32 protein-coding genes, 3 tRNA genes and 2 pseudogenes (1 of these 37 only partly in view) are annotated in these 46611 nt (G+C 61.3%); 23 read left to right on the forward strand and 14 right to left on the reverse strand.

All coding sequences use genetic code 11. The features are described 5' to 3' along the window. Nucleotides 1-1607, forward strand: the 3' portion of a protein-coding gene (locus OXT71_00710) for an ATP-binding protein (GenBank protein MDE2924908.1). It extends 7 nt beyond the left edge of the window; 1607 of the gene's 1614 nt are visible here — the last part of the coding sequence; the start codon falls outside the window, past its left edge; it ends in the stop codon at nt 1605-1607. A 665-nt stretch (nt 1608-2272) separates the two neighbouring features. After that, nucleotides 2273-3463, forward strand: a complete 1191-nt coding sequence (locus OXT71_00715; protein MDE2924909.1) for a Xaa-Pro peptidase family protein — start codon at nt 2273-2275, stop codon at nt 3461-3463. Between the two features lie 26 nt (nt 3464-3489). Here the strand turns inward: OXT71_00715 and OXT71_00720 are convergent, their stop codons facing one another. The 3 genes from OXT71_00720 to OXT71_00730 are packed head-to-tail and all read right to left on the reverse strand — an operon-like array spanning nt 3490 to nt 7328. After that, nucleotides 3490-4773, reverse strand: coding sequence for a cupin domain-containing protein (locus tag OXT71_00720; GenBank protein ID MDE2924910.1), 1284 nt, complete (start codon nt 4771-4773; stop codon nt 3490-3492). Nucleotides 4774-4806: 33 nt separating this feature from the next. Continuing rightward, on the reverse strand, nt 4807-6165 hold the full coding sequence (locus OXT71_00725) for an aspartate aminotransferase family protein (protein MDE2924911.1): 1359 nt from the start codon (nt 6163-6165) through the stop codon (nt 4807-4809). Between the two features lie 26 nt (nt 6166-6191). Further along, entirely contained in the window at nt 6192-7328 is a 1137-nt protein-coding gene (locus tag OXT71_00730; GenBank protein ID MDE2924912.1) for a M20 family metallopeptidase, read from the reverse strand. A 127-nt stretch (nt 7329-7455) separates the two neighbouring features. Between OXT71_00730 and OXT71_00735 the strand changes: the two genes are divergently transcribed. From OXT71_00735 to OXT71_00755, 5 genes are all read left to right on the forward strand, one after another. Continuing rightward, complete coding sequence (locus OXT71_00735; GenBank protein ID MDE2924913.1) at nt 7456-9000, forward strand: hypothetical protein; 1545 nt, start codon at nt 7456-7458, stop codon at nt 8998-9000. 28 nt (nt 9001-9028) lie between these two features. Continuing rightward, nucleotides 9029-10627, forward strand: a complete 1599-nt coding sequence (locus OXT71_00740) for a hypothetical protein (GenBank protein ID MDE2924914.1) — start codon at nt 9029-9031, stop codon at nt 10625-10627. A 142-nt stretch (nt 10628-10769) separates the two neighbouring features. Then, nucleotides 10770-12632, forward strand: a complete 1863-nt coding sequence (ilvD, locus tag OXT71_00745) for a dihydroxy-acid dehydratase (protein MDE2924915.1) — start codon at nt 10770-10772, stop codon at nt 12630-12632. Between the two features lie 243 nt (nt 12633-12875). After that, nucleotides 12876-13196: a hypothetical protein gene (locus OXT71_00750; GenBank protein ID MDE2924916.1), complete on the forward strand. Its 321-nt coding sequence runs from the start codon at nt 12876-12878 to the stop codon at nt 13194-13196. 248 nt (nt 13197-13444) lie between these two features. Further along, nucleotides 13445-13774 carry a hypothetical protein gene (locus OXT71_00755; protein MDE2924917.1) on the forward strand — a complete coding sequence of 110 codons (330 nt, stop codon included), beginning with the start codon at nt 13445-13447 and terminating at the stop codon, nt 13772-13774. A gap of 247 nt (nt 13775-14021) precedes the next feature. Here OXT71_00755 and OXT71_00760 read toward each other — a convergent pair whose 3' ends face one another. Further along, nucleotides 14022-17192, reverse strand: coding sequence for a TonB-dependent receptor (locus tag OXT71_00760; GenBank protein ID MDE2924918.1), 3171 nt, complete (start codon nt 17190-17192; stop codon nt 14022-14024). Between the two features lie 136 nt (nt 17193-17328). Here OXT71_00760 and OXT71_00765 point away from each other — a divergent pair, with 136 nt between their 5' ends. Together OXT71_00765 and OXT71_00770 are read left to right on the forward strand one after the other, a co-directional pair. Continuing rightward, a complete protein-coding gene (locus OXT71_00765; protein MDE2924919.1) occupies nt 17329-18552 on the forward strand; it encodes a mandelate racemase/muconate lactonizing enzyme family protein in 1224 nt (407 codons plus the stop codon). Between the two features lie 43 nt (nt 18553-18595). Continuing rightward, nucleotides 18596-20098 (forward strand): hypothetical protein, encoded by a 1503-nt coding sequence (locus tag OXT71_00770; GenBank protein ID MDE2924920.1) that lies wholly within the window; start codon nt 18596-18598, stop codon nt 20096-20098. Between the two features lie 854 nt (nt 20099-20952). Here the strand turns inward: OXT71_00770 and OXT71_00775 are convergent. After that, complete coding sequence (locus OXT71_00775; protein MDE2924921.1) at nt 20953-21246, reverse strand: hypothetical protein; 294 nt, start codon at nt 21244-21246, stop codon at nt 20953-20955. A 248-nt stretch (nt 21247-21494) separates the two neighbouring features. On the opposite strand from OXT71_00775, the gene OXT71_00780 reads away from it, so the two are divergent. Continuing rightward, nucleotides 21495-22541, forward strand: coding sequence for an LD-carboxypeptidase (locus OXT71_00780; GenBank protein ID MDE2924922.1), 1047 nt, complete (start codon nt 21495-21497; stop codon nt 22539-22541). Nucleotides 22542-22916: 375 nt separating this feature from the next. Here OXT71_00780 and OXT71_00785 read toward each other — a convergent pair whose 3' ends face one another. Then, on the reverse strand, nt 22917-24065 hold the full coding sequence (locus OXT71_00785) for a sialidase family protein (protein ID MDE2924923.1): 1149 nt from the start codon (nt 24063-24065) through the stop codon (nt 22917-22919). A 119-nt stretch (nt 24066-24184) separates the two neighbouring features. On the opposite strand from OXT71_00785, the gene OXT71_00790 reads away from it, so the two are divergent. From OXT71_00790 to OXT71_00805, 4 genes are all read left to right on the forward strand, one after another. Next, on the forward strand, nt 24185-26569 hold the full coding sequence (locus OXT71_00790; GenBank protein ID MDE2924924.1) for a PSD1 and planctomycete cytochrome C domain-containing protein: 2385 nt from the start codon (nt 24185-24187) through the stop codon (nt 26567-26569). A gap of 8 nt (nt 26570-26577) precedes the next feature. Continuing rightward, nucleotides 26578-28047 (forward strand): DUF1501 domain-containing protein, encoded by a 1470-nt coding sequence (locus tag OXT71_00795; GenBank protein ID MDE2924925.1) that lies wholly within the window; start codon nt 26578-26580, stop codon nt 28045-28047. A 195-nt stretch (nt 28048-28242) separates the two neighbouring features. Further along, nucleotides 28243-30555 carry a PQQ-dependent sugar dehydrogenase gene (locus tag OXT71_00800; protein MDE2924926.1) on the forward strand — a complete coding sequence of 771 codons (2313 nt, stop codon included), beginning with the start codon at nt 28243-28245 and terminating at the stop codon, nt 30553-30555. 228 nt (nt 30556-30783) lie between these two features. Continuing rightward, a complete protein-coding gene (locus OXT71_00805; protein ID MDE2924927.1) occupies nt 30784-32739 on the forward strand; it encodes a hypothetical protein in 1956 nt (651 codons plus the stop codon). 176 nt (nt 32740-32915) lie between these two features. Here the strand turns inward: OXT71_00805 and OXT71_00810 are convergent, their stop codons facing one another. The 3 genes from OXT71_00810 to OXT71_00820 form a co-directional block, all read right to left on the reverse strand. After that, on the reverse strand, nt 32916-33125 hold the full coding sequence (locus OXT71_00810; GenBank protein ID MDE2924928.1) for a type II toxin-antitoxin system HicB family antitoxin: 210 nt from the start codon (nt 33123-33125) through the stop codon (nt 32916-32918). Nucleotides 33126-33297: 172 nt separating this feature from the next. Continuing rightward, nucleotides 33298-33885 (reverse strand): DUF4276 family protein, encoded by a 588-nt coding sequence (locus OXT71_00815; GenBank protein MDE2924929.1) that lies wholly within the window; start codon nt 33883-33885, stop codon nt 33298-33300. A gap of 3 nt (nt 33886-33888) precedes the next feature. After that, complete coding sequence (locus OXT71_00820) at nt 33889-35019, reverse strand: AAA family ATPase (GenBank protein ID MDE2924930.1); 1131 nt, start codon at nt 35017-35019, stop codon at nt 33889-33891. A gap of 879 nt (nt 35020-35898) precedes the next feature. Between OXT71_00820 and OXT71_00825 the strand changes: the two genes are divergently transcribed. The 7 genes from OXT71_00825 (at nt 35899) to OXT71_00855 (ending at nt 40681) form a co-directional block, all read left to right on the forward strand. After that, nucleotides 35899-37119, forward strand: coding sequence for a sialidase family protein (locus tag OXT71_00825; GenBank protein ID MDE2924931.1), 1221 nt, complete (start codon nt 35899-35901; stop codon nt 37117-37119). Between the two features lie 482 nt (nt 37120-37601). Then, entirely contained in the window at nt 37602-37925 is a 324-nt protein-coding gene (locus OXT71_00830; GenBank protein MDE2924932.1) for a hypothetical protein, read from the forward strand. Nucleotides 37926-38584: 659 nt separating this feature from the next. Further along, nucleotides 38585-38803 (forward strand): hypothetical protein, encoded by a 219-nt coding sequence (locus tag OXT71_00835; protein MDE2924933.1) that lies wholly within the window; start codon nt 38585-38587, stop codon nt 38801-38803. 419 nt (nt 38804-39222) lie between these two features. After that, nucleotides 39223-39348, forward strand: a complete 126-nt coding sequence (locus OXT71_00840) for a hypothetical protein (protein MDE2924934.1) — start codon at nt 39223-39225, stop codon at nt 39346-39348. Nucleotides 39349-39407: 59 nt separating this feature from the next. After that, nucleotides 39408-39481 (forward strand) — tRNA-OTHER (locus tag OXT71_00845). A gap of 477 nt (nt 39482-39958) precedes the next feature. Beyond that, a tRNA-Val gene (locus tag OXT71_00850) sits at nt 39959-40037 on the forward strand. A gap of 547 nt (nt 40038-40584) precedes the next feature. Next, nucleotides 40585-40681 (forward strand) — tRNA-Ile (locus OXT71_00855). A 129-nt stretch (nt 40682-40810) separates the two neighbouring features. On the opposite strand, the pseudogene OXT71_00860 reads toward OXT71_00855, so the two are convergent. Further along, a pseudogene (locus OXT71_00860) lies at nt 40811-41755 on the reverse strand (homocysteine S-methyltransferase family protein). A gap of 127 nt (nt 41756-41882) precedes the next feature. On the opposite strand from OXT71_00860, the pseudogene OXT71_00865 reads away from it, so the two are divergent. Further along, nucleotides 41883-42014 (forward strand): annotated as a pseudogene (locus OXT71_00865) (type II toxin-antitoxin system RelE/ParE family toxin). Between the two features lie 17 nt (nt 42015-42031). Beyond that, on the forward strand, nt 42032-42352 hold the full coding sequence (locus OXT71_00870; protein ID MDE2924935.1) for a HigA family addiction module antitoxin: 321 nt from the start codon (nt 42032-42034) through the stop codon (nt 42350-42352). A 313-nt stretch (nt 42353-42665) separates the two neighbouring features. Here the strand turns inward: OXT71_00870 and OXT71_00875 are convergent, their stop codons facing one another. The 4 genes from OXT71_00875 to OXT71_00890 form a co-directional block, all read right to left on the reverse strand. Further along, nucleotides 42666-43397, reverse strand: coding sequence for an AbiV family abortive infection protein (locus OXT71_00875; GenBank protein MDE2924936.1), 732 nt, complete (start codon nt 43395-43397; stop codon nt 42666-42668). Nucleotides 43398-43597: 200 nt separating this feature from the next. Beyond that, entirely contained in the window at nt 43598-44260 is a 663-nt protein-coding gene (locus OXT71_00880) for a hypothetical protein (GenBank protein MDE2924937.1), read from the reverse strand. Nucleotides 44261-44318: 58 nt separating this feature from the next. Next, nucleotides 44319-45209 (reverse strand): ATP-binding protein, encoded by an 891-nt coding sequence (locus OXT71_00885; GenBank protein ID MDE2924938.1) that lies wholly within the window; start codon nt 45207-45209, stop codon nt 44319-44321. Nucleotides 45210-45396: 187 nt separating this feature from the next. Further along, a complete protein-coding gene (locus tag OXT71_00890; GenBank protein ID MDE2924939.1) occupies nt 45397-46008 on the reverse strand; it encodes a hypothetical protein in 612 nt (203 codons plus the stop codon). Between the last annotated feature and the right edge of the window lie 603 nt (nt 46009-46611).

Below are 46611 nucleotides of genomic sequence, written 5' to 3' on the forward strand. Positions count from 1 at the left end.
TCTTCAACACCGCCGGTCCGATCAACCCGGAGATGCACTACAGCATCCCACCCCTGGAACGCCTCGATGCCGATGATCTCCTGTTGCTCATCCGGCAATGGAAGTACTTCGTGCTGCACGCGCCGCGCCAGACGGGCAAGACCTCTGCGTTGCTGGCGTTGAGGGACCAACTCAACCTGGTTGGCGAGTTCCGTTGCGTGTACGTCAACGTCGAAGGCGGCCAAACGGCGCGGGAGGACGTGCGGGAGGGCGTGCGAGCGATTCTCAGCGCTCTGGCCAGAGCGGCGCGCCACGGGCTCGACGACTTGTTCGTAGCCGAGGTCTGGCGTGACATCCTCGAAGGATCCGGTCCCAACGATGCACTTGGGGACACACTGGCTCGCTGGTCCGAAGCCGATGCGAAACCGCTGGTGCTCCTGATCGACGAGATCGATTCCCTGATTGGCGACACCCTGCTTGCGGTGTTGCGGCAACTCCGGGCCGGCTATCCGGACCGCCCGCGCCGGTTTCCCCAGAGCGTGATCCTGTGCGGCGTGCGCGACGTGCGCGACTATCGCATTCAGTCTGCAGCGGAGAACCAGATCATCGCCGGCGGCAGCGCCTTCAACATTCGCGCCGAATCCCTGCGGCTGGGAGACTTCTCGCGGCGTGACGTCGAGTCCCTGCTGGGGCAGCACACCGACGAGTCGGGACAGGTGTTCACGGACGAGGCACGAGGCGAGATCTGGGAGTTGACCCAGGGACAGCCGTGGTTGGTGAACGCCTTGGCCTACGAAGCGTGTTTCAGGAACAAGACCGGACGGGACCGCAGCCGGGAGATCGCCGGAGAAGCCATCCAGGACGCATGCGAACAATTGATCCTCCGACGAGAAACGCATCTGGACCAGCTCACGGACAAGCTTCAGGAAGAGCGGGTACGCCGGGTAATTGAACCGCTGTTGGAAGGCTCCGACGCCGTCGACTCGATTCCAGCCGATGATCTGGAGTATGCGCGCGACCTGGGCCTTGTGACGAGAACCCGCCCCGTCGCCATCGCCAATCCCATTTACCGGGAGGTGATCCCCCGCGATCTGACCTACACGACGCAGGAGATGTCGATCCATCAGGATCCCGCATGGTACATCGACGATGACGGCGCCCTGCGGGTCGGAAAGTTGCTGACCGCGTTCCAGGAGTTCTTTCGGGAGCACTCGGAGCACTGGGTGGAGCGGTTCCAGTACAAGGAAGCCGGTCCGCAGTTGCTGTTGCAGGCATTCCTGCAGCGTATCGTCAACAGCGGCGGGCGGATCGAGCGCGAGTACGGATTGGGCCGGCGGCGGACCGACCTGCTGATGGTGTGGCCTGTGGGCGGACGCTCCGGCGAGACGAGAGCCGGGACGGATCGGCCGGCGCAGAAGGTGGTCGTCGAATGCAAGGTGCTGCGCCGAAGCCTCGACGAGACGCTCCGCGAGGGTCTGGCGCAGACGCGCGCCTACATGGACCGCTGCACTGCGGCGGAGGGACACTTGGTGATTTTCGACCGCACCGAGGGCAAGCCGTGGGTAGAAAAGATCTATCGCCGCAACGAGACGGAAGGCGGCGCGCCGGTGACCGTGTGGGGGATGTGAGGGATGCTCGGCGGTCCGTGGACATCCTGATAATCGGCGCCGGTTCGCGCCGCGAATCTGAGCTTGCTCGGTGGGCGAGTATGACCCGTGCCCGTCGTCACCGAAACACCTGTTTACCTGAGCACTTCAAACGCCAACCCGCGCCCACGGCCGTACCGGTAGTTCGTGAAATCGCTGTCAAGGGCGATCATGCGTGGCCGAGCCGTTCGCGACGATACTCATGACGATTCGGAGCCTCGGCGCTTGTGGGCGCCGATCGCTACCGCAATCATTCGGGATTTTCCCGATGCGATATTCATCCGCTTGGAGGAGCCCAGATCGAAAACCAGGGATCGATCAGTGTTCCTTGGGGACCGGGACAAATCCTGGTCCACCAGTCGGCGAATGTATTCGGCGGGGGAGATGCCGAGGTCGGCTGCCCTTTGACGAACTCGCGTGTGAACTTCTGTGGTGAGGGAGATCTCGGTGCATACCATCACAATATTTCCATTATACCGTGACACCTAAACTGTATCTGAGCCACACTCCCGAAGTGGAATGGGGGTGGCAGCGTACATTGAGATCCAAGGGGACAGTCGTCAGGCCCGTAGGCTTGGCCAAGTGGTGATGTCGACGAGGAACTCCAGCGGTTTGTGATCCCGCATTAGTCTGAACTGAGGAATGAGATGCACGGCGAACGCGACCCGAATCCCAAAATGAACCTCCACCCCGGACTGAGCTTCAGCCGGGACGAGTATTTGCGCCGGTACCGGCTGGTGATGGACGGAATCCGGAAGGCGGGCGTCGACGCCCTGCTGGTTCGGGGACCCGAGAACATCACCTACCTCACCGGCTACGAAACCCCCGGCTACTACGGCTACCACTGCCTGATCCTGGTTCCGGGTGAGTCGCCGGTCCTGGTCGGCCGGAGGTTGGAGGTCGGGACCAACGTCCCCGAGTTCTCCTGGTTGACCGAGGTCGCTCCGGTGGAGGACGACGAGGTGCCGGTGGAGGTCACCATCCGGACTCTTTCCAGGATGGGCCTGGCGCGGAAGCGTCTGGGGATCGAATCGGAGAGCTGGTTCCTGACGGTCAACGAGCACCAGGCTCTGGCCGGCGCGCTGCCTCATGCCACGCTGGTCGACTGCTCCAGCGTCATCGAGGAGGCGCGGATGATCAAGTCGGCCGAGGAGGTGGATGTAATTCGCCAGGCGGTGGCCATCGCCGACCGGGCGTGTCTGGCTGGGATCCGGGCGACTCGACCGGGGACCACCGAGGACCGGATCGCGGCGGCCGTCTACAAGGAATGGTGCGAGGCGGGAGCCGAGTACACCGGACTGCCCAACTTCATTGTTTCGGGGCCCCGGTCAGGCGCGTGCCATGCCACCTGGCGGGGCCGCCGGCTGGAGGACGACGACCACTGCTGCTTTGAAATCGCGGCCTCCAAGCATCGTTATTGCGGGGCCGTTTTCCGCATGGCCACGGTGGGCCGGGTGAATCCCCGGCTGCGCCAGCTTTCTGACGCCCAGAACCGGGCCATCCAGGAAGTGATCGACGCCATCCGGCCGGGGGCCGTCTCGGAAGAGGTGGACCAAGTGGGGCGGGACGTCATCGCCAAGGCGGGGTTCGGCAAGTGGCACGTGAGCCGGCTGGGCTATTCCATCGGCATCAACTATCCCCCCGACTGGGGTGAGGGCCAGATCATCAGCATCCGGCAGGGGGAGAAGCGGCGCCTCCGGGAGAACATGACCTTCCACCTGGTGGCCGGCGTCCTCATTCCCGGCGAGTTCGGCAGCGGGTCCAGCGCCTCGGTGCGCGTCACCGCCACCGGCTGCGAGGTGATGACCTCGCTTCCGCTCCAGCTCTACGAAAATTGACCGGGGACGGAAATCTACGGCCGCCGTCACCGGCTACCTATGGTCTTGTCCGCGGGTTGGTACCGGTTGCCCAGGCTCCGCCATTCCAGTTGGAAGAACTTGAAGGGTTCGTCTCCCAGCACCTTGTAGCCGTGCTTGGCGTAGCGGGGGCAGAAGATCACGTCCCCGGGGCCCACCTCCCGCTCGAACTCGCCGACCTCCCAGATTGCCCGGCCCGAGACCACGATCTCCGCCTGCTCCATGTCCGGGTGGTAGTGCACCGGTGTGTAGCCGCCCGGCTCGTACTGGACCAGGGCGATGATGGCGGCCTCCGAGTTCTTACCCGGAAGCACCAGCCCCACCTGGGAGATCCCGTAGTGGCCTCCCGCCCGCTCCGGGCTCAGCTTGATCAGGGGAGTCTGCTTCTCCGAGAGGACGTAGCCCACGGTCCGGGCCAGGACCAGATCGGTTGCGCCCTTCCCGTCCAGGTCGATTCCCCCATTGGGCCTCCCCCTCCAGTTGAAGTCGACCGTTTCGAATCCGAAACGGAGCACACCGTCCGGTCCGGGTCCCGCGTTGGCTACCAGGAGTTCTCCGTCCCGGGTGAACTCCAGTCCGCGGGGAACGCGGAGGCCGGGGTGGGCCAATGTCCCGTTGGCAATCAGCGCGTCGTCCTGAAGCCGAAGCCGGTGAATCGTGGGTTGGGACTCGTCGGAGACGAAGACCTCTCCCCAGGGACTTACCGCGGCCGCCGTCAGCCGGCTGCCCGGCATGGCCAGTGCTTCCTTGGCCTCCAGGGCGCCCGCGTCGTCGCCGGAAAGCCGGTCGATCCGGTCCGCAGCCACTCCGAAAGCGGCGTCGTCCAGAACGAAGAGGTCCCGATAGCGGTCTCCGGTGGCCCCTTGCAGCCGGGCGAGATGCTGACGGTCGAGGTAATGACCCCCGCCGCTCTCGGAGTAGAGCCGGCTGCCACTACGGAAATTCTGCGCCGTATCGGTCTTCTCCAGCCGCCGGCCGGCGAGGTCGGAGGCCTGTCCCGGGTTGCCGTCGTACTTCGTCAGGCCTTGTGAACGGCGATACAGCAACCGGGCCGTGGGGCGCTTCTGCCCGTCGTAGGTGACCAGGATGTTTCCGTCCCGCATTTCCAGCGACTGCGCCGGAAAGACGCCGGGCAGGTCGCGTTCCCGGTAGGCTCGAACCTGCCGAGCGTTTCCTTCGTCGTCGATGTCGACCTCCAGGATGGCTTCCTCACCCTGGAGGACGAAGAGGCGGTTCTCGGCCCGGCCGGTCAGGGGAAAGAGCAGCAATAGGCAGACGAAGACACTTCGCATGAGTTCCTCCTGGAAATGAAGGCCGCAGGCCGGCTAACCCAGGACCTCGCCCACGGACTCGGTCATGATCTCGACGACACGGTCGATTTGCGACCGGCTGATGATGACGGGCGGAGCCAGGCAGAAGACGTCCTGCCGCAGGCGGCTGAAGAGCCCCCGCTCCTGGGCCGCCTGGTGGACCCGGATCCCCACCTTCTCGGAGGCGGAAAACTCCGCCTTGGTCGCCTTGTCCTGGACCAGTTCGATTCCGGCCATGAGGCCCAGACCGCGGACCTCGCCCACGTGGGGATGGCCTCCCAGCGCCGACTGCAGGCCGTCCAGCAGATAGCGCCCCTTCTCGGCGGCCTGGGCCGGGAAGTCCTCTCCCTCGATGATGTCCAGATTGGCCAGCGCGACGGCGCAGCCGACGGGGTGGGCGCTGTAGGTGTAGGCGTGCATCCAGGTCGACTTTCCTTCGTCCATGACCTCGGCGATCCGCTCGCTGACGCCGATTCCCCCCAGAGGAAAGTATCCGGAGGTCAACGCCTTGGCGTACTGGATCATGTCCGGCTCGATGTCCCAGTGCTCCAGGCCGAACATGCGCCCGGTCCGCCCGAAACCGGTGATGACCTCGTCGGAGACTAGGAGCACGTCGTACCGGTCGCAGATTTCCCGGATGCGCTGAAAATAGCCATCGGGCGGAACGATGACGCCGCCGGCGCCCTGGACCGGTTCGGCCAGGAACATGGCCACCGTGTCGGGACCCTCCCGCAGGATGGCCTTCTCCAGCTCGTCGGCCGCGGCCACGGCGGGGTCGGCCCCGGCCGGGGCCTCGTAGCGGTAGGGGTAGGGAGACGGAACGTGAATGAAACCGGGCACCCGGGGCTCGAACATGGGCCAGTAGGCGGTGATCCCGGTGGCGCTCATGGCGGCCAGTGTGACCCCGTGATACCCCCACTGCCTGGAGATCACCTTGGTCTTGTGCGGATAGCCCAGGAGCTTCCAGTAGTAACGGGCCGTCTTGACGCAGCTCTCGGTGGACTCGCCGCCGCCTGAAGTGAAGAAGAACCTGGAGATGCTCGGGTACGTGATATCCGAAATCCGCTGGGCCAGCCGGATGGCGGGCGGGTTGGAGCTTCCGGCGTAACCGGAACAGTATCCCAGTTGCTCCATCTGTCCGGAGGCGGCCCGGGCCAGCTCCCGCCGTCCGTGGCCGGCCACCACGTTCCAGAGTCCTGCCAGACCGTCGATGTATTCCCGTCCGTCGGCGTCCGTCAGGACGGCGCCTTCCCCCTTGACCCAGACATGCCCCCGCTCCTGCAGATTGCGGTCGTGCAGGGGATGGATCAGATGGGCCCGGTCCTGGGTCAGCAGTTCGGTCTTGTTGCTGGTCATGGTCTTGGTGCTCGTCATGAAAGGTCCTCCAGAATCGGTTCGCCTCAACCGGCGGCTCCGCACCATTGGCGGATCGTCTGTGTGAAGAGTTGGGTGCCCTTCTCGATCTGGTCCAGAAGGATCCACTCGTCGTGGGTATGGGCTTGGGCGATGTCCCCGGGTCCCAGCACCACCAACCGCTCCAACTCCGTCAGCATGGCGCCGTCAGTGCCGAAGGCGACGGTCCGGGGGACCCGCCGTCCCGTCAGGTCCAGCGCTTCCTGGACGAAGTCCGAGTCGGGATCCATGTAGATGGGCTTGCCCGTCCAGAGCGGGTTGAACTCGATTCCGCACTCCTCGGCCTTCTCCTGCGCCCGCCGCATCAGGCCGTCGGCGTCCATGCCGGCCATGGGACGGTAGTAGACGGTGCAGATGCTCTGGGCCGCCTTCATGTTCACCACCCGGGTGTGGTCGTTGATTCCGATGTTCCAGCTGATTCCCGGCGGATCGAATTCATCGTTCTGCCACTCGGGGTCCGCCTCCGTCTCGTCGTGGATGCGCTTCATCTCCGAGAGGAAGGGAATCATGGCCAGGTTGGCGTTGAGGCCCTCGCGGCTGCTGGAGTGGGCCGCCTTTCCGTGCGAAGTGGCGATGAACCCGTAGGTGCCCTTGTGGGCATAGACCACTTCCAGCATGGTGGGCTCGCCAATGACTCCCCGGGTTCCTCCCTCGACCATCTCGCGGAAGAATCGGGATTCGCGGGCCACCGCGGCCGCGCCCCCGTAGCCGATCTCTTCGTCCGAGGTCAGGGTGATGTAGAGGGGCTCCCGGAAGCGGGCGTCCGAGAACCGGCCCGCGGCCGCAAGCATGCAGGAGATGGACCCCTTCATGTCGCAGGAGCCGCGCCCGAAGAGGCGGTCTCCCTTGATGGTGGGATCGAAAGGTCCGTGCTCGTCGGTGAACCAGGTGTCGGCCGGTACCGTGTCGGTGTGGCCGAAGTAGGCCATGCCGCCCTGGCCCTCTCCCCGCTTGCCCACGACGCTGGCTTTGCGGACTCCGTTGGCGTCGTCGTACTCGATCCGCTCGGTCTCGAAATCCAGGCGTTTCAACGCCTCTTCCACGTAGTCGGCCGCCGGCAGGTTGGAACGGCTGCTGGTGGTGTTCATGGGAACCAGGTCGTGCAGATAATCGAGGGCTTCCATGGGTTCGCTTCTCCTGATTATTTCGACCCGTTTATATCACCCGCGCCGGAGCCGGGGGAATCGGCCACCGTGTGTTATTTTCCCTCGTCCGGTGATTTAATCGGCGCAACCCGATAGAGGAGGGATCGTGAAGAAGCTGATTTTGTGCACATTGGGGACGATCTGGCTGGCGGGACCGCTCTCGCTTTCCTTGTCTGCCGGATCCCACGACGTTGTCCGGGATGTCGGGTCGCGTCTGGAACTCTTCGTTGACGACTGGCTGATCGCGCGCATGGACAATTTGCGGTTGGCAATGCACCGCCCGCAACCGGCCGAGGTGGCCATCGAATTCGACCGGCCCTGGGAAGGAGAGTACTCGGCCTACGTGACCGTGTTCCAGGACGGCGACCGGTTCCGGATGTACTACCGGGGGGTGGGGACGGACGAAGATGCCAAGCAGTTCTACTGCTATGCCGAGAGCCTGGACGGCGTCCACTGGACGCGGCCCTCGCTGGGTCTGCATTCCCACAACGGCTCCAAGGACAACAACATCATCTTGACGGGCAAGGGGTCGCACAACTTCGCCCCGTTCAAGGATTCGAACCCCGAAGCTCCGGCCGACCAGCGATACAAGGCGCTGGGGGGAGGTCCGCTCCTGGTCTTCGCCTCGGCCGACGGCCTGAACTGGAGGCAGGTCCAGGAGGAGCCGGTCATCAGCGACGGCGCCTTCGACTCCCAGAACCTGGCGTTCTGGGACCCGGGACGAAGGAAATACGTGGCCTTCTACCGGGATTTCATCCGCCCCGTTGGAGCCACGTGGAAATATTCGGGTGTGAGAGCCATCAAGACGGCGACCTCAGCCGATTTCCTCACCTGGACAGAGGGCAAGTACCTGGACTATGAGGACGCGCCCCTGGAGCATTTCTACACCAACGCCATCACGCCCTATCCCCGGGCGCCGCACATCTATCTGGGTTTTCCCAAGCGCTTCATGCCCACCCGAATCGTCCAGGAAACGGACGAAGCCCTGTTTCAGGCTTATTGGAAGGAACTGCACGAGCCCGGCAGAAAGGAACGGCTCGAACGGAACCGCAAGCGAGCCGCGGCGGCGGGTCAATCTCTGGAGGAGTGGTACCGGATCGCCCTCTTCGGCGGGGTCTCGGACGCAGTCCTCATCAGCAGCCGTGACGGATATCGCTTCCAGCGGACGTTTCGGGAGGGTTTCGTCCGTGCCGGCCTGGACCAGGGGAACTGGGGGCACCGGAACAACATGACAGCCTGGGGAATCCTCCGGACCGGCCCCGAAGAGGTCTCAATCTATCTGGGTGAGCACTATGAGTTGCCCACCTGCCGGCTGCGCCGCCACACTCTGAGAGTCGACGGCTTCGCTTCCGTCCACGCCGATTTCGGGGGCGGCAGCCTCCTGACTCACCCACTCACCTTCGACGGCAAGGAACTGGTCCTCAACTACTCGACGTCCGCCGTCGGCTACGTGAAGGTGGGCCTGCAGGATGAGTTGGGTCGACCCGTCCCGGGCCTGAGCCTGAACGAAAGTCCCGAAATCTACGGGGACGAAATCGAGCGCGTGGTCCGTTGGAACGGCGACGGCGACCTGGGCGACTGGTCCGGCAAGAAGGTCCGCCTGGTGTTCGAGATGAAGGACGCCGACCTCTATTCAATTCGCTTCCGTTAACAAGACGGGCGGGAGGATTGCATTCGGGATGAGATTTCGTCGAGCGGCCTGGGGTCTTGCGGGCATGGCGTTTGCCCTGCTGCGCACCCTCGCGGCGCCGGCCTCGGACAAGCCGGTCGTGGTGGGCGGCGAGAAGCAACTATTCGTCGGACCCTGGACCGAAGACGGCCGGGACGAGCATCTCGTCGCGTCCATGCGCAACGTCACCATGCGGACCGGCGAGGCCATCGCCACCGGTAGGAGGGTGCCGCTGCCGGCGCCCGGATTCGTGGTCCGGGACGGGCCGCTATTCCGTCTCTACTACGGCGCGCCGGGCGTCGAATGCGACTATTGGAACCAGAAGCTCCACTGCAACCTCCTGCGTTACGCCGAGTCGGACGACGGCGTCGAGTGGCGGAAGCCGTCCCTGGGCCTGGTGGAATGGGAGGGCTCGCGCGACAACAACATCCTGTTCCCCAACGACGATTTTCCCTACGCCGTGGCCTCCGTCGGCGTCAACACCGTGTTCGTGGATCCCAATGCTTCCGGTCCCGCGGATCGCCTCAAAGCCAGCTTTAAACTCACTCCGCCCCGCGAACCCGATCCGGACGATGAAATGGAGCCGCTTCCCGACGGAAAGGGGAAATACGGGTTCGTTTCCGACGACGGCATTCGCTGGAAGCGGATCACGGGCAAGCTGGGGACCTCGGGGGATGGAGGCTTCGAACCCTTCTGGGACGGCCGCATCGGCAAGTACGTGGCCTACAGCCGGGTCAAGACCTTCGACGACCCGCGGCAGTTGGCCTACTACCACCGGGTCTACGGCGAGCGGGAAATGGGCTGGCGGGCCCGGCTCCTCCGCATGGGGCGATCGGTGTCGGACGATTTCATTCACTGGACTCCGGAGGAGATCGTCCTGGCCCCCGACGAGGTGGACGAGGCCAATTCCGCGGCTCCGAACCGCGTCGACTTCTACAGCCTGCCCGTGATCCAGTACACGAGCCGGGTCTACGTCGCCTTCGTATCCATCTACAGCCATTGGGAAGCCAAGATCAAAGAGGACGGATCGCTGAGCCAGTTCCCGGGGCGAGCCGACATCCAGTTGGCCACCAGCCGCGACGGGATCCGTTGGAGCCGGTCCCCGGGGCGGACCCCGTTCATTCGGCTGGGTCCGGAGGGGAGCTTCTGGGCCGGAATGCTCTTCGTGAAACGTCCGCTCCCGTCGGCGTCGGACCCGCGGATGGAGATCTACTTTGACGGTTGGCAGAAGGTCCACAACGATCCGACCCGGACGGGGCAGCCGGTGCGGGGCGTGGCCGTTGCCCGGACCGACGGCTTCATCGCGGCCGAAGCCGCGTATACGGGAGGGGAGCTGACGACGAAGCCGCTGGTTTTCGAGGGGACAACGCTCCAGTTGAATGCGGACACCGGCGCCGGAGGGATCGTTCAGGTGGAGATTCAGGACGAGTCGGGACGGCCGCTGGATGGCTTCACGGCGGCCGACGCCGGCGAGATCAACGGCAACTATCTGAAGGTCGCGGCGAGCTGGAGAGGCCGGTCCGACGTGAGCGGGTTGGCGGGACGGCCGGTTCGTCTTCGGTTCGTTATGCGGGATGCCCGGCTGTATTCCTTTCAGTTTGTCCGGTAGGAGGGGCGATTTCCTAATCGCCCGTTCTTCGTTACTAGATTGTCACTTTGGAGATCGGCGGTTAGGAAACCGCCGCCCCCGCCCCCGCCCCAGCCTTGCGGCTTGTCCTGTTCTCTCAGTATCTTACCGTCAGGAGGACGTCATGCATCAGAGGGGATTCCGCAGCAGCATCACCACCCAGGGGCGGCGCATGGCCGGAGCCCGGGCTCTCTGGAGAGCCACCGGGATGAAGACGGAGGACTTCCGGAAACCCATCATCGCCATCGCCAACTCCTTTGCCCAGTTCGTCCCCGGCCATGTCCACCTGCATCCCATCGGCCAGAGGGTCAAGCAGGTCATCGACGCCAGCGGCGGGTACGGCGTGGAGTTCAACACCATCGCCCTGGACGACGGCATCGCCATGGGGCACGACGGCATGCTCTACTCCCTCCCCAGCCGCGAGCTGATTGCCGACAGCGTGGAGTACATGGTGAATGGCCACAAGGCCGACGCCCTGGTCTGCATCTCCAACTGCGACAAGATCACTCCCGGCATGCTCCTGGGAGCCCTGCGGTTGAACCTGCCCACGATTTTCGTCTCGGGAGGTCCCATGGAGGCGGGCCGCGCCCTGCTGGCTTCGGGGCCGGCCAAGCTGGATCTGGTGGATTCCATGGTGGCCGCCGGTGACAGCCGGATCAGCGACGCCCAGGTCCTGAAAATGGAGGAAGAGGCCTGTCCCACCTGCGGGTCCTGCTCGGGCATGTTCACGGCCAACAGCATGAACTGTCTCAACGAAGCCATCGGCTTGGCGTTGCCCGGCAATGGGACCATCCTGGCGACCCACGCGCTGCGCTGGCAGCTCTTCGAGCGGGCCGCCAAGCGCATCGTCCGGATGGCCCGGGCCTTTTACCTTGAGGGGGACGAGTCGGTGCTGCCCCGCAACATCGCCACCTTCGACGCCTTCGAGAACGCCATGAGTCTGGATATCGCCATGGGCGGGTCCACCAATACGGTGCTGCACATCCTGGCCATGGCGCGGGAGGCGGAAGTGGATTTCACCATGGCCGACATCGACCGCCTGTCCCGCCAGGTCCCCTGCATCTGCAAGGTGGCGCCGGCCACGGGCAAGTTTCACCTGGAGGATGTGGCCCGCGCCGGCGGGATTCCGACCATCCTGGGAGAGCTCCAGCGCGCCGGGAAGATTCACTCCGGAGTGGGGACCGTCTCCGGGGACGACATGAAGAACATGATTCGCAGGAACGACTTGCGGGACGGCAACGGCTCGCTTTGTGATTTCGCGCGCCGCCGGGCGCTGGCGGCTCCCGGAGGGGTTCGCACCCGGGAAGCGTTTTCTCAGGAGAGCTACTACCAGGCGTCCGACCTGGACTCGAGGGAAGGGTGCATCCGGTCGGCCGAGCACGCCTATTCCCAGGACGGAGGGCTGGCCGTCCTCTACGGCAATCTGGCCGAGGACGGGTGCATCGTGAAGACCGCCGGGGTGGACGAGTCGATCTGGGTCTTCGAGGGACCGGCCCGAGTCTTCGAGTCCCAGGAGGAAGCCTGCGACGGGATTCTGGGAGGAGGGGTCCAGGCCGGGGACGTGGTGGTGATCCGGTACGAAGGACCCAAAGGCGGTCCGGGGATGCAGGAGATGCTCTATCCGACCTCCTACATCAAGGCCCGGCAACTGGGCGCCAAGTGCGCGCTGCTGACGGATGGGCGCTTCAGCGGCGGGACCAGCGGATTGTCCATCGGACATGTCTCCCCCGAGGCGGCCGAGGGTGGGGCCATTGCCCTGGTGGAAGAGGGAAACCTGATCCGGATCGACATTCCCAACCGGACGCTGGAATTGGCGGTCCCGGACGAAGAGCTGACACGACGCCGCCGGCAAACGGAAGCTCGGGGCCGGGACGCCTACCGTCCGAGCGACCGCCACCGTCCCATCTCCCAGGCCCTGGCCGCCTATGCCGCTCTGACCACCAGCGCCGCCCAGGGCGCCGTCCGCGATATTTCCCAACTCGGTTAGAGGACGGCCCGAAACTCCCGGCGAAGTAAGACAGGCGTCTTTCAGGCGCCAACCGGGTAGAGGACGGTCCGAATTTGGTGACGAAATCAGAATTAATGACGGCTTGAAGCAAATTTTTTTGACACTGTTGTTTTCATTTCAGCGGTGGTATAACTCACCCACTCTTGCACCATTGTCTTCTATATCCACAGCGGAGCCGATGTTGCGTACCACCACAACTTTCTTTTGGGGGGAGGATTATCCATGGGTAGAATCATCGTTGCGTTGACCGTCCTGGTGGCCATCATCGAGGGTGTGGGCAACCTGGACACGGGAGGCATACTCGCCTTGGCCCTGGTCGTCCTGGGTATCATCTACGCGATAACCCAGATCGATCCTGAAGATGCGACTGGCGTGTTGGTCGTTGTCATCGCCTCCGGTGCTGCCGTGAGTTCGGGCGCGTTGGAAAACATCCCCGCGATTGGCGGGCCCGTGAACGCTATTCTCGGACAGATCGTCATGTCGCTGCATGCGGTTGCCGCCACCGTTCTCGTGTTGAGAATCATCAACCGGCTCAAGGGCTGAACTACGTGGAGAGGGGCGGTTTCCAGCCGCTCTTCTCCCTTCTCACCTCATCATCGCACGTCCGGCGGGAAGCTCGGCTGAGCCTGTGACAAGTGAGGCGACTCCGGGTTTTTTTGCTTGACACTGTTGTTTTCATTTCAGCCGTGGTATAAACCTTCCAACCTTGCGCTATTGTCTTCCATATCCACAGCGAAAACGAAGCCGACGTAGCGTGTCACCACAACTTTCTTTTGGGGGGAGGAACATCCATGGGTAGAATCATCGTCGCGTTGACCGTCCTGGTGGCAATCATCGAGGGTGTGGCCAAACCGGAGACAGGAGGCATACTCGCCTTGGCCTTGGTCGTCCTGGGTATTGTCTATGCCATAACCGAGGTCGATGCTGAAAATGCGACTGGCGAGCTAGCCGTTGTCATCGCCTCCGGTGCTGCCGTGAGTTCGGGCGCGTTGGGGGGGTTGGACATTATCGCGGGGATTGGCGGACACATCAACGCCATTCTCGGACAGATTGTCGTGGCGCTTTATGCTGGAGCGGCCACTGTGCTCGTGGTGAGGATCATCAACCGGCTCAAGGGCTAAGTTTTATGGTGAGGAGCGGCAGGCCGCCGCTCCTCACCCCCTCACGCCTCTTTCGTAATACGCAAGGCGGAAAAGCTCGGCGCTGGGGACAAGGGCTGAGCAATTCCTCTCAATCGCCGGACCTCCTTCGTCCATCCGGTTCGGCGCACCGTCGGCATCCGTCCGCCTTCATCGCCTTCCTGCGTCCCTATGCCGGGGTTTCCGGCCGTCTCTTCGCTTTGTTTCTCCAGCCTCTTTCGCGCTTTTTCTAGAAGTAGAACTTGAGCGCCCCCTGTAGCTGCCGGGCCGGTTGCGCTTTCCCCAGAGCCCCGAACTCGGAGGTTCCGAACTCACCGGTCTTGGACTGGCCCGTCAACACGAAGTTGGGATGGTTGGTGGCGTTGAAGGCCTCCAGGCGCAGCTCCAGCCGCCGGCTTTCCTGGAACTGAAAGGTGCGCCGGAGTGAAAGGTCCAGATTGATGACGCCCGGTCCCTCCACCGAGCTCCGTCCGGCGTTCCCGTAATGGAACATCTCCGGACGCCGGAACGCCCCGGTGTCGAACCACCGGGAGGGAGTCCGCTCCGAGCCGGCAAGGTTGGGATTCCGAATCCGGTCCGGCCATTGAGAATGGTAGGAGCCGGTGTCCAGCGTGTCGCCGGGCAGGTAGACGGTAAACCAGCCGCCGTCCTGGAAGCTGGCGATGGCCCGAATCGACCAGCCGCCGAGAATCTTCGCCATGGCCCCCTTGGAAAGAAAGGCGCGTCCGGCGCCGAAGGGCAGATCGTAGCCGGCGGTCACCATCACTCGTCTGGGCGCATGAGATTCGGAAAGGGCCCGGTTGGCGGCATGCGGCATGTTGCGGGATCGGAATCGGCGGCGCGAGGGCGGGCCCTGGTATCCGCCCCCGTTGTCGATCTGCCGGGACCAGTCGAAAACCAACAGGGCCGAGAGTCCGTAGCGGTCCGGTCTCTTTTCCACCTGCAACTGCATGCCGTGAAACCAGGCGTCCGCGTCGGCAAAGGGCATCTCGACGTTTTGCAGTTCGGGGTAAGGACGGCGCCGGCTCCGGTCCCCCGGACCGGGGACCGCATCGTTCAGAGAGATGGTCTCCAGACGGTTTATGGAACGAGATCCCAGGTACCCCACCTGCAAGAGGACGCCCGGAGACCACCGGTGCTGAAGGCTCAGCCCCCAGGAATGGGTGGCCGCCAGCCGAAGGGGCGTCTCCATCCCCGAGTGGTTGGGAGCTGCCGAGTCCGCCAGGCTTTCCGGAAACGGATCTGACAATCTCAAGGTGGCCTGCTCCAGGGGCGCCAGGAACACCAGGCGCCGAGCGCCCGGACGTGGATTCTTGGCCATTTCCTGAACCATGTTCAGATCGGGCTCATTGGAATAGATTCCGTAGCCGCTTCTCAGCACCGTGGCGTTTCCGAGCCGATACGAAATCCCCAGACGGGGAAGGATGGCGGAGGCCCGGTTCCACTCGACCAGGGGGAAACCGGGTTCGAAGCGGCCGGTTTGGGGAGCCGGCGGGTCCGCATCCACGAGCGGGGGAGTCAGACGTCCCTCGGCCACGTCGAAGTTGGCCATGAAGCCCCGCTTGTCCCGCCAGGGGAGCCGAAGCTCGTATCGCAGTCCCAGCGTGAGGGTCAGCCTGGGGCGGACCCTCCACACGTCCTTGAAGTAGAAATAGAAGCTGTTCTGGTGGAAGTTGCCGCGGAAGTCCTCGCCGCCCAACTCGGTGCGCACCGGATGTCCCAGCAGAAAGTCGGCGAACGCGTTTCCCGTATACCGGCTGAAGAACTCGAATCGGGAACGGCGCTGCATGACGTAGAAGTTGTAGTGCTGCCGGAATTCGACCCCTCCGCGCAGCGTATGGTTGCCGCGGGACCAGGAGACGTCGTCCTTGACCTGCCAGTTCCCCAGGTTGGCGTGCCCCACGGCGCCCGAGTCGCCGATTCCGGTGTAACCCTGGATGACGATGGAGGGAACGCCGCTCCGGTCGGCCTCGCTCTTCAGCAGTTGCGGAATGCCGAGACCCAGAGGGACTTGGGGCTTGGGTCGGGACGGACCGGCGATGTAGGGGCGGAAGAACCAGTGGATGCTGGCCGCGTTGATCAGTCCGTTGCCCAGGGTCCTGGTGTTGGAGACCGATTGTCCGTAGCTCCGCAGGGGCTGTACCGCAGAAAAGACGCTGAATGTCCGAGGGGAAACCTGGGGACTCGAATCCCAGATGAAGCGGCCGGCCCATCGGCTGCGGGGCGAGGTCGCAAGGTCCACGCGCGAGATGATCTGGGGATTGTCCAGGTTTGCCGTCGAATCGGGACTGGTGAAGTTCAGGGGGCCGGGCGTATTCGGAGACGGCCAGAAGTGGAGGAGCTTCGTAGACATGGGATCCAGGCGTTGCCGAGGCAGCCGGCCGTCCGGGAACGGTTTCCCGGTCGTCGGGTCCAGGATGGCCGATGAGAACTCGCCCCGCTTTTCGGCGTCGGTGGGAACGACGCCGGTCAACGGCCGGGTCTCCCGAATCGACCGGAGCTGGTAGGAGACGAAGAACCAGGCCTGGTCCGCCCCGTCGTACAGACCGGGGATCAGGACCGGACCTCCCAGGGTCGCACCCAACTGGTTGCGCTTGAATTCGGCCTTCCCCTGTTCGAAGAAATTGCGGGCGTCCAGGTTGTCGTTCCGGTGAAACCAGTACAGGTTTCCGTGAAACTGGTTGCTGCCGCTCTTCGTCACCGCCGTGATCTGGCCGCCGGGACGCACGCCGTACTCGGCCGAATAGAGGCCGGTCTTCACGTCGAATTCCTGCAAGGCGTCGGTGCTCGCCTTGAACGGGGTATCGCCGTCTCCGTGGGTGAAGAGGGTGCCGTCGATATAGGTGAGATTGTCCTTGAACCTCATCCCCATGACCTGGACGTTGCCCCCCCTCGAAGCCGAGGGAGCAGCCCCCGCCGCCAGACCGGCCAGCTTTCCCATGTCGCGGGCGTTGACCGGCAAAGAGTCGAGTTTCTCCTGGTCGATGACCTGTCCCAGATCCGTCCTCCCGGCTCCCAGCAGAGCCGGCCCCGCTTGTTCGACCGAGGTTTCGGCGGCGTCCCCCCGCCGGAGTCGGAAATCCGCCCGGAGGGACTGTCCCACCAACAGATCCAGGTCCCGAAGAACCATGGTCCCAAATCCCGACGACGCCACGGCCACCTCGTACTTTCCCACCGGGAGGCCGTCGCGCCGAAAATAGCCCGCCGGGCTGGTGAGAAGCTCGACGGCCTGATTCGTGTCCTGGTGTCTCAGGCTGACCTGGGCATTCGCCGCGGGAGATCCGTCCGGCAGCAGGACCCGGCCCAGAATGGTGCCGGTGTCGATCTGGGCCATCAGGAGAACGCCGGCCGCGAGGCAGACGGCCAGAGCCGGCGCCGGAAGTATTCGAATGAGCCTCATGACAACTAATCCGCGCTCCATGATACCTGTTGGCGAATTGCTTCCCATGTCCGCGGCGCGGGCTCCCGCTTGCGTAGCAATGGCCTTTCCTGGACACTCGGGTCCCAAACTGCCCAGCGACAAGAGGAAGGAAACCATGAATCGAAGAAGCTTCGTCGGTTCGGTGGCCGGGACTGCCGGGTTTGCCGCCGCCGTGGCCCAGGACGCTCAAGCAGAGGCGCGTCAGGCCCTGTCGGAGATGCGGATCACCCGGATTCGCTTCTACGAGGCCCCCTCCCGCGTCATGTTCAATCAGAGCGCCCACGTTTCTCTCGTCGAAACCAACCAGGGCATCGTGGGGGTGGGCGAAGGGGGATCGGCGGACACCATCCGCCAGTGCGCCGGCCTGCTCATCGGAGAGAACCCGGCCCGCATCGAGCATCTGTGGCAGCTCATGTACCGGGGGCACTTCTATCCCCCCGGACGGGAGAAAATCCACGCCCTGGGCGCACTGGACCTGGCCCTCTGGGACATCCGGGGCAAGGCTCTCGGCGTCCCCGTCTACCACCTGCTTGGAGGCCCGGTTCGGAAGCACATCGAGTGTTATTCGACGGGATTCGGGGGCTACAAGACGACACGGGATGCGGCCCGCGCCTGCATGGACGCCGGTTTTCGGGCCTTTAGAACCAGCACTCGGGGTTCGGGTGACCAGTACAACCCACGCCAATCCGTTCGCGACACCTACAAGCTCTGCGTCGAGGTTCGAAAAGGGGTCGGCCCCGACGGCGATTGGGCCGTCGACTACCACACGCGTCTGGACATGCCCGACGCCATCCGGCTCTCCACCCTCATCGAGGACCTGGAGCCCTACTTCGTCGAAGACCTGATCCGCAGCGAGAATCCGGGCGTCTACCGGCAGTTGCGTCCTCAGGTGAAGGTGCCCATCGCCGTGGGCGAGCAGTTCGGCGACCGCTGGGACATCAACGAGCTGATCGAGGAACGGCTCATCGACTATTCGAGAGTCTCCCTCCCCAATGCCGGCGGCATCACCGAGTTCATGAAGATCGCGGTCCTTTGCGAGACCCACTACGTCGGATTGATCCCCCATTTCACCGGCCCGATTGCCACCGCCGCCCTGGTGCATGCCTGCAACGCCTTTCCGGGGCCCGTCCTGACGGAGATGCGGGGCAGCCGAAAAAAGGATCTGGCCCACCTGCCGGTGAGCTACGACTTCCGGGAGGGAAAACTCTGGCCCACCGACCGGCCGGGTCTGGGTGTCGTGGTCGATACCAAACCCCTGAAGCTGGTGGCCGAAGTCACGGAGCCGATGGCAGGCGCCCCTTTGAATCGGCGTCCCGACGGCTCCATCACGAACTGGTGACTATAGGAGTGGGGGTTTTCCTACCCCCGATTCCGGCTCGTCAATGAAGAAAGGGATCGGTGACATGGCATCGCAGGTGAATCGCCGGATCTTCCTCGGGACCGGAATGGGTGGGGCGGCGCTCGTCTCACGGTTCTCTCACTCCCAATCGGCGTTGACTGTCGGCGACCGCGCCCAGTTGCTCTGGGACGACCACTTGGTGGACCGGAAAGAAGGCATCCGGCTCAGCGTCACTCCCGCCCGGGCCGACCACGTCCGGGTGGTTTCCCCCGACGTTCCGACCGACCAGGATGGCGTCTGGGCCTGGGTCACGGTGGCGGACGAGGGCGGCCGGGTGCGGATGTGGTACTCGGGCCGCGCCCTGGGCGATCCGGCCGAAGTCAGCCGGCTCTGCTACGCCGATTCGGAGGACGGCGTCCACTGGGACAAGCCCCCCTGTGGGGTCACCTCGTTTCAAGGCAACCGGCGGAACAACATCGTCCTCACCGTCCAGCACGAAGGCGGCGTATTCCTGGATCCGTCCGCCGGACCGGGCCAGCGGTACAAGTGTGTCTTCGGGGAACGGGACAAGGAACGCGGATACGGGCACCGGAGGACCCTTCCGCTTCGGGGAGGATCCCGGGAATGGCTGGGCCCCACCATCGAAGGAGCGTCGTCACCGGACGGCATCCATTGGACCAAGGGGCCCGGTCCTCTGATGGACTGGTACACGGACACCTGCAACGTCTGCTACTACGACTTCCGGCTGAAAAAGTACGTCTGTTTCGTCCGTGACAACCAGTATCCCCGCTTCAAGGGCGGAGCCATCCGCTGTATCGGCCGCACCGAGAGCGAGACCTTCGGCGACTTCCCGCGGCCGGAGCGTGTCCTGGCGCCCGACCGGGACGATCCGCCCGGGATGGACCTCTACAATTCGGCGGCCCAGCCCTACCCGTTCGCCGATGGGGTTTATCTGCTGTTCCCGTCGGCCTACTACCACGACACGGACAACCTGGAGATTCAGATCGCCACCAGCCGCGACAGCGTGCGTTGGCGGAGGCCCGACCGCAGTCCGTTTCTGAGTCCGGGCAGGACAGGGGACTTCGACAGCCGCATGGTCTACATGGGCGTGGGCATGATTCCCCGGGGGGACGAGATCTGGATGTACTACGGCGGCTTCGACGTCGGCCACGAACAGGTCAAGCGGGCCCCCGGCATGGGAGGCGTCGGCCGGGTCAGGTTCCTGCGGCACCGGATCGTCGCCCAGGCGGCGGAGTCGGCCCTCGGCCACCTGGTCACGAAGCCGCTGATCTTCTCGGGCCGGCATCTGCAGCTGAACGCCGATTGCGGAGCCGGCGGCCGGATCCAGGTCGGCGTCCTGGGGCTGGACGGCGCCCCGGTCCCGGGTCTCGGCTTGGAGGAATGCGAGCCGCTTATCGGCGATGTCCTGCGAGGCGTGGTCAGGTGGAAATCAGACGCGCGACTCTCCGACCTGACCGGAAAACCGGTCCAACTCAGCTTTCGCCTACAACGGCGAGCCCGCCTCTACGCCTTCCGTTTCCGATAGGAGGGGGGACTTTCCTGTCCCCCCGTCTTCTTTCATCGGGGATGTAGAGGGAGGATTGCCGACCCCTTTACGAAATATTCTCTTAAGTATCTGATAATAAGAGAGTTATAGTCTATTCTTCCGAACTGGTTCCCTCATTGCATCCCACGTCCTAAACGGGATTCCATGCGACCGTATTGGAGGTTCGTGGACCCCATGGACGAGTTTCGAGCTTCGACTCCAATGTCTGAAGAGCTTGTGCGCTCCGGGAATTGGGGACCTACATTCGGTGCCGACCGGGGCCGTTTGGCCAGTACTTGCTGAAGACGTATCGGCTTCTACCCCGGCGATCCTTCACCTTCTAGATGCCCATGCATCTCCTTCTTTCCGGATCCGGGTTCTTCGGCGTGGGACGGATCGTACCACGGCTTCCAGAGAATCAACGCAGGCGTTCAAGTCCTCCGTGCGAAGGAGTCCGGCAGGCGGTGTCGAGTCCGGCTCTGGCGTTGATGAGGTTCAGCTCGGCCAGTTTGAGAATCGTGCCAATGGCCCTGCCCAGATACTGGGCGGCGGTGGACCCTCTGAAAAGCCTCCGGTCGGGCACCTTCCGGAACCTGAACGTAGACACGCCTGCGAGGGGGAACGGTGGCCAATGGCCCCCCTCAGTTTTGGCCAGAGAGCCAGGATGTCAGCCATACGTCGTGCTCCGCGCCGCCAGACTCATCGGATTCAATCAAGTCCCCCCGCCGATTTATGCCGATGCCTCACAGCAGCGGAGAAAAGGTACAAGCTGGGAGGATCGATCGAGGTCGAAAGCCGGCTCGATGGCGCGGGCAGCCTGCTGGAACCCAAACTTGAAATCACGCCACCGGCTGCTAAGGGATTTCCAGTTCTTCGAAGGTCAGATTCAGGATCGGATATTCTGACCAATCCTGGTAGTCGAAGTGCCACCATTCGTAAGGGTAGTTGGTAAATCCGTGCCTCTCCATGACCGTTCTGAGACGATTCCTGTTCTCACGCTCTTGAGCAGCTACTCCATCGTAGTCGGGGTAAGATCGCTCAGTGAATTCATCGTACCCGCTTCCCATGGCAGCCGGACGGCCCGATTCCAGGTGATAAAGGGTAGTGACCGGAAAGCGGATCCAGCAGAGTTGGGGATTTCTTGTCAACCAATGATCAATTTCAGGCGGTTTCACGGGTGTCGTTGCAGTTCTCCAGAAACCGGTTTTCCCGAAGACTGCCAGCTCAAAGTATGAATGTTTTGACTCCCAAGGACTCGGCCCAGTCTCAGACCGCCAGGACCATTAACTCCAACGTCTCGCATCGGACTAGCGCGGACCAATGGAACTCATACGGTTCCTGATCTACCCAACCCGCTGCCCGAGTCCATGGTAATCTCGCTCCAAATGATGCTCCCATGAACATGAAAAAGATGCAGCGACGAAGTTTTCTAAACAGTTCGATTTGGCTTGGTTTTGGAGGAGTTCTTACTGGTACATCACAGAAGACCGGACCAGCGCTTGTAAAACCACGGCGGTTTCGTAAAGGAGACAAGGTGGCACTCATCAATCCTGCCGGTGCCATCGCCCACCGGATGGATTTGGAAATCGTCCAGGAAAGTCTGGAAGCTCTCGGCCTCAGGGTGAAGCTGGGGAAGCATGTCATGGACCGACGAGGGTATCTAGCCGGCAGCGATGAAGATCGAGCCGCCGATGTGAACCGCCAGTTCGAAGATTCCTCGGTAACTGGCATCATCGCCGTTCGGGGAGGCTGGGGATGTGCCCGTATCCTGCCCCTTCTGGATTACCAACTCATCGGTCGGAATCCCAAGATTCTGGTGGGGTACAGCGATGTGACGGCACTTCTACTGGGTATTCATTCCAAGACGGGGCTGGTCACCTTCCATGGGCCAGTCGGACTCGGCCCTTGGAATAGCTTTACAGTGGAACACTTCACCAAAATTCTTTTTGAAGGTCAGGCGGCCGAGTTGTCGAACCCTAAGGTTCTCGACGACAATTTGACCCAGGTCCAGAACAGAATCCAGACCATCGTCCCGGGAGTTGTCCGCGGTCGAATGCTGGGTGGCAATTTGACTGTTCTCTCAGCCATCGTAGGGTCTTCTTACCTGCCTGAATGGAATGATGCGATTTTGTTCCTGGAGGACATCCAGGAGAGTATTTACCGAGTGGACCGGATGTTGAGCCAGTTGGCGTTGGCTGGCATCTTGGATGAGATAAGCGGTTTCGTGTTTGGCCATTGCACCGACTGTGGTCCCGGAGAGAGCTACGGCTCTTTGACGATCGAACAGGTTCTAGCCGACCATGTAGGCGAACGAAACCTGCCCTCCTGGCGCGGGGCTATGATCGGTCATATCAGCCAGAAATTTACCATCCCTCAGGGGATTCCGGCTGAAATCGACGCCACCACGGGAAGGATACAGTTGCTTGAGGCAGCCGTCGCGTGAAGCCGCTCATCGTCTTGACCGCCTTCCTGCAAAGGACTGATGATGGACGGGAGAGACCCCCCTGGGGGAGTTTCGCAAATGTAAGTTGCGCGACGCCGCCGTGCCGATCCGGGAGGCAATAAGGGGGGCGCTCCCGTCCACCTCCGATTTCCCCGAGCGGCACAGCGAAGCCAGGAATATGGCCGTAACTGCTTGAGCGAAAAAGCGATCGGGGAAATCGCGCGTGTAAGTCGGCAGTTCCCTGCGGTGTAAGTTGCCCTGATTGTCTCACTTACACTCCCCGATCGGCACGGAACCCCACTTTTCAGTGGTCAAGATCGAGTTCCCGGAAGCCAGCTCGAACGCCGTACCACAAAAAAGAAAATCGCCGCTCCTCTACTCCCCAGAATCCGGCTTGATGAAGAACACGTGCGTGTTGGTGTCGAGGCCGTCGTAGACGATGCTGTATTGCACCATCAGTTCATTGGGGACTTTGTCGTCATATTGGTTGATGATGCAGTTGTGACTGTACCCGTCGGCGTGCCTCGGGTCGCCGCTGACGATGATCCCGCTCCCCCAGTTGACGCCGTCGTCGGACTGGTAGAGGACGAAGCGGTCCTTCCCCTCGCCGTATTGGCCCGACCTTCCATGCAGGTAGTATTTTCCCCCCAGATAGGCCAGTTCGGGATCCCGGACCTTCTTGTCCAGGTAGGCGCGCCGCTGCTTGGTCCAGGTCCTCCCCTGATCCCGGCTGATGCAGTAATAGAGGTGGTGTTCGTCCTTCTCCGTATAGGCGCCGGCCAGTAACCGGCCGTCCTCCATGATGCACATGGCGCCGTACCACTTGTCGTCGTCCAGGGGCAGTGTGCTTCTCCGGGCCCAGCTTTCTCCGTCGTCGGTGCTGACGTACAGGACGTGGGGACCTTGGCTGATGTCGTACAGCACGAGATTGGTGTCTCCGGCCACCCCCACCGCGCAGGGATACCCGACGAAATCTCCGTCGAGGGGCTCATAGTCGATCCAGGTGACGCCATGGTCGCGGCTCCTCATGAAGCCGCTCCGGCTCCGGCCGTTGTCCACGTGGGTGAGAAACAGGACGACGGTTCCGTTCCCGGTGGTCAGCCCTTCTTCCACGATCACCGGCCGTTTCGGATCCTTCCGGTACGCCTGGTACGAATACTCGAACCTGTTGTACTTCTCCCACGTCCTGCCGCGGTCCTTGCTGAGGGCGTAATCGCTCCACCCGTCGGAGTTGTGGTCGCTGGTATTGGCATAGAAGGCCGCGATATGGCCATTCGCGTACTCCAGGCAGACGGGCCCCCCGTGCGAGCACCGTCCCGGAGCGTCGTTCTCCAGATCGGCGATGATGTTGCCGAAGATGTCGTCTCCGAGCCGGGTGGCAGGATCGTGATCGTAGATCGACGCCCCTTCGATGGGATGGTATTGGACGTCCTCCTGCCCGGTTGAAGGACCCTGCGCGCACCCGGCGAGGACGGAACCGACCAGGAACAACAGGAAAACGGAAGACGGTATCGAGCGATTCATGGCGACTCCTTTCCCGCTCGTGGCTGCTCTCGCCGGACGACCGATCCACCAGTCGCCCCGGCCGCAACCGGCATCGAGCCTTTTGGTGCGGACTGCTAGAATAGCCTCCATCTTCTGAAATGAGAAAACGTTCGCGGAATATCTGCCCCTGGGCTCGAATTCGTGATTCGGCGAGGCCGCCGGTCGCCTGTTTCGTGATCCTGAGTGTCCTCCTGTCGCCTCTGGTCATTGCGTCCGCCGCTCAGGATTCGAAAGTCGACTTCCAACGGCAGATTCGGCCCCTGCTTTCCGACGCCTGTTTCCAGTGCCACGGACCCGATCCCAAGGTCCGCATGGCCGGGCTGAGGCTCGATCTGCGTGAGGACCTCTTCCAGGCGCGGACCTCCGGAGCGCCCGTCGTTCCCGGAGATCCGGACAACAGCCTGATCATTCAGCGCATTTCACATGAAGACGCGAACCTTCGCATGCCTCCCGCGTACTCGCAAAAGACGCTCAGCGACGACCAGATCGACCTGGTGCGCCGTTGGATCTCGGACGGGGCCGTCTGGCAGCAGCATTGGGCATTCACACGTCCGCGCCGACCGGATCTGCCCGAAGTGAAGGACAACTCCTGGCCCCGGCAGGATCTGGACCACTTCGTCCTCAGCCGTCTGGAATCCCAAGGTCTGGCTCCTTCGCCTCCCGCGGAAAAGAGCCGGATCCTGCGCCGGGTGACGTTCGACTTGACCGGGTTGCCGCCGACCCTGGACGAACTGAACGCCTTCCTCTCGGACCCGTCCCCCGCCGCCTATGACAAGGCCGTCGACCGGCTTCTGGCCTCGCCCCGCTACGGCGAACGCATGGCGGCCGTCTGGCTCGATCTGGCCCGCTACGCCGATACCGACGGCTATCAGGACGACGAGCCGCGAATCATGTGGAGATGGCGCGACTGGGTCGTCGACTCGCTGAATCAGAACCTCTCCTTCGACCAGTTCACGATCCAGCAGTTGGCCGGAGACCTGCTGCCTGACCCGAACCCGGAACAAAAACTGGCCACCGGTTTTCTGCGCAACAACCGGGTCAACGGCGAAGGCGGGTCCATCGCCGACGAGTTTCGCGTCGAGTACGCCGTCGACCGCGTCAACACCGTCTCGACCGCCTGGATGGGGCTCACGGTCGGCTGTGCGCGTTGTCACGATCACAAGTACGATCCCATCTCCCAGACCGAGTTCTACCGCCTGTTCGCCTTCTTCAACAAAATTTCCGAACCGGGCACCTATCGGCGTAGCGCCGCGCCCACCATCAAGGTGCCGCCGCGAGTCGTTCAGCGCCAATTGGACCGGATCCATCGAGAGCTTCAGGTCCTGGATCGGGATACACCTGCGTACACCGAGCTCGAGACCCGGCATCGGCGGCTGTGGGAACAGGTTCCCGCCACCATGATCATGCGGGAGGACGAGGCCCGGGAGACCTTCGTCCTGGGACGCGGACAATACGATCAGCCGGGCGCCAAGGTGACTCCGGGCGTCCCCGAGATCCTGCCCCCTCTGCCGCCGGGCGGGTCGGCCGATCGTCTGCTGCTGGCCCGGTGGCTGGTGGATCCGTCCCATCCCCTCACCGCGCGCGTGGCGGCGAACCGTTTGTGGCAAACGCACTTCGGGTCGGGACTGGTGCCGACGCCCGAGGACTTCGGCGTTCAGGGAGAGCCACCGACCCATCCCCTTCTGCTCGATTGGCTGGCCAGCGAGCTGATCCGGCTGAAATGGGACGTCAAGGCCTTCCAGCGAATGATCGTCACCAGCGCCACCTACCTGGAATCATCGAAGCTCACGCCGGCCTTGCTGGAGAAGGATCCGGCCAACCTTCTCCTGGCGCGGGGTCCAAGATTGCGTCTGCCGGCCGAGATGATTCGGGATCAGGCCCTGGCGGTGAGCGGTCTTCTGGTCGGGTCGGTCGGAGGACCGTCGGTCAAACCCTATCAGCCGGCCGGAATCTGGGACGAGATCGCAGGCGGCTCCACCGGCGCCTACAAGAAAGGCTACGAGCAGGGGACCGGCGCCCGTCTCTACCGCCGCAGCCTCTACTCTTTCTGGCGGCGCACCATTCATCCTCCCGGGATGGAGGTCTTCGACGCTCCGAGCCGGGAGGTCTGCACGTCACGGCGCGAGCGAACCAACACGCCGCTCCAGGCGTTGACGCTCATGAACGACGTGACCTACGTCGAGGCGGCTCGTGCTCTTGCCCAGCGTCTGATCCGGGAGGGCGGTCCCACCGACGAGGACCGCGTGGAATTCGGTTTCCGGCTGGTCACTTCGCGCCGGCCCGAGCCCGCGGAAATCGAGGTGCTGAGGCGCGGTCTCGAGCGCCATCGGTCGGCCTACGAGAACGATCCCGCGGCTGCCGCGAAGTTGGTCAAGGTTGGCGAGTCCGCATTGGGTCCTGAGATGGACCCCGTGGAACTGGCCGCCCACACCGCGCTGGCGAACGGACTATTGAATCTGGACGAGACCATCAACCGGGAGTGAAGAAACCGATGACTTCTCCCACGCATCCAATCGCCAAAGCCCGAGAGCTGTTGACCCGGCGTCACTTCTTCGGACGGTCGGGGATGGGAATCGGCGCGGCGGCACTGAACTCACTGCTGGCGGACGACCTCTTCGCCACCCCGTTGGGGAGTCCCGGAGCCGCAGCCGGTGCTTCGGGTCCACCCCACTTCGAGCCCAAGGCCAAGCGGGTGATCTATCTGTGCCAGGCGGGAGGACCGGCCCAGATGGACCTCTTCGACTACAAGCCGGGCCTGAAGAAAATGTTCGACGTCGATTTCCCCGACTCGGTACGGCAGGGCCAGCGCCTGACCACCATGACCTCGGGCCAGGATCGTTTTCCGGTGGTGCCCTCCATCTTCGAATTCCGCCGGCACGGAGAGTGCGGCGCCTGGGTCAGCGAGTTGCTGCCCCACACGGCCGGCGTGGTCGATCGGCTCTGCCTGATCAAGTCGATGCACACCGAGGCCATCAACCACGACCCCGCCATCACGCTGATGCAGACCGGCTTCGAGCGGTCGGGCCGGCCCAGCCTGGGGGCGTGGCTCTCCTACGGATTGGGAAGCGGGAACCGGGACCTGCCCACCTTCGTGGTCATGACCTCCAACTCCAAGTCAGGGTCGCAGCCGCTGTACAAGCGCCTGTGGGGCAGTGGTTTCCTGCCCACCCGGCACCAGGGGGTGAGGTTCCGGGGCGTCGGCGATCCGGTCCTCCACCTCTCCAACCCGCCGGGAATGGACAGCGCCACCCGGCGGCACATTCTGGACGACGTCGCCCGGTTGAACGAGTTGAAGCAGGCCGAGTTCGGAGACCCTGAGATCGCCACCCGAATCGCCCAGTACGAGCTGGCGTTCCGGATGCAGACCTCGGTTCCCGAGTTGGCGGACCTGTCCGACGAACCGGAACACATCTTCAGGCTCTACGGTGAAGACGCCCGCGAGCGGGGCACCTACGCCTCCCATTGCCTGATGGCCCGCCGCCTGGTCGAGCGAGGGGTGCGCTTCGTCCAGTTGTTCCACCGGGGCTGGGATCAGCACCAGGACCTGCCCAAGGACCTGGCCGGCCAGTGCAAGAGCACGGACCGGGCCACAGCCGCCCTGATCCTGGATCTGGAGCAACGAGGGATGCTGGATGACACCCTCATCGTCTGGGGCGGCGAATTCGGACGGACCATCTACTGCCAGGGAGATTTGACCAAGGAGAACTACGGGCGGGACCACCACCCCCGCTGCTTCACCATGTGGCTGGCCGGAGCCGGAGTGGCCGGCGGTCTGAGCTACGGCGAAACGGACGACTTCAGCTACAACATCGCCAAGGACCCGGTCCACGTTCACGACCTGAACGCCACCATCCTGCATCTCCTGGGCATCGACCACCTGCGGCTGACGTTCAAGTTCCAGGGCCGGGACCACCGCCTGACGGACGTTCACGGCAACGTGCTGAAACCGCTCCTGGCGTAGGACGAGAAAAGAGAAAGGAGCGACGACATGGAGCGACGACATGGAGCGGCGGCACGGAGCGGCGGCATGGAGCGGCGGTTTCCAACCGCCGAAAAGGGGGGTTAGGGGGACGGAGTCCCCCCTTACGCTTCCGCCGCAGTATAAACTCCGTCGACCTGTTCAAGTCGATTGCCAGGAACACCGTAGGTAAACCAATTGATCTTCAGACCTTCCACTTGGAAAAGCCTGGTCCTTCTAACCGCCGTCCTGGCGCTGGCAGCCTGCAGCCACGACCCCTCGGAGAAGGGAACCAACCCCTACGGCCTGACCGAGCGGACCCTCTGGACCACCTCGCGCGTCATAGGATCTCCCGAACCCCCACCCCGATATCGCCTCCGGCGCGTTTTCCCCCAGCACACCTTCGAGAATCCCATCTTCATCGCTCAGGACCCCAATTCGGAGCGCCTGCTGGTGGCGGAGTACGGAGGCCGGATCTACAGCTTCCACGGAAACAACCCCGAGGCCGGAAAAGACCTCTTCCTCGACTGGAACCGCCGGGTCTCCGCCTTTTCTTTCCATCCGCGCTACCGCGACAACGGCCAGGTCTTCGTCTTCAGCCCCACCAACCCCAAGCTGGAAGACCGGAAGGATGAAGACGGCAACCGGATCAAGCAGCTCAGCCGGGTCTCCCGATTCGAGCTGGAACCGGGCAGCGACCCACCACGCCTGCGTCCCGAATCGGAACGGATCATCATCCAGTGGCCCGCGGGAGGCCACAACGGCGGCGAAGCCATCATCGGTCCGGACGGCTACCTCTACATCTGCACCGGGGACGGCACCAGTACCTCCGACCGGGAGCACACCGGCCAGGACATCGACGACCTGCTGGCAGTCATGATGCGGCTCGACGTGGAGCGGCCGGACCCGGGCCGGGCCTATTCCATTCCCCCGGACAACCCCTTCGTCGGCGTGCCCGGCGCCCGGGAGGAAATCTGGGCCTACGGCTTTCGAAATCCATGGCGGTTCAGCTTCGACCCGATCACGGGACAGCCCTGGGTCGGGGACGTGGGTCAGGATCTCTGGGAGCTCATCGAGCTGGTCAGCCGGGGCAGCAATCATGGATGGCCCGTGATGGAGGGCTCACACCCCTTTCATCCCAAAACGAAGCCGGGTCCCACTCCCATCGTCTCCCCGGTGATGGAGCATCACCATCGTGAGGCCCGCTCCATCACCGGCGGCTACGTCTACCAGGGAGACAAGTTTCCGGAGCTGAGAGGCGCCTACCTCTACGGGGATTACTCGTACGGGAAGATGTGGGGGTTGCGGTACGACCACGACCGGAAGGAAGTGGTCTGGCACCAGGAACTCGCCGACTCGTCCGTCAACATCGTCAGTCTCGGCGTCGGGCGAGACGGTTCCTTCTATGCGCTGGACTACGACACCGGGGAGGTCTACGAATTGGACCACCGGCCGGCGCCGGAGAAGATGCCGCCCTTTCCGCGGAAGCTGAGCGAGACCGGATTGTTCGCATCGGTGAAGGACCATCGGCCGGCTCCCGGCGTCATCCCGTATACGGTGAACGTCCCCTTCTGGTCCGACGGCGCCGCCAAGGAGCGGTTTCTCGCTCTGCCGGGCGAGATGCAGGTCAAGTTCAACGAACAAGGCACTTGGGAGTTTGACCCCGGCGCGGTGATGGTGAAGTCGTTCACCCTGGAGGCCGAGGAAGGCAACCCGGAGACGCGCCGGTACATCGAAACCCGGCTCCTGGTGAATGAGGACGACCGGTGGGTGGGATACACCTACGCCTGGAACGACGAGCAGACCGATGCCGCATTGGTGGAAGGGGACGGCCGCGACCAAACCTTTCGGATTCGGGACGGCCGGATGCCCGGCGGAGAGCGAAGCCAGGTCTGGCGCTATCCCAGCCGCGAGGAGTGCATGTTCTGCCATTCCCGCGCGGCCGGCTTCGTGCTGGGAATGAACACCCGGCAGATGAACCGCGACCAGGACTACGCCGGGACCACGGACAATCAGCTCAGAACACTCGACCACATCGGAGTCTTCAACGAACCGCTTGAGAAGCCCCCCGCGGAATACCCGGCCCTCCCGGACCCCTTCGGCACCGATGCGGACGTGGAGGCCAGGACCCGTGCCTATCTCCAAGTGAACTGCGCCATGTGCCACGCCCCGAGCGGCGGAGGAAACTCCCGATTCAACCTGGTCTACACGGCGGAACCGGACAAGGTCCGTCTGATCGACGAGTCGCCGATTCACGACACCATGGGAGTGGCCAACCCCCGGCTGGTGGCCCCGGGCGACCCTGACCGGTCGATCCTCTACCGGCGGCTGTTGGTACGAGGCCTGAACCAAATGCCCCCGACCAGCACCAACCGAATCGACCAGCGCGGCGCGGAGCTGGTAGCAGAATGGATCCGGAACCTGGAAACCGAGTCCAAACTCGCCGCAAAAGCGCCAGAAGGGGCGACTTTCAGTCGCCCAGTGGAACGGCGGCTTCCAGCCGCCGAATAGGAGACGACTTTCTTGAGGCCGAACGGGAACAATGTTTCGTTTCCGCTAAATGCGAGCGACATATTCGTGCCACTAAGCGGAAGCAACACTTTCTTGTCTCCGGCTGGGAACGGCGGTTTCCTAACCGCCGAACTCCAAAGTAACAACCCAATGAGTTCGTAACGGGCGACTCAAACCCGCCCCCCTAAACCGATGGCAATATCCAACAATTCCCTCCTGAGCATCTGTTTGCTCCTCCCCTTCCTGGCCTCCCTCCACGCCCAAAGCAAGCCCCGCCGGGTCACTCCCCTCTTGGAACAGGAGACCCTGCAGCAGGGGCTTCTCCACCACCTGCTCGGCGAATACCTCGTGTCGCGATCCCCAAAATTACCACCCGTCCCCGCCCACGCCGAAGAATGGACGGCCCAAGCAAACGACATCCGCAGAAAGCTCCTCCAGGACGTCGTCTATCGCGGCTGGCCCCGCGAGTGGGTCGAGGCCCCCCTTCGCTTCCACGAGGTCGGTCCGCCCCAACAGCACCGCGGCTACCGCCTCCAGAAGCTCCTGATCCAAATCGTCCCCGGCCTGCAGATCTCCGCGTTGCTATACGAACCGGCGGGAGACCGGCATCCCCTGCCGGCGGTCCTCAACGTGAACGGCCACGCCCGGGGCCCTGGCAAGGCCGTCGAATACAAGCAGAAACGATGCATCAGCCTGGCTCGCCAGGGCGTAATGGCGCTGAATCTGGAATGGCTGGGCTGCGGTGAGTTGAATCTTCCCGAAAACAGCCACTGGTTCGGCGCCCATCTCGACTTGGTGGGAGCCAACGCCATCGGCCTCTTCTACCTGGCAATGCGGAAGGGGCTCGACTACCTGGAGCAGCATCCCCGGGTCGACCCGCAGCGCCTGGCCGTCACCGGGCTCTCGGGCGGCGGTTGGCAGACCATCATCCTCTCCTCCCTGGATGAGCGAGTCGCTGCGTCCATACCGGTCGCCGGCTACTCCGCCCTGATCTCAAGAGTCGAACGGCCGCAGGACACAGGGGACATCGAGCAGAACGCCACCGACCTGCTCCGGGGCCAGGACTACTCGACGTTGACCGCCATGCGCGCCCCCAAGCCGACTCTCCTGATCTACAACGCCGAGGACGAATGCTGTTTCCGAGCTCCCTTGGTCCGGCCCTACATCTACGATGACGTCAAGCCCTTCTTCGCCCTTTTCGGCAAGGGAGACCACCTGGGCTGGCATGAAAACACCGATCCCTCCACCCACAACTACCAACTGGACAACCGGCTCCAGGCCTACCGCCACCTGTCCCGGCATTTCGGACTCGGGCCCTGGGACCGGGAAGACCCCGTCGACCGGGAGATCCAGAGCTACGAGGATCTGGTGGTCGGAATACCGGAGGACAACCTCACCATCGTGGGAGTGGCGCGCCAACTGGCGAACCAGAAGCTGCAGGAAGCGGCTCCGGACGAAGGCCGGGCGGCTGAAGATCTCAAGGACCGCCGGGCCCGACTTCGATCACTGGTCCGTTTCCAGCCGGTCAAGGTCAAGCATGGCTGGGCGCTCCACAACACCAAGAACCGGGGGGTGGAATCGTATTCCTATCGAATCCATTTCACCGACGGACTCGCGGCGTCGGCCCTCTGGGGGAAGGGAATCGACACCCCGGAAGGCGCTCCAGCGTCGATCCTGATTCTTGACGAGGGCAAGGCGATGGCGGGCCAGCAAGCCTCGGACCGGATCAACTGGGGGGAGCAGGTGCTGACAGTGGACCTGATCCTGACCGGGGAAGCACAGCCGCAGAGAAGGAATACGTCGGACTCCCACCGATACGCTCAGCTCATGGCCACAGTGGGGGACCGCCCGCTGGGCATTCGAGCTTCACATCTGTTGGCCCTGGCCAAATGGCTCAAGGACCATCACGGCGCGCCGGAAGTCCGGGTCGAAGCCCACGGTTTCCGGAGCCAAGTGGTCGCCCTTCTGGGCGCTGCACTGGACCCAACGGCATTTTCGGAGGTCAGAGTCGACCAAGGCATAAAGAGCCTGGACCACCTTCTGGCCAAGCCGGTCCCGTACGAGGAAGCTCCGGAACTGTTCTGCCTGGGGCTCTTCCCTGAATTCGATCTGGAGCGCTTGATCCCGTTGGCCGAACCGGTCCGGGTAGTGCAGCGGTTCGACTCATCCGATTCTGGAGATTGAGTCTCCAGCGATCACACGGCGTCCTGGGAGCGGGGACATTCTTGTCCCCGTCTTAATCGTCGATGCAGAATCGGCGGCTGGAGAGCCGATGCTCCCAGACACCCCGGCCTTCTGACTGGATGGCGCTGGTCTGGGGCCGGTGGGGGGCTCCTTACGAGGATTTTTGCCCCTCAATTTCATGTAACGATGACCTTCTCCTCATGGCAGCCGCCTACCGAAGCCAGCAGGGCGTCTCGCCGGTTGAGTTCAAGCGCTTCGGAGAGCGTCTCGGCGAGGCTATTTATCAACTCCTCATGTGTGCGTTCCTGACAATTCACGCCGGAGACTTCCTCAATCCAGCCGATCCACCATTCACCACGATGCTTCACGATGGTCGTGTATTCCATGTTTGCTCTTTCTCTCCACGAAATCAGTACGAAGCAAGAGTCGTCATGGCATTCAACCGTCCCTGCATCCCGGCGAACTGGGTTGCTCTGGACAGGACAGGGACTGTCCCTTTCCCGCGCGGATACACGCGCAGAGAAGGTGACTCTCCCCTCTCGCGAGCCCTGGGCAAGGTCAACATGCCATGGAGTCGCCGTTCATGATCGAGTCGACGAATATCCTGAAACTGGGACTCCGTTCCGCGATGGTGCTGGTGTTAAGAATCTTCGCGATCTCTTCAGAAATCCGGGCCGTATAGACCCGGTTTCCGAGCAAATGCTTGAGGTGAAGCTTCGGATTTCGGATCTCGTCCGGTTTCGATGTGTCCACCTGCCCAAGGTCTCGACCCAAGTATTCTCTGAGATTCCTGGCGTCGGCGAAATACCACGCTTCCAAGTGGTGTTGCGCATAGGCGTACAGAACACATGCCTCGATTCCACGTAGCCTTGCAGGAAGTCGACTCTGAATTGGCGCCAAGACCTCATCAGGATGCGTGCCATCGAGATCCATGACCATGATGAACTTGTCGGGTGGTGAATTCAGGTTTTCATACCATACTGACTTGATGAGTTTTTCTGCCATCATCAAGTTGAGCAACTTGTTCCTCGGCGGTATGCGCACATCGTCTACGGTGATACCGTGATCCTGCAGGTGACGAACCAAGAAAGGCAACGCTCGACGTTCGGTTTCACCGGGCGCTATGATGACGACGCTTTTCTTCATCCTTTAGTCGCTACCAAATCCCTTTGTTTCGTAGAACTCTCCGAGACCGAATCCGGACTCGTTCAATGCCCTTTGCACGCGTTCCGGATTCTCCTGGCTCAAGACCGTCGTGCCCAATTGGGAGTCGCGCCGGACGACGCGAACCGCTTCCGGTCTGTTCAGAAAGTCGAGAAGCAGAGGAGAGTGGGTCGTCACCAGGAACTGGACGCGGGGACACTCACTCTGAAGGTGATCCAGAAACGCAGACAACGCTGTCGGATGGATGTAGTTCTCAGGTTCCTCGATACCGATCAGATTGGTTTCGGGCTCCGAGTGCAGCGCCGTCATCAGCGCTAACAGGCGCAAGGTCCCGCTGGATGCTCCCATCTGGTGCACCGGCCACTCAAGCCCCGGCTCCTTCTGGACAAAATAGAAGCGATCCTCGGATTCTCGCGGGATTATGTTTACGGGAAGCCCGAGAATCGATCGTGTCGATTCTACGACGCGGTTGAATGTCTCCGGAGAATCGGCATTGAGCGAATGCAGCGTCCCGCCCAGATTGCGGCCGTAGTGGTCGAACCTTCCCGAATCCAATCCTGCCCAATCGCGGCGGAGTAAAAACGGATTGGGATCGAAGAACCCCCACCGGCTGATGAACTCGGCCACGTCGCGAGCCCGAAAAGATGCATCGGCTGCCGCAGCGGTCAGTGCGCATGATGTCGGTCCCTGCTTCAGCGCGACTCTGCCCTGTTCTCCGGACCACCACCAGCCGCTACCATTCTTGGCCTCCAGCAGATGCTCTGGCGGACGGTCATGGTGCAGCTCATTGACATGCTCTTCGGTGTAGAACCCGGAGCCACGCCGGACGATGCAGAGTTCCCATTCGAACCTCCTTTCGCCGTCTTCAAGGTGGACTTTCAGCCTAATCTGCTGTGCCCCCAATCCCTTCCATGCCAAGTGGATAAAGCCACCCCGTGAAAATACCGGCTCTCGAAAATCGCGCGCTCGCACGGCTTCACTCAAGAAACGGAGCGCGTCGAGAATAGTGCTCTTGCCCGCCGCATTAGAGCCAATGAACAGATTGAAATCGTTCAGTTCGATGCTCTGATCAAGAAGGCTGCGGTAGCGATTCGCGTGAAGTTTCAGGAGCTTCATGGGTAAGATCAAACTACCACAACGACCGACGGTGGGGGCCCGCCTGTGGAGCATTTTCCGAGAGCGTCTCCAGCGATCAAGCGGTTCCGGGCCCCATGACGACTTGGAGCGCAGAGATCCTCGCAGAGAACCTGACTGTCCCCTTCTCCTCCATGCTCTGGGTTGGACGCCGCGGGTCTTTCGAGGTCATGGTGGAGAAGCGACAGAGAAGGTGACTGTCCCCTCCTCACACACGTGCCATGCGCGCCGTCGAAGATGACTTCCCGCGGCGACCGCACCCGCCGCTTGCGCTCCAAGGCGAACTCCAACCGCTGCTCCATAAACCGCCGTTTCAGGCGCTCGACCGTTCGGGCCCAGACACCCAGCGCCTCGGCCACCCGGCGCCCGGTCGCACGACGAGAGCGCCCGCACGTACAGGAACCGCTTCCCGGTGGTCTTGGTCGCAGCCCGGGTCAATACCTCCAATTCCCAACGCTCTTCCGCAGTGAGCGTGACACGATAGCGTGGTGCCGTGAGAACCCCTTCTTCCGAGTCCTCCAGCCTCCTGCCATAATTTGCGCCCAATTTCATGTCATGGAGTACCAGCCGCGGTCCGAGCGGCCAAGGCGCGATTGGAGACGGCGCAATGAGCGGCAGATCGGGCCCGGGGCTGGAAACCGGGACAGGATCGGCCTGCGAAGAGTGGGCCACGCTACAAACGAGCGTGCCGGGAACCGGGTCCGAAGGAGCAGAGCAACTTCACAGAACGGGAGAGCGGGAGTCATGACTGACCAGTGCAATCATCGTACAAGGCCCGGGAAGAGGATCTTGATTCTCCTTGGGTCCTGGCTGTGGGTTTTCGGCTTTGCACCGCAACTCCACCTTCTTGCCACCGGCGAAATGACTACGGTGAGGTTGCAACGCCTGACCGTTCGTCTGGAACAGCCCATCCAGGTGACCCAAACCGTCGGTCATGCCTGGTTTCCAACTCTGGCCAAGTTTCCTTCCGGTGAGTTGATGGTGACCTATGCCGTGTCAGCGGATTCCAACGCGAATCCCTATTCGGTTCGCGGTTTTCAGACCTCCAGAAATGGCGGCCGCAGCTGGGGACACCGCTATGACCTCATCCCCGACCTTCAACCATCCATTTTCGTACCTCAGGCAGATGGATCTCTACTGGCCATCCTGGCCCATCTCTACCAACCCGATCGGGAGGAAAGACACAACCTTCACACCAGCTACACTCTTTTCGAGCGCGGCGGGAGCCGCGTTGTTGTGGAACCGGGCGGTGTGCGGGTAGCGGACTGGCCTTGGCCGGTGGGCACGTTTCCGAGCCAGATCCCTCGAACCAACTGGATTGCCCGACTGAAGTTCTGCGGCGATGCTCTTCAGATGGGTGATCGTCTCCTGGCCAACGGGTACATGAGGACCGGGGGGAACCTGGAACCTCGAAAGGAAGAGAAGGTAATCAGCCTGCTCTTTGTTTCTGAGGACAAGGGACGGACATGGCGCTACTTTTCAACCGTGGCTGATCCTTCAGTGATGACTGCCGACGCCCGGAGGCGGGATCCTGAAGATCCGCGCTACCAGGGTCGGCCCTGGCCTCAAGAACTCTTGGAAGCCAGTGAGACCTCGATGATCCAGCTCGCCGATGGAGACCTCATGGCTGTGTTTCGAGTCGGCCATTTCCTGGACCTGGGCCGGACCTACAGCAGTGATGGAGGCCGTTCCTGGACCCGGGTGGAGCCCATCCCCCCCTTCAGCGTAGCGCCGAGCATGGTACGCACCCGGAATAACACCATCGTGCTCTCCAGCGGCCGCCCCGGTCTACGTGTCTGGTTCTCGACCGACGCTCGGGCGCAGACTTGGCAGGACATCGACATCCTCGAACATCACAACCGTTGGGCTCCAGACGCCAGCTATCGCATTTCCCAGCAGGGCCGGAGGGGCGGAAGGGGTCAGACCACCTCTTACACGGAGATCGTGGAGATCTCGGCCAACCGGCTGCTGCTGGTGTACGACCGCGCTCCCTTCGGCTGGGATCCAACGCCCATCGATTCCGGCGAACGAAGCCGCGTTTTCGTTTTACCGATCGAGGTGCAGCGCGATTCGGATCTATAAGTCTGACTAACGACCTTTGCCACACCCCCGATTCCTAAGAAACATCGTCTTTTCTTTTGGGCATTATCCAGAGAACTTGACTCCTCCTACTCCCGGTCCCTGGAAAAACCACGGTATATCCAACCGATGGACCAACCGAGTGCGAGTTCGAACAGGCAAGGAGCAAGCCAGAACCAAACCCATCAGATCCATGATGGCTGACTGAGGAAAAACTGTTGAGAAGCCTGTACAAGACCTATGGAAAGACTGTTAACTGATGTGGATAAACGACTTACGGGATTTTTCTGTTGACATGAAAACTCTAGCAGCCTACCCTGACGCCGTGTCACCGAATATGCTCTCCATGCCAGACTGGATGGCAACCGGAGGAGGTATGGAAACAGGACCGAATGCTGGAGCTTTCCCAGATGTGGACGAGTTCACAGGCGGAATCGTGTCAGTATTCGCCGTTACTATCGGGTCTGACTTTCTTGGGAGGAACAATGAGCAAGCGTATTTTTGACTGGACCGATGATCGAATCAAAGCGCTCGGCGATGCCGTTGTTGAAGCCGGCAAGGAACGCAGGAAGTTGCTGGAGGGAAATCTCCGGGAACGTCACCTGAATGTACCTAACCGCATCCGCGTAACATTGGGATCGGGATCGTTCCAGCAAACCGATCAGATCTCGGATGTCCCGAACGTCGAGAGGCCGGGCACGGAGCAGGAGGGTTCGGTCGAATCCGATCCCGATGATGAAGTCGGCTGCATAGTTCCGTCCAGCAGAGATGGACAGCCTAGTTTCAGGGTCGAAATTAAGTTCTTGTGATTTATTCAATTCCATGGTCTCCCGAGCTTACTGGGTGTCCGTTGGAAAATTCAAGGAAATTTTAACAGGCACCTTCAACCGCCTTCTCATGTTTCTCCTCCCCAGAAGAAGGGCAAAATGTTCAATCAGGTGCCCCCGTCCCTGTCAAGTCTAATTCTTCCGAGACTTCCCCCGAAAATCGTCGGATCTGCACTCGAATCTGGGCGGCTACTTTGCCACTATGCATTTGGGTCCCTCCGCTGTAACTGGTTCTTGGAATTGGGCTTCCACTAAATCAGTCTACCGCTCCGGGACCCACATTCTTTCGTGGCGAAAGTTCCCCCATTTTTCGAAAATTCAACCGATTCCACTTGTCGAATCTTCTTATTCTCCTATTATCAATGGCTTACGATGATTCCCCCTCAATTTTTGGGGGAATTCCTGAGACAGACTCCTCCCGCCATCATTCGCAGGGAACCTTGTGTCGGGCTCTCCGCTGAATAGAACAGTCCATATACCCAAGGGACGGGTAGCTCCCGCCCTTTTGGACCAACAGGCGGGCATTCCTACAGTTTCTCTGTGTGATGATGGCAGGCCCGACTCCCGTGCGGAGTCGGGATTGCAGAGGGGCGCACCGGCAGCACCCTCAATGATCTAGCCCTCTCTTGCAGGGAGTCCCCATGGCCAGCAGCACCCGAGTCATCAACACCAAACTCGCCGGCGTCAGCCGATCCAATCCGGACGGCACCGAACGCCAGGACATCATCAAGGATCTAACCATGGGAGAGTTGGTCCTCCTGGTTCGAGACCATGGGAATGAATACGACTTGTACGCGACTCAGGTGCAGACGCAGTCGGGGGAGACCATCGGCTGGGTGCCTCGACAGAAGACTCCCTAAGTAGGTGCATGGATAGACGCTGGAAATCTTGCCATTGCCGACCGCGCCGCAAAGTGACTGTCCCCTTTTCGTGTCCCGGCAAGGCGGGTGTGTCGACAAACCTGACGTTGGCGTTGGAGGACATCGGCTGGGGTGCCGCCGAACACTGGATGCGGATGCAGGCGAGCTACGAGCTTGCGCAGGCGCGGCGCGACCGGACGGCTGCGGCACGGAGCACAGGGGAGCTGCACGCATGATCAAGGCTCGCGCGGGTGCGCCGGCTCGCGTGGTTTCGGATCTTCAACATCGCGTGGATGGTGGTCACGGCACTTCCTCTTGTAATTCCGACCAGCCAGAGAGCGCAGAAAAGGTGACTGTCCCCTTCTTGCCCGTCTTCGGGGACCGCGTTTTCCAAGAGTCTCAAGCATCTCCAAGCAGCCGTGGCCCTGTTCTTTGCTCACTACAACTTCTGCCGAATTCACGGCACGCTGCGAGTGCCCCCCGCCATGGAAGCCGAACTCACGGATCATGTGTGGGGCATGGAGGAGATGCTGCGGGCGACGTGAACTGCGGTTTTTCGAAAAGTGGAAGTGAAAATTCCCGAGTGTGATATGGGTAGTGGAGAGGCCCCGTGGACATTCTCGGAAAGTCGCTCGCCTAGCAAAGCGTGAGATCCCGGTTCGAATCCGGGCGAGGCCTTGAACTTGAACCCTACTTCAATCGGTGGGATGGAGCAACGACGGTTTGGCTACTCATCCTTTGAAATTCTTGATAGGGCTGCCATTTCAAGTGCGCTTGCAATCTCCTGGCATAGTGCCGCAGCATCGCACTCATTGAGGATCAAATGCAGCCCACGACAGTCGTCCCGAGGCTCCACAGGGACATGGCCAATACTCTCGCAGTGGACATTTCTGTATGCCTCGACAGATAGGACTACGTAGGTGCCCATGTCTCGCCGTTCTGGGATTGGGTGTTGATTGCTTGAATACGCCACCGAACCGCTCTTTCTAGGTACTAGGCGGACTTGGCGGTATTCGGATTTCGTCGTGTCGGTTATCACAGTTCGTTCCTCCTACGAACCCCAGTATAGTTCAGCATAGCGTAGGTGTACGTAACTCCACCACCGATGAACAGGCGTCCTGATTTTTCGACTGGATTTTGATACAGTCAGGAGGAGCCCGTGTAGCTCAGTGGAACAGAGCGCCCGGTTGACTACCTGGGGGGTCGCACGGTTCGAATCCGGCCACGGGCTCCATTCACCCAACCACTGAGTGCATCACTCAGGAGTTCAGGATAACTCAGTCAAATAGGGGTTGACAAGCGAAAACTGCATTTTCTTGCAGACCACTTTGTACTTCCCTGCACCTGTTCGCCCGTAGACGACGCTGGATGCACATGTGGATTTGGGAAAATATACAGAATTGTCGAAACATATCCACCAACGCTCTGTGGTTCCACTACCTTCAGCCGAAGCAGACTTGACAAGTTCTGCCCGTTCATGGCATTCTCCACTCATCTGGCGTGACTGCTGCGATGCGGGTGGTGTTGTTCATGTTCCCCCACGTTGCAGCACTGCTCGTCTCCCTTGGCGAGCCTATACTCTCTATACTTCTTACATTCTCGTGTTGTTGTTAGATCCCTGCTCTGCTGGATAGCAGAACGGTGAGGAGTGTGGACGCGGCTGCTCCCGAAGGACCCAAGCAGGTGGCTGAGGCCGCCGTATTTGTCCTGCTTCGGGGCGTCGTATTCTATTTTTCTCAAAGTGAGTGGGAGAATACCCGAGTGTGATAAAGGTAGTCGGCGGCGGGTTGGCAGAGCGGTCTAATACTCCCGACTTATAATCGGGCGACCCAGCTAGCTGGTTTGGGTCCGCGGGTTCGATTCCCGCACCCGCCGCCAGATTGCATCATGCCTCAGACGAAGAACGAGAACAACTAGTTCGGTGCCAAGCAGAGCTTCCACAACATTTTCTTAACCCACTACCCAGCGCTTTGAATCGTCGGATTCTGGTAATTGAGGCTATGGAGATCAAGCGGCGCCGCTCCCCTTGACCACCGCCCGCATGGTGCTTATGTGCTCGGGCATCGAGGCGCAGCAACCTCCGATAATCTGCGCTCCCATCCGTTTCCAGGTCAGTGCGAACTCGGCCATCCGTGAGGGCGTGTATTCGGCGTTCTGCAGAATATCGGGACCAGAGCTGACCTTCTGGTTAGTCAGCATAGGAGGGTTAACTATCGGGCCCGTGGGATTGTAGCCCAGGTTGGGATAGGCTCCGACCGGACCGGAGAAAGCCCTCCGGAGCCGCGGCAATCCGGCTGAGATCGCCTTCGGATTGCTGCACATTAGCATGATCGCGCCCACGGGGCGGCACTCCAAAGCCTCGACCAGATCTTCCAGGCGCTCGCCGTATTGCATCGTGCCGTCCGGCCGGGTATGCCGAATGCCCAGAAATACGGTTGCGCCCGCCTCAGTACAGGCATCGACGGCGGTCAGGCAGTCCTCGATGAAGCTCAGGTACTCGGCCTGGATCAAATCCACCGCCATCTCGACCAGGAGCTTGGCGTGTTCCGCCCACTCCCGAAAACAGGCCTCCCTACCCATCTGCCGGGTGTCGGCCACCGGGCTCGATTCCGGCGGTCCCTGCAAGGTGGAAGCCGCGATGCCACCTGCCACGTAGGCCGCGGGATTGAGTTTGTCCCGGGCCTTCAGCGCATTCTCGGCGGCCGCCCGCGCGTAACGTTTCCACTACCGGCCCAGCCCGCACCGCTCCAGCCGGGTGGGCGCCGTCCAGAAGTTGTTGCTGGTGATGATGTCGGCCCCGACGCGCAGATAATCCTGATGGACCTGTCGCACGACGTCGGCAAATTCGATGTTCGCGGTCGCCGACCATGACCGCCGCAAGGTGACTGTCCCCTTTTCGTGTGTCCGCTTTCCGCATGGACTGGCACGGCCAATGCGGAATCTGAAGACCACCAGCCCGAGCCCTTGATGACCGTACGGCACCGTGGCAAAGCAGCCGACTTCCTTTGACGATGCCCTGCTTGACAAGCGCCGTCTGCGCTCTCTCAGGTCGGACCTGTTAGCGGCGCGTAACGCTACGGGTTTTCGTTTGCATCCATTGAAGGGCGACCGAGCGGGTCAATGGAGTGTGCGTGTATCGGGCAACTGGCGCGTGGTGTTCCGCTTCGAAGACGATGATGCCGTGGATGTGGACTTAGTCGATTACCACTGATGGAAGGAGGAAAGATCATGAACAGCACCGGCAGCGAGCGCGTGGGTCCGATGCTGAACCCCCCGCACCTTGGCGAACTGATCCGTGAGAGCATGGACGAGGTCGGCTGGAACGTGACTGAGACGGCGGCGCGCCCGGGATGCGAGCGGAGCACCCTGTCGCGTCTGCTGAACGGCAAGGCGGGTGTGTCCGCGAACATGGCACTCGCGTTGGAAGCCATCGGCTGGTGTACGGGCGATTACCGGGTGCGGATGCAGGCGAGCTATGAACTCGCGCAGGCACGGAGGGCACGCGGGTGGCAAGAGGACATGAGCGGACGCGGTACGGTCCCACGATAACACCGTGGAACTCAAGTGCATTCCGGCGGTCGCTGGTGGATCGGCCACTTCGCGGCCACGTCCCGTGTTCGGTACACGCACGTAAAAAAAGTCACTCAGAAGAAGTGACTGTCCCCGTCTCGTCGCCGCCTTACGGAGTTAGTGGGGCATCGGTTTCGCTCCTCTTGCCGAGTTCAGTGCCCCAAAATTCGGCAATCTGCGATGGGCCGGCACACCTCAAGACCCGACCCTGACCGTCGACGTTGACAGTCGCCTGGACCGGGACGCCCAATTGGGAGCGAGGCGGACAGTTCCCTCCTCAAATGCTCCAGCCTTATCGTGTCCTGTGAATGTCGGCTTTAAACTTGAGCCATTCGTTCAACTTGTCCTCATGGTCTCCAAGTACAAATGCCTCCAATGGCACGCCTCTGTCTTCCCAAAGATTGCTTTCAAGCATTTCGGCATACCAGTCTAGGAGTGCCATTTTCATCACTTCGAGGGGTGCCCCATAGACAGGCCGCAAATGCTCGATCCAAAGCTCAATCTCTTTTGCCGTAATTTTCCCTCCTTTTGCCAATAGATCTGCGATTTTGACCAACGGCCTTGATACGTTTTCATCAATGACCTGCTCGGGCTCGCTCCAATGGGCGGCACCCAAACAGTCGGTGTAAAAACCAATTTGTTTGACTTGGTCAAGGAGTGCTGTGTGTGGCGCTGTGACGTCAGTTGCAGGCCGCAGTGAATCTAAATCTCGCGCCCCTTTTGCGACGAGATCCGGCAGTATCCAGGCTGCGTTTTTGTGGCGGTGGGTCCTATAATCTTTCCAGCTGCGGCTACGCACTTCCTTGTTAGGCGACATCGCGAGTCCGCGCAACACGCTCAATTTCCCACTTTCTTCAATTGATAATGCTGCGATCGAAGCTGCCGTAGGGTAGCGACCCGCATCGAGAAGTAGTTTGGCGTCGTCTGCCAAACGACGAGCGTTGCGACGGGCGGCATTCATGCCGTCGGCGATTTGTACAGCACTTAGTTTGCCTCTGTACTGCAGCAATCTTTTCTTAGCCATTCTCGAACCTTACCTCCGCGGGCATAAACCTTGAAGAGCAAGTCCGTTTTCACGCGACCAGGACGCGGGGACCGGAAGGGGACTGTCCTTCTCACGAGGCCAGATCCGCTTCGTGATGTAGTTTTTTGGAATCAAGGAGTTATATTGTCTCTATGTCTGAAACTTCGGTTTAAAGATTTTCGGAGCCATCGCAAGTACGGTTAGGAGGATGGTCCCGTCTCTCTGTCCGCCAACGCCTCTAGGATCGTAAACTCCTCTATGGGCATGGACGGGTTCTTACGCAGGCAAGCCAAAAAGAGGTCTGGCTGTCGCAGCATGTAGCGGGCACCCATGATCGTTCCCTTGCTGACGCCCTTGGTCGCCCCGGTCACGAGCCCTCTGTTCGAAAGGCCCACATCCTTCCTCATTGCGAGGATGAGTTTGCCCATCACCTGCATGGATCGAGACATTTCCCCCACCGTCTTGGTGTTAGTCGGCAAGGTGCTCAGAGACAGGAAGCCGCGCATGACCTTCGGTCCGCCCCAGAACAGGATCCGTCGCTTCCACTCCTTCATTATGGGTATCATCTCCTCGGCCGGGATGTCTTCAGAGCCCATCTTATCCAGAGTACCCATGAACTCGTTAAACAATTCCACCTTCGCATCCCTGAACTGCGCCTCTACCGAGTGTTTGTGTTCAATGAACTTGACCCAAATCGCGCCCGAGGCTACGAGCGTGCCCGTAATCAACGCGGCGAACACGCTCTTATCGAGGCCTGATAGCTCCGACCAGACTGCCCGCAATACCCACCACGTTCCAAGCGCCAAAATGGCCAATAGAATCAGACCGAGAAGTCCTTTCCCCACTTCCTTCAGTTTGCTCAATTCCATGCTCCTCATTACCACCAACAGCTCGTGATCCAGGCCAAGGGACAAATGAAGGTTAGTTCCACTCGTCAAAGCGCTCCTCAAGGAACGCCGGGATGGATCTGTTCAGCGACAGTAGATATCTTCTGAGAACTTGGCGCTCTATTTCGAGGGTGTAACGTTTGTCTGGACGTCGTTCACCATCTCCTGTTAGGAAACCGGCTTTGAAGGACAGCGTATCATGCCCAGGCTGATCTTTTTTGTCGAGACCTTCCTTCTCGATTGTTTTGAGGAGCTGATCGTATTCCTCACGAGCCTCTGTCGGCAAAGGCCATGCGGGGTTCGCCCGAGCCAAGTAACACGCTGCTTCATAGAGCTTGAATTTTTGAGTTCTAGCCCCAGGGATCTCCCAGGATTCGAGCGGCACGCTCGTTCGTTCATCGAGAGTTCCATTAGGCTCGGTTGTTCCCCAGCGGGTTCTTACATATTTCACGGCTTCGCTGATGGGTAGAGCGCGGGTCGAATTGCCCGTTCGAAGGTAGAGGGTTTCTTGGTTCTGGGACTCCTTCGCATAGACTGGATCGTTGCTGGGTTCGACTGTAATTTGGCAAATGTCCTCACCATCGACCTCGTGAAAAGTAACCTCCAGGTACGCGGTGGCTGCTCCGCCGATTTGGCCCACAATGAGATTCCAAAAATGGAGCTCGAACCCATCGCGGTTTTGCCTTTTCGGCGGCAGTGTCTTGATGTCGTCCGCGATCCCAACCGCCGTCCCTGCGTCGCTAATCCCGATTAGGAGGGTTCCTCCCACCCCATTGAGAAATCCGGCTAGTGTCTTGACAACAATGCTCTGGAGATTCTTATCGAGTTGTTTCCGGCGCCGGTTCCAACGGAGACTCGCCTTGAACTCCACTCTCTCTCCCTCACCTGCATCCAAGAGCTGGCGCAGGTCCTCCTTTGCGGTCACTGTGTTTTTTTCTTCATCAGAAATTCCTATGGTCAGCGTGATGTGGGTGTATCCCGATTTTCCACTGCGGTTCGACTGATCTGCTTCAGAAGCTTGTCGAAGAGCGGCGTCAGGTCGAAGAGATTGGTGTCCCCGGTTCGGATCTCACGCCGCAGGTATCCCTTCAGTTCAAGGGCTAGCCTGGCGCCTAACCCTCTCGACCGTCATTTATCCTTTCCGGCCCTTCCGTGATTTCCTTGCATTTGCCCTTCTCGATCTCCCAGCATTGACGGAACCTTTCTGAACGGTCCGAGCTGAAACGCGCCTCGTATGACAGCACAGAGCTGATTCTCGGAACTTGGAGTTGGAAAAATTCATCAGGTGCCAAGGAATTCCTTTCGTCAACTGTGTGTCCTTCATTGAGATTCAACAGTTCGACGTTTTTCGCGTTGCCCCCTTTATTCTCGACTTTCCAATCCCACCAATTTCCAGGTAAGGCGATTCTAAGAGTAAGACGGGGAATGGAATGCTGGTGGTCTGCGGTTACTTGCTCTTGTAACAATTCCGTCTGCTTGCCGAGTTGTTTCCGTGTAAGCGCTAGTTCCTCGCGCTGAAGGCGGAGTTCTCTGGACTGTAGAAAATACCCGTATACCAACCAACTGAAAGCCAGGGGCGTGAAGACGCCTGCGAAGAAATCTCCCAACTCGTTGAGATCGCCTCTCCTCAAGAGCACCCAAACATCGTTACTACGAAGAAAGAGTATTGCAGCGAAATAGAAAATGCTCAGGAAGATCATCACGAAAATTCCAGCATGCTTCATTCATTTTCCCTAATGGTAGTCATTTCCCAAACAGCGAAGCGGGAGGGCTTACACTTGCGCCAGAGTCGTCCTCGATCATAGCTTTCTGACGGCCCCAAGCGGTCGGGATCGGCCCCTGCGGCCGATTTGAGTAGAATTCCCGGAATTTCCGAAAATTCAAGTCCCGTAGACGGCCTATGTTGGCAAAGTGACAGTTCCCTCGCCTGCGCTCGCTACTGGTGAAGCCGAAAGTGACTATCCCCTTCCCATCCCCGCTTGGGGTGTCGGACACTGGGCTCGTTTCCGGCGACCCCTGTTCGGTGGGAGCGGCGATGCCACCGGCCACGTAGGCTGCAGGGTGGAGGCTGTCCCGGGCCTTGAGGGTATTCTCGGCGGCCTCTCGGGGGAAGAAAGGTGACTGTCCCCTGCTCAGATCCTGTTCCTGCCAAGCTATGATGTGCCGCCACCTTGTTTGGGCGGTGGGAACTTAGCCTCTGCAAACTTCTGCAGCGCCTTCGGTGCGAAGGCTGCGATTAGGAATAGAGCAGTGAGGTACAAGCCGTTTACATCATTCGCTTTGTCATGAAGCAGCGTAATTAACCCGAATGTGATCGCCGCAATGAG

It is taken from the genome of Acidobacteriota bacterium (assembly GCA_028874215.1).
GTDB lineage: Bacteria > Acidobacteriota > UBA6911 > RPQK01 > JAJDTT01 > JAJDTT01.

What these genes read in the sequence shown, in the direction of transcription:
- OXT71_00715 (MDE2924909.1), top strand. Translation starts at nt 2,273, where the DNA reads ATGCACGGCGAACGCGACCCGAATCCCAAAATGAACCTCCACCCCGGA.
- OXT71_00785 (MDE2924923.1), bottom strand. Translation starts at nt 24,065, where the DNA reads ATGAATCGCTCGATACCGTCTTCCGTTTTCCTGTTGTTCCTGGTCGGT.
- OXT71_00725 (MDE2924911.1), bottom strand. Translation starts at nt 6,165, where the DNA reads ATGACGAGCACCAAGACCATGACCAGCAACAAGACCGAACTGCTGACC.
- OXT71_00890 (MDE2924939.1), bottom strand. Translation starts at nt 46,008, where the DNA reads ATGAAGCATGCTGGAATTTTCGTGATGATCTTCCTGAGCATTTTCTAT.
- OXT71_00750 (MDE2924916.1), top strand. Translation starts at nt 12,876, where the DNA reads ATGGGTAGAATCATCGTTGCGTTGACCGTCCTGGTGGCCATCATCGAG.
- OXT71_00730 (MDE2924912.1), bottom strand. Translation starts at nt 7,328, where the DNA reads ATGGAAGCCCTCGATTATCTGCACGACCTGGTTCCCATGAACACCACC.
- OXT71_00765 (MDE2924919.1), top strand. Translation starts at nt 17,329, where the DNA reads ATGAATCGAAGAAGCTTCGTCGGTTCGGTGGCCGGGACTGCCGGGTTT.
- OXT71_00760 (MDE2924918.1), bottom strand. Translation starts at nt 17,192, where the DNA reads ATGAGGCTCATTCGAATACTTCCGGCGCCGGCTCTGGCCGTCTGCCTC.
- OXT71_00720 (MDE2924910.1), bottom strand. Translation starts at nt 4,773, where the DNA reads ATGCGAAGTGTCTTCGTCTGCCTATTGCTGCTCTTTCCCCTGACCGGC.
- OXT71_00740 (MDE2924914.1), top strand. Translation starts at nt 9,029, where the DNA reads ATGAGATTTCGTCGAGCGGCCTGGGGTCTTGCGGGCATGGCGTTTGCC.
- OXT71_00830 (MDE2924932.1), top strand. Translation starts at nt 37,602, where the DNA reads ATGAGCAAGCGTATTTTTGACTGGACCGATGATCGAATCAAAGCGCTC.
- OXT71_00820 (MDE2924930.1), bottom strand. Translation starts at nt 35,019, where the DNA reads ATGAAGCTCCTGAAACTTCACGCGAATCGCTACCGCAGCCTTCTTGAT.
- OXT71_00810 (MDE2924928.1), bottom strand. Translation starts at nt 33,125, where the DNA reads ATGGAATACACGACCATCGTGAAGCATCGTGGTGAATGGTGGATCGGC.
- OXT71_00755 (MDE2924917.1), top strand. Translation starts at nt 13,445, where the DNA reads ATGGGTAGAATCATCGTCGCGTTGACCGTCCTGGTGGCAATCATCGAG.
- OXT71_00875 (MDE2924936.1), bottom strand. Translation starts at nt 43,397, where the DNA reads ATGGCTAAGAAAAGATTGCTGCAGTACAGAGGCAAACTAAGTGCTGTA.
- OXT71_00825 (MDE2924931.1), top strand. Translation starts at nt 35,899, where the DNA reads ATGACTACGGTGAGGTTGCAACGCCTGACCGTTCGTCTGGAACAGCCC.
- OXT71_00790 (MDE2924924.1), top strand. Translation starts at nt 24,185, where the DNA reads ATGAGAAAACGTTCGCGGAATATCTGCCCCTGGGCTCGAATTCGTGAT.
- OXT71_00770 (MDE2924920.1), top strand. Translation starts at nt 18,596, where the DNA reads ATGAAGAAAGGGATCGGTGACATGGCATCGCAGGTGAATCGCCGGATC.
- OXT71_00870 (MDE2924935.1), top strand. Translation starts at nt 42,032, where the DNA reads ATGAACAGCACCGGCAGCGAGCGCGTGGGTCCGATGCTGAACCCCCCG.
- OXT71_00780 (MDE2924922.1), top strand. Translation starts at nt 21,495, where the DNA reads ATGAACATGAAAAAGATGCAGCGACGAAGTTTTCTAAACAGTTCGATT.
- OXT71_00815 (MDE2924929.1), bottom strand. Translation starts at nt 33,885, where the DNA reads ATGAAGAAAAGCGTCGTCATCATAGCGCCCGGTGAAACCGAACGTCGA.
- OXT71_00835 (MDE2924933.1), top strand. Translation starts at nt 38,585, where the DNA reads ATGGCCAGCAGCACCCGAGTCATCAACACCAAACTCGCCGGCGTCAGC.
- OXT71_00795 (MDE2924925.1), top strand. Translation starts at nt 26,578, where the DNA reads ATGACTTCTCCCACGCATCCAATCGCCAAAGCCCGAGAGCTGTTGACC.
- ilvD (MDE2924915.1), top strand. Translation starts at nt 10,770, where the DNA reads ATGCATCAGAGGGGATTCCGCAGCAGCATCACCACCCAGGGGCGGCGC.